The 57,671-nt window shown below is 43.6% G+C and carries 58 protein-coding genes and 2 other annotated features (2 of these 60 cut by a window edge); of the genes, 50 read left to right on the top strand and 8 right to left on the bottom strand.

The window, feature by feature from the left end; genetic code table 11:
• From hemL to ysxE, 3 genes are all read left to right on the top strand, one after another.
• On the top strand, nt 1-58 hold the final stretch of the coding sequence (gene hemL / locus B5X77_RS21430; protein ID WP_079509929.1) for a glutamate-1-semialdehyde 2,1-aminomutase. It extends 1,235 nt beyond the left edge of the window; only the last 58 of its 1,293 coding nucleotides appear in the window; its start codon lies off the left edge, out of view; the stop codon is at nt 56-58.
• 381 nt (nt 59-439) lie between these two features.
• Entirely contained in the window at nt 440-1,657 is a 1,218-nt protein-coding gene (spoVID, locus tag B5X77_RS21425; protein WP_257391869.1) for a stage VI sporulation protein D, read from the top strand.
• A gap of 162 nt (nt 1,658-1,819) precedes the next feature.
• On the top strand, nt 1,820-2,857 hold the full coding sequence (ysxE, locus tag B5X77_RS21420; protein WP_079509927.1) for a spore coat protein YsxE: 1,038 nt from the start codon (nt 1,820-1,822) through the stop codon (nt 2,855-2,857).
• Nucleotides 2,858-2,875: 18 nt separating this feature from the next.
• On the opposite strand, the gene B5X77_RS21415 is transcribed toward ysxE, so the two are convergent.
• On the bottom strand, nt 2,876-3,070 hold the full coding sequence (locus B5X77_RS21415; RefSeq protein ID WP_079509926.1) for a hypothetical protein: 195 nt from the start codon (nt 3,068-3,070) through the stop codon (nt 2,876-2,878).
• Nucleotides 3,071-3,249: 179 nt separating this feature from the next.
• Nucleotides 3,250-3,488 (top strand) — a binding site (T-box leader).
• 55 nt (nt 3,489-3,543) lie between these two features.
• Between B5X77_RS21415 and B5X77_RS21410 the strand changes: the two genes are divergently transcribed.
• The 3 genes from B5X77_RS21410 to B5X77_RS21400 all read left to right on the top strand — a co-directional run bounded on the left by B5X77_RS21410 (nt 3,544) and on the right by B5X77_RS21400 (nt 9,358).
• Entirely contained in the window at nt 3,544-6,186 is a 2,643-nt protein-coding gene (locus B5X77_RS21410; protein ID WP_079509925.1) for a valine--tRNA ligase, read from the top strand.
• A gap of 62 nt (nt 6,187-6,248) precedes the next feature.
• On the top strand, nt 6,249-7,556 hold the full coding sequence (locus tag B5X77_RS21405; protein WP_079509924.1) for a bifunctional folylpolyglutamate synthase/dihydrofolate synthase: 1,308 nt from the start codon (nt 6,249-6,251) through the stop codon (nt 7,554-7,556).
• A gap of 89 nt (nt 7,557-7,645) precedes the next feature.
• Nucleotides 7,646-9,358, top strand: coding sequence for a sensor domain-containing diguanylate cyclase (locus tag B5X77_RS21400; protein ID WP_079509923.1), 1,713 nt, complete (start codon nt 7,646-7,648; stop codon nt 9,356-9,358).
• Between the two features lie 26 nt (nt 9,359-9,384).
• On the opposite strand, the gene B5X77_RS21395 is transcribed toward B5X77_RS21400, so the two are convergent.
• From B5X77_RS21395 to B5X77_RS21385, 3 genes are read right to left on the bottom strand one after another with little or no spacing between them, the layout of a single operon-like run.
• Nucleotides 9,385-10,359 (bottom strand): hypothetical protein, encoded by a 975-nt coding sequence (locus tag B5X77_RS21395; protein WP_079509922.1) that lies wholly within the window; start codon nt 10,357-10,359, stop codon nt 9,385-9,387.
• Between the two features lie 12 nt (nt 10,360-10,371).
• Nucleotides 10,372-10,800 carry a PilW family protein gene (locus B5X77_RS21390; protein WP_079509921.1) on the bottom strand — a complete coding sequence of 143 codons (429 nt, stop codon included), beginning with the start codon at nt 10,798-10,800 and terminating at the stop codon, nt 10,372-10,374.
• Between the two features lie 4 nt (nt 10,801-10,804).
• Nucleotides 10,805-11,221, bottom strand: coding sequence for a type II secretion system protein (locus B5X77_RS21385; RefSeq protein ID WP_176167396.1), 417 nt, complete (start codon nt 11,219-11,221; stop codon nt 10,805-10,807).
• A gap of 283 nt (nt 11,222-11,504) precedes the next feature.
• Between B5X77_RS21385 and B5X77_RS21380 the strand changes: the two genes are divergently transcribed.
• The 27 genes from B5X77_RS21380 (at nt 11,505) to pheA (ending at nt 35,961) form a co-directional block, all read left to right on the top strand.
• Nucleotides 11,505-12,857: a VanW family protein gene (locus tag B5X77_RS21380; RefSeq protein ID WP_176167395.1), complete on the top strand. Its 1,353-nt coding sequence runs from the start codon at nt 11,505-11,507 to the stop codon at nt 12,855-12,857.
• 24 nt (nt 12,858-12,881) lie between these two features.
• The gene (locus B5X77_RS21375; RefSeq protein WP_079509918.1) at nt 12,882-14,543 is read left to right on the top strand and encodes a GspE/PulE family protein; all 1,662 of its coding nucleotides are present in this window, start codon (nt 12,882-12,884) and stop codon (nt 14,541-14,543) included.
• 13 nt (nt 14,544-14,556) lie between these two features.
• Nucleotides 14,557-15,597: a type IV pilus twitching motility protein PilT gene (locus tag B5X77_RS21370; RefSeq protein WP_079509917.1), complete on the top strand. Its 1,041-nt coding sequence runs from the start codon at nt 14,557-14,559 to the stop codon at nt 15,595-15,597.
• Nucleotides 15,598-15,599: 2 nt separating this feature from the next.
• Nucleotides 15,600-16,805: a type II secretion system F family protein gene (locus tag B5X77_RS21365; protein WP_079509916.1), complete on the top strand. Its 1,206-nt coding sequence runs from the start codon at nt 15,600-15,602 to the stop codon at nt 16,803-16,805.
• A gap of 126 nt (nt 16,806-16,931) precedes the next feature.
• On the top strand, nt 16,932-17,372 hold the full coding sequence (locus B5X77_RS21360) for a type IV pilin protein (RefSeq protein WP_079509915.1): 441 nt from the start codon (nt 16,932-16,934) through the stop codon (nt 17,370-17,372).
• Nucleotides 17,373-17,389: 17 nt separating this feature from the next.
• Nucleotides 17,390-18,142, top strand: a complete 753-nt coding sequence (locus B5X77_RS21355) for a prepilin peptidase (protein WP_079509914.1) — start codon at nt 17,390-17,392, stop codon at nt 18,140-18,142.
• A 15-nt stretch (nt 18,143-18,157) separates the two neighbouring features.
• Entirely contained in the window at nt 18,158-19,153 is a 996-nt protein-coding gene (gene pilM / locus B5X77_RS21350; protein WP_079509913.1) for a type IV pilus biogenesis protein PilM, read from the top strand.
• Nucleotides 19,150-19,788: a PilN domain-containing protein gene (locus B5X77_RS21345; protein WP_139378407.1), complete on the top strand. Its 639-nt coding sequence runs from the start codon at nt 19,150-19,152 to the stop codon at nt 19,786-19,788. Before pilM ends, B5X77_RS21345 begins: the two co-directional genes overlap by 4 nt.
• Nucleotides 19,785-20,606, top strand: coding sequence for a hypothetical protein (locus B5X77_RS21340; RefSeq protein ID WP_079509911.1), 822 nt, complete (start codon nt 19,785-19,787; stop codon nt 20,604-20,606). Before B5X77_RS21345 ends, B5X77_RS21340 begins: the two co-directional genes overlap by 4 nt.
• Nucleotides 20,607-20,723: 117 nt before the next feature.
• On the top strand, nt 20,724-21,842 hold the full coding sequence (locus tag B5X77_RS21335; RefSeq protein ID WP_176167394.1) for an SPOR domain-containing protein: 1,119 nt from the start codon (nt 20,724-20,726) through the stop codon (nt 21,840-21,842).
• Nucleotides 21,843-22,027: 185 nt separating this feature from the next.
• Nucleotides 22,028-22,600 (top strand): Maf family protein, encoded by a 573-nt coding sequence (locus tag B5X77_RS21330; protein ID WP_079510342.1) that lies wholly within the window; start codon nt 22,028-22,030, stop codon nt 22,598-22,600.
• A gap of 83 nt (nt 22,601-22,683) precedes the next feature.
• Nucleotides 22,684-23,355, top strand: a complete 672-nt coding sequence (radC, locus tag B5X77_RS21325) for a RadC family protein (RefSeq protein ID WP_176167427.1) — start codon at nt 22,684-22,686, stop codon at nt 23,353-23,355.
• Nucleotides 23,356-23,513: 158 nt separating this feature from the next.
• The gene (locus B5X77_RS21320) at nt 23,514-24,536 is read left to right on the top strand and encodes a rod shape-determining protein (RefSeq protein WP_079509908.1); all 1,023 of its coding nucleotides are present in this window, start codon (nt 23,514-23,516) and stop codon (nt 24,534-24,536) included.
• 76 nt (nt 24,537-24,612) lie between these two features.
• Complete coding sequence (gene mreC, locus B5X77_RS21315; protein ID WP_079509907.1) at nt 24,613-25,503, top strand: rod shape-determining protein MreC; 891 nt, start codon at nt 24,613-24,615, stop codon at nt 25,501-25,503.
• Entirely contained in the window at nt 25,500-26,018 is a 519-nt protein-coding gene (gene mreD, locus B5X77_RS21310) for a rod shape-determining protein MreD (protein ID WP_079509906.1), read from the top strand. The genes mreC and mreD overlap by 4 nt, the downstream gene beginning before the upstream one ends.
• Before the next feature lie 281 nt (nt 26,019-26,299).
• A complete protein-coding gene (minC, locus tag B5X77_RS21305) occupies nt 26,300-26,980 on the top strand; it encodes a septum site-determining protein MinC (RefSeq protein ID WP_079509905.1) in 681 nt (226 codons plus the stop codon).
• 1 nt (nt 26,981) lies between these two features.
• Nucleotides 26,982-27,785 carry a septum site-determining protein MinD gene (gene minD, locus B5X77_RS21300; protein ID WP_079509904.1) on the top strand — a complete coding sequence of 268 codons (804 nt, stop codon included), beginning with the start codon at nt 26,982-26,984 and terminating at the stop codon, nt 27,783-27,785.
• 230 nt (nt 27,786-28,015) lie between these two features.
• Nucleotides 28,016-28,792 carry a M23 family metallopeptidase gene (locus B5X77_RS21295; protein WP_079509903.1) on the top strand — a complete coding sequence of 259 codons (777 nt, stop codon included), beginning with the start codon at nt 28,016-28,018 and terminating at the stop codon, nt 28,790-28,792.
• Entirely contained in the window at nt 28,785-29,651 is an 867-nt protein-coding gene (locus tag B5X77_RS21290; RefSeq protein ID WP_079509902.1) for a M50 family metallopeptidase, read from the top strand. The genes B5X77_RS21295 and B5X77_RS21290 overlap by 8 nt, the downstream gene beginning before the upstream one ends.
• A 63-nt stretch (nt 29,652-29,714) precedes the next feature.
• The gene (locus B5X77_RS21285; protein WP_306807379.1) at nt 29,715-31,172 is read left to right on the top strand and encodes an Rne/Rng family ribonuclease; all 1,458 of its coding nucleotides are present in this window, start codon (nt 29,715-29,717) and stop codon (nt 31,170-31,172) included.
• Nucleotides 31,173-31,260: 88 nt separating this feature from the next.
• Nucleotides 31,261-31,340: a sequence feature (ribosomal protein L21 leader region), on the top strand.
• 15 nt (nt 31,341-31,355) lie between these two features.
• Nucleotides 31,356-31,664, top strand: a complete 309-nt coding sequence (rplU, locus tag B5X77_RS21280) for a 50S ribosomal protein L21 (protein ID WP_023627147.1) — start codon at nt 31,356-31,358, stop codon at nt 31,662-31,664.
• Between the two features lie 16 nt (nt 31,665-31,680).
• Nucleotides 31,681-32,013, top strand: coding sequence for a ribosomal-processing cysteine protease Prp (locus B5X77_RS21275; protein ID WP_079509901.1), 333 nt, complete (start codon nt 31,681-31,683; stop codon nt 32,011-32,013).
• 12 nt (nt 32,014-32,025) lie between these two features.
• On the top strand, nt 32,026-32,316 hold the full coding sequence (gene rpmA, locus B5X77_RS21270; protein WP_079509900.1) for a 50S ribosomal protein L27: 291 nt from the start codon (nt 32,026-32,028) through the stop codon (nt 32,314-32,316).
• Between the two features lie 347 nt (nt 32,317-32,663).
• Nucleotides 32,664-33,227 (top strand): Spo0B C-terminal domain-containing protein, encoded by a 564-nt coding sequence (locus tag B5X77_RS21265; protein ID WP_079509899.1) that lies wholly within the window; start codon nt 32,664-32,666, stop codon nt 33,225-33,227.
• A 25-nt stretch (nt 33,228-33,252) separates the two neighbouring features.
• Entirely contained in the window at nt 33,253-34,545 is a 1,293-nt protein-coding gene (gene obgE / locus B5X77_RS21260) for a GTPase ObgE (RefSeq protein ID WP_079509898.1), read from the top strand.
• Between the two features lie 92 nt (nt 34,546-34,637).
• On the top strand, nt 34,638-35,090 hold the full coding sequence (locus B5X77_RS21255; protein WP_079509897.1) for an ACT domain-containing protein: 453 nt from the start codon (nt 34,638-34,640) through the stop codon (nt 35,088-35,090).
• Nucleotides 35,091-35,115: 25 nt separating this feature from the next.
• On the top strand, nt 35,116-35,961 hold the full coding sequence (gene pheA / locus B5X77_RS21250; protein WP_079509896.1) for a prephenate dehydratase: 846 nt from the start codon (nt 35,116-35,118) through the stop codon (nt 35,959-35,961).
• A 32-nt stretch (nt 35,962-35,993) separates the two neighbouring features.
• Here the strand turns inward: pheA and B5X77_RS21245 are convergent, their stop codons facing one another.
• Together B5X77_RS21245 and B5X77_RS21240 are read right to left on the bottom strand one after the other, a co-directional pair.
• On the bottom strand, nt 35,994-36,533 hold the full coding sequence (locus tag B5X77_RS21245) for a transcription repressor NadR (RefSeq protein WP_079509895.1): 540 nt from the start codon (nt 36,531-36,533) through the stop codon (nt 35,994-35,996).
• A gap of 57 nt (nt 36,534-36,590) precedes the next feature.
• Entirely contained in the window at nt 36,591-37,730 is a 1,140-nt protein-coding gene (locus B5X77_RS21240; RefSeq protein ID WP_079509894.1) for an IscS subfamily cysteine desulfurase, read from the bottom strand.
• A gap of 322 nt (nt 37,731-38,052) precedes the next feature.
• Here B5X77_RS21240 and nadB point away from each other — a divergent pair, with 322 nt between their 5' ends.
• The 13 genes from nadB to yajC all read left to right on the top strand — a co-directional run bounded on the left by nadB (nt 38,053) and on the right by yajC (nt 51,237).
• The gene (gene nadB, locus B5X77_RS21235; protein WP_079509893.1) at nt 38,053-39,636 is read left to right on the top strand and encodes an L-aspartate oxidase; all 1,584 of its coding nucleotides are present in this window, start codon (nt 38,053-38,055) and stop codon (nt 39,634-39,636) included.
• Nucleotides 39,605-40,486: a carboxylating nicotinate-nucleotide diphosphorylase gene (nadC, locus tag B5X77_RS21230; protein WP_079509892.1), complete on the top strand. Its 882-nt coding sequence runs from the start codon at nt 39,605-39,607 to the stop codon at nt 40,484-40,486. The genes nadB and nadC overlap by 32 nt, the downstream gene beginning before the upstream one ends.
• Nucleotides 40,458-41,567: a quinolinate synthase NadA gene (nadA, locus tag B5X77_RS21225; protein ID WP_079509891.1), complete on the top strand. Its 1,110-nt coding sequence runs from the start codon at nt 40,458-40,460 to the stop codon at nt 41,565-41,567. The genes nadC and nadA overlap by 29 nt, the downstream gene beginning before the upstream one ends.
• A gap of 163 nt (nt 41,568-41,730) precedes the next feature.
• Nucleotides 41,731-43,764 carry a SafA/ExsA family spore coat assembly protein gene (safA, locus tag B5X77_RS23940; protein WP_079509890.1) on the top strand — a complete coding sequence of 678 codons (2,034 nt, stop codon included), beginning with the start codon at nt 41,731-41,733 and terminating at the stop codon, nt 43,762-43,764.
• Complete coding sequence (locus B5X77_RS21215; RefSeq protein WP_176167393.1) at nt 43,754-44,728, top strand: phosphotransferase; 975 nt, start codon at nt 43,754-43,756, stop codon at nt 44,726-44,728. Before safA ends, B5X77_RS21215 begins: the two co-directional genes overlap by 11 nt.
• Before the next feature lie 109 nt (nt 44,729-44,837).
• Nucleotides 44,838-45,548: a YhcN/YlaJ family sporulation lipoprotein gene (locus B5X77_RS21210; RefSeq protein ID WP_176167392.1), complete on the top strand. Its 711-nt coding sequence runs from the start codon at nt 44,838-44,840 to the stop codon at nt 45,546-45,548.
• A 487-nt stretch (nt 45,549-46,035) separates the two neighbouring features.
• Nucleotides 46,036-46,584, top strand: a complete 549-nt coding sequence (locus B5X77_RS21205) for an intercompartmental signaling factor BofC (protein ID WP_079509887.1) — start codon at nt 46,036-46,038, stop codon at nt 46,582-46,584.
• A gap of 167 nt (nt 46,585-46,751) precedes the next feature.
• Entirely contained in the window at nt 46,752-47,360 is a 609-nt protein-coding gene (gene ruvA, locus B5X77_RS21200; protein ID WP_079509886.1) for a Holliday junction branch migration protein RuvA, read from the top strand.
• Between the two features lie 67 nt (nt 47,361-47,427).
• On the top strand, nt 47,428-48,429 hold the full coding sequence (gene ruvB, locus B5X77_RS21195) for a Holliday junction branch migration DNA helicase RuvB (RefSeq protein ID WP_079509885.1): 1,002 nt from the start codon (nt 47,428-47,430) through the stop codon (nt 48,427-48,429).
• Nucleotides 48,426-48,632, top strand: a complete 207-nt coding sequence (locus B5X77_RS21190) for a DUF2905 domain-containing protein (protein ID WP_079509884.1) — start codon at nt 48,426-48,428, stop codon at nt 48,630-48,632. The genes ruvB and B5X77_RS21190 overlap by 4 nt, the downstream gene beginning before the upstream one ends.
• A gap of 40 nt (nt 48,633-48,672) precedes the next feature.
• Nucleotides 48,673-49,701, top strand: coding sequence for a tRNA preQ1(34) S-adenosylmethionine ribosyltransferase-isomerase QueA (queA, locus tag B5X77_RS21185; protein WP_079509883.1), 1,029 nt, complete (start codon nt 48,673-48,675; stop codon nt 49,699-49,701).
• Between the two features lie 60 nt (nt 49,702-49,761).
• Nucleotides 49,762-50,901 carry a tRNA guanosine(34) transglycosylase Tgt gene (gene tgt, locus B5X77_RS21180; RefSeq protein ID WP_079509882.1) on the top strand — a complete coding sequence of 380 codons (1,140 nt, stop codon included), beginning with the start codon at nt 49,762-49,764 and terminating at the stop codon, nt 50,899-50,901.
• Nucleotides 50,902-50,964: 63 nt separating this feature from the next.
• Entirely contained in the window at nt 50,965-51,237 is a 273-nt protein-coding gene (gene yajC / locus B5X77_RS21175) for a preprotein translocase subunit YajC (RefSeq protein WP_079509881.1), read from the top strand.
• A 110-nt stretch (nt 51,238-51,347) separates the two neighbouring features.
• Here the strand turns inward: yajC and B5X77_RS21170 are convergent, their stop codons facing one another.
• Entirely contained in the window at nt 51,348-51,734 is a 387-nt protein-coding gene (locus B5X77_RS21170) for a TIGR04086 family membrane protein (protein ID WP_079509880.1), read from the bottom strand.
• 191 nt (nt 51,735-51,925) lie between these two features.
• On the opposite strand from B5X77_RS21170, the gene B5X77_RS21165 reads away from it, so the two are divergent.
• Entirely contained in the window at nt 51,926-52,585 is a 660-nt protein-coding gene (locus B5X77_RS21165) for a DUF421 domain-containing protein (RefSeq protein WP_079509879.1), read from the top strand.
• A 28-nt stretch (nt 52,586-52,613) separates the two neighbouring features.
• On the opposite strand, the gene spoVB is transcribed toward B5X77_RS21165, so the two are convergent.
• A complete protein-coding gene (gene spoVB / locus B5X77_RS21160; RefSeq protein ID WP_079509878.1) occupies nt 52,614-54,176 on the bottom strand; it encodes a stage V sporulation protein B in 1,563 nt (520 codons plus the stop codon).
• Nucleotides 54,177-54,299: 123 nt separating this feature from the next.
• Between spoVB and B5X77_RS21155 the strand changes: the two genes are divergently transcribed.
• The 3 genes from B5X77_RS21155 to B5X77_RS21145 form a co-directional block, all read left to right on the top strand.
• On the top strand, nt 54,300-54,596 hold the full coding sequence (locus B5X77_RS21155; RefSeq protein WP_079509877.1) for a post-transcriptional regulator: 297 nt from the start codon (nt 54,300-54,302) through the stop codon (nt 54,594-54,596).
• A 249-nt stretch (nt 54,597-54,845) separates the two neighbouring features.
• A complete protein-coding gene (gene secDF, locus B5X77_RS21150) occupies nt 54,846-57,110 on the top strand; it encodes a protein translocase subunit SecDF (protein WP_079509876.1) in 2,265 nt (754 codons plus the stop codon).
• Nucleotides 57,111-57,276: 166 nt separating this feature from the next.
• Nucleotides 57,277-57,671, top strand: partial view of a cation diffusion facilitator family transporter gene (locus B5X77_RS21145; protein WP_079509875.1) — the start only. The gene runs 529 nt beyond the window's last position; only the first 395 of its 924 coding nucleotides appear in the window; its start codon is at nt 57,277-57,279; the stop codon falls past the right edge of the window.

Raw genomic sequence — 57,671 nt, 5'->3', positions numbered from 1 at the left:
CCTGAAAAAAACAATTCAGGCAGCTGAAAAAGCATTTGAAAAGCTGCAGAATATGTGAAAATAATTTGGACACCCCAATTAAGCGGGGTGTCCTTTTATAGTTCTATTTGTTCAGGAAACCATTTGATATTACTGTAACTTTGTCCGAAGCAGCACCAGGTTCGGACAAAACTTGGAGGTATTCCCGTAACTTTGTCCGAAGTCACCCCAGGTTCGGACAAAACTTCGAGGTATTCCCGTAACTTTGTCCGAAGTCACCCCAAGTTCGGACAAAATCATGAGAGGTTCCCGTAACTTCATCCCAAGATACCCCAGGATGATCTATATAAATTGTAAATCCACTATTACCCCCTTCACTCCCTTTTTATGTTCTAAATTATCATAAAAGCAAATACAGACTCATAAAGTGTTAATGACATAGTGATTTTACGTTTAAGGAATGAAAGGAGGAGTCGCTTTGTCTCAAGGGAATCAATCGTGCCTGCGGTTTTCGCTAGAGGAGTCAGTGTGGTTTCAAAGAGGACAGGAAGTCGCGGAGCTTGTCTCGATTTCACTCGATCCGAATATAACGATCCAGGAAAATGAGCAATACGTTTCCATTCGCGGATCTCTGGAGTTGACAGGGGAATATACATGCTATGAACAGCAGGAGAATAATGGGGAGGAACAAGTCTCGTCTCTTAAGTATGTGCATTCTGTCATGGAAAGGGAAGAAGGAGTGTATGAATTCCTCCATCGATTCCCGGTGGATATCACCATTCCTAAAAACAGGATTGAAAGTATTTATGATATCGATATCCAGGTTGAAGGTTTCGATTATGTTTTTCCGGAAAAGGAGCGCCTGAAGCTGAATGCTGATCTGGCGATTACTGGCCTTTATGGTGATCAGCAGCATGAAGCTGAGCAGGAAGTAGATAGTGAAGAAGCTGAAGAGCTCGAGATCAGCTACCGTGAAGAGACATCAGCAGTAGCTGATTTTGCGGCGGAAACAGAGGCAGAGGAAGTTAGCCAAAATGCAGTAGAAGCAACTGAGTTAGACTTCCCGGAAGCTCCAGCCTATTCATTTGTACAGCAGAATGAAGCCTTGAATAATCACGAAGAAGAGCACTTTGAGGAAGAACTTTATGCCCCGTTCAGGGCTGAAGCCAAGAAAACCGCACAAGCGGAAGAAAAGTCTCAGCCAGAAACTCATGCTCAAAGAGAACCAGAGCCAGTGCTGGAATATGCATTAAGCGATTTCAGAGGTGAGCAGCAGCCAGTTCAGGCAGTGGAAGTTGAGCAAGAGGAAGCGGAAGCGGAAGTGGAAGTGGAAGTGAAAACCGAGCAAAAGACAGAAGAAGCGCAGGTCTCTGAAAGTATGCCTGCTGAAGTGGAGGAATCTCCTGAAAGCTCATCCTCACCCTTACTTAAAAAGAAAAAGCCGAATATGAAAAAAGGCATTTCGATTGCTGAATTTTTAGCGCGGAAGGAAGAGACAACAGAGGTTGCCAAAATAAGAGTCTGCATTGTTCAGCACGGGGATTCTCTTCATTCGATCTCTGAACGGTATGATGTTCCGGTACAGCAGCTTCTGAGAGTCAACCATCTGAGCATCGACCATGAAGTCCATGAAGGCCAGGTATTGTATGTTCCAGGAGTGGCACTTCACCAATCTTAGCCTTTAATAAGGAGCAATGCCTTGTCCAAAAGGAAGCTGGTTGTCAGGGCTGGCTTGTCTGCTGGCTGGGATTGTGACAGCTTTTAGTATGGGCAGGTGTTTACTAGCACCTGCCCAACTCTATTCTTGCATACGAGGTCCAGAAAGTAGGCGAGTGATCCGATGGATGATCGCAATTTTTTAAAAGAAGAATCTGCAGTGTTGAGGCAATATCCAATCGAGCCTTATTTTGCGGAGGATTTTGGAAGAGTAAAAAAAGTCTATACCAAATCAGGGACCTATGCCCTGAAGAAAATCCATCCTTATGAAGGGACGGAATTCATCAAGCACATTCAGACACTTTATCAAAAGGGCTATAACAGAATTGTACCAGTATATCCGGCAAACGACGGAAGATATGCCGTCTTGCATAATAAGTCCCTTTATTATTTAATGCCATGGATGCCAAATGCCATTAGGGAGGATCAATCGGAGAGGCATAAGCAGCTGTTCAGGGAACTGGCGAGAATGCATACTTTGTCGGTCAAGGAGCTGGAAATCAGTCCAGAGGTAAAACAGGAGCATTACGAGCGGACACTGAAAGAATGGGAAAAGGAAGAAGAGTTCCTGAATGGTTTCCTTGAAAGCTGCGAGAACAGGACATATATGGCTCCCTTTGAGCTGACTTTCTGTCTGTACTACATCCAGATCCGGCAGGCGATGCAGTTCGCCAGGCAAAAACTTGAGGCTTGGAATGAGAAAACGAAGGAGCAAAAGAAAACAAGGACGGTAATACTGCATGGCAAAGTCTCTCCTGAACACTTTTTGTTCGATGAAAGGGGATACGGGTATTTCATCAATTTCGAAAACGCACGACAGGGTTCTCCTATTCAGGATTTACTGCCGTTTCTGGCAAGGTCATTGAAAACTCAGCCGAAGTACGGTGATGAGATCATTGACTGGATTTATGTATATTTGAAGCATTTCCCTTTCCGGGATGATGAAATGCAATTATTCATGAGCTATCTTGCCTTTCCGACAGGTATCATCCGTGTCGCGGAAACATATCATCAACGAAAGAATGAGGTTGATGAGAGGAAATTCGTCCAAAAGCTTCAGCGCCAGTACTGGCTATTAAGCAATACAGGCTATGTGGTAACCAAAATGGATGAACTTGAAAGGCAAAAGGAGCTGGCCAAACAAGAAGGAGCCCAGAGCTGAATGACGCTCTTAGGCTCCTTAAATCATTTCAAATTTAATCGCCAGTGCAATCAAGATGAATATAGTCAGTAAAAAGACATCAAACGTTGTCGGAAAAAACAGGGTGCGAATTCCCTGGAATACACAAAAAGGAATGATCAGCTGTGCGCACACTCCCCTTGCGGTCCTTGCCCACCTCGGAAGTGCATATGGGTTATACCTTTTTTTCTTCATCGACATCCCTCCAAGCTGTAAGATATCCCTTTTTTATTCTATGTGGCATCGGCCCAAAACGTGCTGAATATTGGCACAGTATGTGTTAAGAAGTATAAAATAATAAAAAATAGGAAATGATGATTGACGTCAATCCTCTTTTTTAGGTAGTATAACTAATATACAAAACCAATAAATAAAGCAAAGCATTGACAGGGAAGAGTACATGAAAAACTGACTTGAAGAGAGGAAGTCCATTAGCTGGGAGGACTTCTAAGCGGGAATCATGGAAGGTCGCCCTCGAGCATCGCCTGGGAACGGAGCGGATCCCAGTAACAGGCGACGGTGAAGAGCCGTTATCCAGATTTGAGCCAGCATTATGATTCATTTTTGCTGGGAAAAAAGGTGGTACCGCGAACATACTCCATTCGTCCTTTTAAGGCGATTGGAGTTTTTTTATTTTTAAATGGAAATGAATTTGATTGGAGGAAAAAATGATGGAAGAGAATTTGTCGATGCCGACCAAATATGATCCGTCTTCGATTGAGCAGGGACGCTATGAATGGTGGGTCAACGGAAAGTTTTTTGAAGCGAAGAATGATGAAACCAAGAAACCTTATACAATCGTGATCCCGCCGCCAAATGTTACCGGAAAGCTTCATCTCGGCCATGCTTGGGACACAGCGCTTCAGGATATCCTTACACGCATGAAGCGTATGCAGGGGTACGATGTTCTTTGGCTCCCTGGAATGGACCATGCCGGGATTGCCACACAGGCAAAGGTTGACGAGAAGCTTCGCAGCCAGGGAATCAACCGCTATGAACTCGGCCGTGAAAAGTTTCTTGAGGAAGCCTGGAAATGGAAAGAAGAGTACGCACAGCATATCCGCAAGCAATGGTCAAAGCTTGGACTCGGACTGGATTACAGCCGCGAGCGCTTCACATTGGATGAAGGCCTTTCAAAGGCTGTTAAAGAAGTATTCGTATCTTTATACCGCAAAGGGCTGATCTACCGCGGCGAATACATCATTAACTGGGACCCGGCTGCTAAAACAGCTTTATCGGATATTGAGGTTATCCACAAAGACGTTCAGGGTGCCTTCTATCATATGAGATATCCACTGGCAGATGGCAGCGGCCATATCGAGATTGCCACGACAAGACCTGAGACGATGCTTGGTGATACTGCTGTTGCTGTCCATCCGGAAGATGACCGTTACAAGCATCTGATCGGCAAGACGGTTATCCTGCCAATCGTCGGCCGTGAAATCCCGATTGTCGGCGATGATTATGTTGATATGGAATTCGGTTCTGGTGCTGTTAAAATCACTCCTGCACATGACCCTAACGACTTTGAAATCGGCAACCGCCACAATCTTGAAAGAGTCCTTGTCATGAACGAAGATGGCTCAATGAATGCGAAAGCCGGCAAGTACCAGGGCATGGATCGTTTTGAGTGCCGCAAGCAAATCGTCAAGGACCTTCAGGAAGCAGGCGTTTTATTCAAGATTGAAGAGCATATGCACTCTGTTGGGCACTCAGAGCGAAGCGGAGCTGTTGTAGAACCATACCTATCCACACAATGGTTCGTAAAAATGCAGCCGCTCGCTGACGAAGCAGTTGCGCTGCAAAGCAAAGAAGAGAAAGTAAACTTTGTCCCTGAACGCTTTGAAAATACGTATATGCGCTGGATGGAAAATATCCGTGACTGGTGTATTTCCCGCCAGCTATGGTGGGGCCACCGCATTCCGGCCTGGTACCATAAAGAAACAGGCGAGGTATACGTTGACCATGAACCGCCTGCAGACCCTGAAAATTGGGAGCAGGACAACGACGTTCTTGACACATGGTTCAGTTCAGCTCTATGGCCATTCTCCACAATGGGCTGGCCGAATGAGGATGCAGCCGATTATAAGCGCTACTATCCAACGGCTGCACTTGTAACGGGCTATGATATTATCTTCTTTTGGGTTTCTAGGATGATCTTCCAGGGACTTGAGTTCACTGGCCAAAGACCATTCCAGGATGTACTGATCCACGGACTTGTTCGTGCAGAAGACGGCCGCAAGATGAGTAAATCACTTGGCAACGGTGTGGATCCGATGGATGTCATTGACCAGTACGGAGCTGACTCACTACGCTACTTCCTGACAACAGGAAGCTCACCGGGGCAGGATCTTCGCTACAGCACTGAAAAGGTTGAAGCGACCTGGAACTTTGCCAATAAAATCTGGAATGCATCACGTTTTGCTTTAATGAATATGAATGGACTGAAATATGAAGAAATTGATTTGAGCGGTGAAAAATCGGTAGCTGACAAATGGATTTTGACAAGGCTAAACGAAACGATCGAAACAGTGACAAGGCTATCAGACCGCTACGAATTCGGTGAAGTGGGCCGTGCGCTTTATAACTTCATCTGGGATGATCTTTGTGACTGGTATATTGAAATGGCAAAGCTTCCTCTATACGGGGAAGATGAAACGGCCAAGAAAACGACTAGATCCATCCTTGCGTATGTACTAGATAACACAATGCGTCTGTTACATCCATTTATGCCTTTCATCACAGAAGAAATCTGGCAGAACCTCCCGCATAAAGGCGAGTCGATTACAGTTGCCAGCTGGCCTGAGGCGGATTCCGCTCTTACAGATCAACAAGCTGCAGAAGATATGAAGCTGCTCGTTGAAGTCATTCGTTCTGTAAGGAATATCCGCTCCGAGGTGAACACGCCTCTAAGCAAAAAGGTCGATATGTTCCTGAAGGTGAAGGACGAAAAGACGCTTAACATGCTGGAAAACAACCGTGGCTACATCGTTCGTTTCTGTAATCCAGAAAACCTCGAGATTGGACTTGAAGTTAACGCTCCTGAAAAAGCAATGACGGCTGTTGCAACTGGCCTGGAAATCATCATGCCGCTTGAAGGCCTGATCAATATTGACGAGGAGATCGCACGGCTGCAGAAGGAGAAAGAAAAGCTGGATAAAGAAGTAGAACGTGTCCAGAAGAAGCTTGCCAACGAAGGCTTCGTTAAAAAAGCGCCTGAAAAAGTTATTGAGGAAGAGCGTGCGAAAGAAAAAGACTATCTGGAAAAACGTACAGCGGTTGAAGCTCGCATCAATGAATTGAGAAACTAATAAATGAAACTTTGAAGACGAACCATTTTGGTTCGTCTTCATCTTGAATTGAGGTGTTGAACATGTTTGAAACATATGAACAAGCAATTGACTGGATTCATGCTAGGCTTCGTCTGGGCATGAAACCGGGGCTTTCCAGGATGGAATGGATGCTGGAAAGGCTGGATCACCCCGAAAGAAGGATTAAAACGATCCATGTCGGCGGTACAAACGGAAAAGGCTCTACAGTCACATTCCTGCGCTCTATCCTGCAGACAGCAGGCTACAGGGTCGGCACTTTTACTTCTCCATATTTCGAACAATTCAATGAACGGATCAGCATCAATGGAAATCCTGTCAGTGATAAAGAGCTGGTTGAAATGACGAATGTGATCAAGCCGCTTGCCGACGAACTGGATCGATCCGAATTGGGCGGACCGACTGAATTTGAAGTGATTACAGCCATGTCAATTTATTATTTTGCCAAAATGTCACCAGTTGATGTTGTGATTTATGAAGTGGGTCTTGGCGGGCGTTTTGATTCCACCAATGTCATCCATCCGCTGCTTTCAATCATTACCAGTATCGGTCTTGACCATACAGCGATCCTTGGCGATACATATGAACAAATAGCTTTTGAAAAAGCGGGCATCATCAAGAACGGTGTAAGTGTCATAACCGGAGTTAAGCAGCCCGCAGCCCTTGATGTAATCCAGAAAAAAGCGCTAGAAGGGAAATCCCCGATATATCAGCTTGACAAGGACTTTTTAACGGGTTCAAGAGAAGCGGTGCCTCATGGAGAACGATTTGCCTTCACAAGCATGTTTGGTAACTATATGAACCTGGAGACATCCATGCTTGGTTCCCATCAGGTTGACAATGCAGCTTGTGCTGTCATGGCTGCGCAGGTCCTGGCAAACTACTACTCCTTCATGATCGAAGAGTCAGATGTCCGGGAGGGGCTAAAACTTGCGTACTGGCCGGGAAGGCTTGAAATCCTCAGTGAGGCTCCCTATGTTCTGATCGATGGAGCGCATAATGAAGAAGGAATAAATGCACTCGCCAGTGAAATAAAATCTCGATATGCCGATAAAAGGATTACCATCTTATTTGCGGCTCTCAAAGACAAGAAGCTGGACAAGATGATTGCAACCCTGGAAGATGTTGCGGACCAGCTTGTTTTCACCTCATTCGATTTCCCGAGGGCAGCATCTGCGGAAGAGCTGCATGCAGCAGCGAACATCAGCAATGTTAAGATAGCACCTAATTATAAAGAGTTTCTCTGCGATAAAATTACTGACTTGAAAAGCGGTGAAATATTCATCGTAACAGGCTCTCTTTACTTTCTTTCCGAGGCAAAGCCTGTGATGGTTAGTCTGTTAAATAATTAATAAGAAAATTATGACATTGCACTAAAAGTTTGTTAAAATATTCTAAAAGCATGACTTTATACCTAGTAAGAGGGAGGTGGATAGATAAAATGACCCCAATGCTCAAAAAATCCATTTGGTTTGCCTGGTTTCTGGTTGTTCCAGTCGGAATCTGGCTGACCTATAAAATCTATCCACCGGAGGATGTAAGTGTATGGGAAGTCATTCCCTTCCTTTTCCTGATGGCAGTCGTCGCTGCGATGCCGATGGTTGTGAACAATACCCCTATTTTTCTTATCCAGTGGGTATCTCTCGCTGTATTTTTGACTTATGGTGTTTTTATCGAAATGGTATTGATGCAGATTTCGGTATTGATCCTTTTAATGAGACTTCGAGTTCAAAAGTCTGATTTATACAGGATTCCTTTAAACTCGTTAATGTTCTTTATCGTTTCATTAGTGAGCGGCCTGCTGTTTTATGCCCTTGGTGGAAGCCATGGTAATCATCTGGCAAAGGATCCCTATACCTATGTGCTTGGAACGGTTTATGGAATCAGTAATTACGGGGTAAACACAATCTTCCTGCTATTATTGCAAGCGGTGATCTTAAAACAGAAGGGGCCGTATTTTGGTAAAGACTTTATCTGGGAAACTGTCACGACACTTATTACCTTCCCGATAGGCTTTGTGCTATTTGAATTGTATTTAAGCGATATGGGACATTATTCGCTGTTGTTTGTAGGCATTCCTTTTGCGAGCCTGTCTATCATTCTCAGTCTCTATTATTCCAGCGGCAAGGTAAACCAGTTTTTACAGAGTGCAGCGGAAATCGGGCACCAGCTGGCAGAAAGACTTAAAGCTGATGAAGTAGTTGATCTTTTTGTCCAAAAGCTTATTGAGATGCTGCCTGTTGACTATGCCTACATTTTGGATGTAGTGGAAAATAAGGAATTGAAACTGATTCACAAGGTTGAATTCGGTGAAATTCTGGAGCCAGCTGCGGCAAATCTTGGAAAAGGGAAGGGCATCAGCGGACTGGTCTGGGCTGAAAAAAAGCCGGTGCTCTTTCATTCTAAAAAAGAATGGCGCCATATAAATTCGGGCTATATCCCGGCAGGAGCTGAAAGCATCCTTAGCGTTCCGATCGTCCGTAATAACCAGGTTGTGGGTGTCCTCTTCCTCGCTGCCAATAAAAAAAGAGCATTTGAAAAGTCGCAATTGATGATTGTCGATATCCTTTGCTCTCACTTTGCGATTGCCGTGGAAAACGCAAGGCACCACGAAAAAACAAAGGAATATAGCGAGCGCTGTGCTTTGACGGGACTATACAATTACCGCTACTTTGAAAATATGCTGACAATGGAATTCGAAAAATTGCAATTCGGCCAAAGGGATCTTTTATCTCTGATTCTGCTCGATATTGACCACTTCAAATCTGTTAATGATACATATGGGCATCAAAGCGGGAATGAAATTTTGATTGAACTCGGTGAGCGCTTAAGAACAAAAATCGGCAATATCGGGACTGTTGCGCGTTATGGCGGAGAAGAGTTCGTCATCCTGCTGCCAGACATGATGAAAGGCGATGCCATGAAGCTGGCGGAACAAATCAGGCTTCTCATTGCCACAGATCCTTTCATCCTCCTGCAATCTATGGATGAAGAAGCGAATCAGCAGCATGTCAGCATTACCGCTTCAATCGGCGTAGCCACTGCCCCCCAGGATGCCGATGACTCCCTGGCGTTAATCAGGCATGCTGACAGGGCTTTATATGTCGGTGCCAAGCGATCCGGACGAAATCGGGTTGCGGAATATGTGAAATGATAAAGGCTGACCGCGTGGGTCAGCCTTTAATATTGTACCTTTACGCCATTGTCAGGGTTGATGTACCATTCATCATCCTTCGGTCTTGGACAGGACTTATTTTTGCCGGAAGGAAAATCTGTATATTCAACCAGCTTTCCTTGATTGTCCATTCTGTAAATATTTCCGTATACACAAAATGAATAGGCATGGCCATTAATTTCTGGCTGGGACGTGAAAATCGCATCTCCAAAGACAAAAATGTCAGCAGTTCCAGAGAAAATGACTTTATCATTAAAGAAGGCATTCCCATTGACTTTAATCGTCCGATTGCCCTGAATTTGAATTTTTTGCTCGAAGTAAGTGGATGAGTCAAAAGCCAGATGTTTATCATTTCCTTTTAAGTCAATCGGAGTGGTATGCACCACCTGATAACTTGATTTGTCAGGCTTAGGCTCTCCCTCCAGACTTTCGCTATTTTTTTGGATAGTAATAGTACTTTCGAGAGTTTTAGTTTCGTTCTCCGTTTGTCCATAACTTTTAAATTTAACGGCTATCGTTTCATCTGCCTGTATTTCTGAGATGAAGATGTCTTTTACTTCATATAAATTGCTTCCTTCTACAATTCTTAAAAGGCTATTGTTCAGTGTATCGATTCTTAATTTGAGATTCTCTAGAAAATAATCGTCATACTCAGCCGTACACCTAATAGGGTTTTTATTGCATTTCTTTACCTTCCCATTAGGGTGGGGTTTTTTATTGCCATTGTTATTTTTAATGGTACGATCCGCCATCGATTCGGCATACGAATTCGCCTGTATGACGGCATTACCAAGCCATGCTTCATAGTGGGCTACACCCATTTCGGCAATGTCTGTGGCCTTATTGTTCTGATCTGTCTTATTAAATTGTTTGCGGGCAGACAGTGCCATTCCACTCATTGAAAGAGCCACGGTAAAGGTTAGGGTGATGATCACCAGGACAAGGACAAGTGCGTACCCTTTTTGATTTTTCACTTTCAAACCAATACCTCCTTAATATCTTTTTACTGTTGTTTCAACTTCGTATGTCTGCCCTTTTTTATCGGTTAAGTTAAGTTGAACTGTAAGTGGTTGTTGAGTGTCAACCTTTATATTATTTATGGAAACTGGTGCAGGATAACCTGCCTTTAATTCAAGATCATAACTGGTGTCGCCAAGCAGGGTATCTGCAGAATCTTTTCCAATGAATGCTCTCTTGTCTGAATCATCATAATAGATCCAATAGGAATCATTTTTCTGGTGATACTCCTTAATGGCTGCCAGGATAAGATTGGCATTCTGATCCATGCTGTTTTTAGAGGAAATTCGATCGTAATTATTATTAAAACTGAAAAACACTCCGTATATGATTCCTGATATGGTGAAAAGTACTGTAATTGCCGCGAGAAGTTCTACCAATGTTAATCCTTTTTGGTTATTCATATATTCACCTTCTTATATACGTAAATGTTTCAGAGGAACTTTCAGGATCATCATTGTCAAAGATTGTCACCTTTGTTTTAATCAAATTTTCTTCACCAGGTGTGAAAAATGCCGATATAGTATATGTACTATTGATGGTTTGTCCGGAAAGTGCTTCTATAGCTTCTTTATTTAATTCACATTCCAAATCAGCACAATCTGTTCTTGTTTGCAATCGGCTCTTGGATATGTGAACTTCTATTAAGTTTACAACTTGCTGGGCGGTCTGAGAGGTTGATAGCTTCTCTTCATTTTTTTTGACGAACAATGCTGATTGGCTGAAGAAGCCAGCAAAAGAAGTAAGAACGATTGTAAGAATTACGATTGACCCTAAGACCTCTATTAAGGTCACACCACGCTGTTTATCCAACTTTTTTACCAAGACCTTCTTCCTCCATCTTCTAAATCTAGTAATTTTATTATACAATATTACCAAGTGGAAATTGTCTAATTTTGAGATTTCAAGCAGAATATTCTAAGAAAACTGTTGGAATCTTAGAATTATTAAAAAAAGGAAAAAAGATTTTATGGGTATTTTGCCTCTAGGTCTTTTTAAGGACAATTACATGCCTTTAGATATGAAGATCTCCTGCTACATTAAAATCAGAAATACAGAAGAATCCATTCTAAAATCTACTAAATTAATCAGCCGGGAGGAGAAGTACGTGAGAAAGCAGCAAATCATTAAATTTTCGCTAATCCTCTCTGTTTTTACTGTTTTTATATTTAGTTTTTCCTATTATGGAGTACCCGCATTCGGATCCCTCGCATCCAGCAACCAGACATTTACTGAAAGTACATACATAGGAACCGTGGATGTATCTAATAAAACACATGAGCAGGCAAAGGCTGTCGTTGAAGCGAAAGTGAACGAGTGGTTATCATCAGCAAAAATCAGTCTGGTATATAAAGGCGAAATATATGATGTTGATCCATCAAAATTCATTTACTTGGTTGATGAATCGGTTGCAGACGCTAAAAGCGGAACTCAAAATGAGCTTTATGTAGAAATGAACGAAGGTATTCTAAGTGGATTGTCCCTGCCAGAAACTACAGTTACGCACATAGAAAAAGAAATGCTAATGAATGAATTGCGGACAGCGGGCCAACGTTTGGCACCATCTTTGGAGATCAGCCTGGAAAACTTTCTTCCAGAAGAGGAGCCAGTAACGATATCACAAGCTTCCATTGATCTTCCGGAAGACAGCAATGAAATTAAAGAACTCATGAAAGTGGTTCAAAAGATAGAAATAGCTTCAGAATCTCAAGTCTCTTTAGCCAACACTGCGAATGAAAAAGGGCTGATCGAAAAGTCTTCTTTTGCTTTCAGTCAAATTGCATCAGCAATCTATAAAGCGATTTTGCCTACTAATTTTGCCATTACTGAAAGGCATATCAGCAGCCAATTAGCAGGAAATATTGAACTGGGATTTGAGTCAAAGGTTGATTTTGCAAACAATCTTGACTTGAAATTTTATAACCCTAATAAATCCGCCTATAGGATCGAGCTAGCTATTGCGGAAGAAAAATTGCAGGTAACGGTTAAAGGTGCACCTCTTTTATATGAATATAAAATCGCAACATCCGGGAAGCAGGAGTTCAAGCCGAGAACAATAAAGCAGTACTCTCCACTTTTACAGTCGGGTCAAAAGTCGGTTGAAAAGGAAGGTAAGTCGGGATTTGTGATTACAGTCAGCCGAGAAAAATACGTGCCAAAAGGAGAGCTCCTTGAGTCACTATTTGTTTCAGAAGACTTTTATCGGCCAGAGCACAGGGTAGAAATCCTTCCTGTAGCTCCTGCAGTTCAGCAAACGAGCCCAAGCCATGATAGCACAGGCACTGTGACAGGACCTTCTGGAAATCAATCAACAACAACTGTTCTTCCAGGTGTTCCAGCAGGAGATAACAGCATCACACCTGACCAAGATCATATCAATGACTCTCCAGGACAGGATGCAACCACTGATACTAAAAACGATGGAGGGCTTTGGGGAAAGCCGAATGAGGAGCCAAAATAAACAGTAGGACCGGGAGCGAAGAAAATGAGACAAACACGAAAGCGGCTTGGTGATTTATTAGTCGAAACAGGGATGATTACAGCTGAACAGCTGCAAGGAACCCTTTCTGAAAAAGCTGATGGCCAGAAGCTTGGTGATGCATTGCTCCAACAGGGCCTTATTACTGAACAGCAGTTGATTGAAGTCCTGGAATTTCAGCTAGGAATCCCGCATATCAGCTTATATCGCTATCCGTTTGATACCAAATTGTTTACCCTTGTGCCTAAAGAGCTGGCGAAAAGGAAATTGGTCATTCCGCTGAAAAAAGAAGGCGATAAATTATTTGTTGCAATGGCAGATCCAATGGACTTTTTTACAGTTGACGATCTTCGGCTTTCAACAGGCTTTCACGTCGAAACTGCTATCGCTACAAAGGATGACATCCTGCGGGCAATCAATAAGTACTACGATAGCAATGAGGGATTTGAGGAGTTCATGGAGCTCACTTCTCCGGTTGAAACGATAAAGGAAGAAGTCCTGAAAGAAACTGATTCGCCGATCATCCGCCTGGTCAACCAGCTGCTTTCTGGTGCCTCCGCTCTAAAAGCGAGTGATATTCATATAGATCCTCAGGAAACAAGAATAGTAGTCCGCTATCGAGTTGATGGAATACTTAGAGTTGAACGAGTATTGCCGAAGCATATGCAAAATGTGCTGATTGCCAGAATAAAAATCATGGCGAACCTGGATATAACCGAGAATCGCATTCCGCAGGACGGGCGCATCAAGGTGAATATTGACTTCCATCCTGTCGATATGCGTGTTTCAACAATGCCGACTGTATTTGGGGAAAAGGTCGTCATGAGGATCCTGGATATGGGCAGCACGTTAAATGATATTGAAAAGCTTGGATTCAATAAGCAAAATCTTGAACGGTTCTTGAAGATGATTATAAAGCCAAATGGAATCGTATTAATCACGGGTCCAACAGGATCAGGTAAATCATCAACATTATATGCAGCTCTTAACAAGCTAAATAGCGAGGAAGTCAATATCATCACGATTGAAGACCCTGTAGAATACCAGCTTGAAGGCATAAACCAGATACAGGTGAATCAGAACGTTGGGATGACATTTGCAGCCGGGTTAAGGTCCATTCTCCGCCAGGATCCCGACATTATAATGGTTGGAGAAATACGGGACAAGGAAACCGTTGAGGTATCTGTAAGAGCATCGCTTACAGGTCATCTGGTTTTGAGTACTATCCATACGAATGATGCGCTAAGTTCAGTGACACGAATGCTTGATATGGGTGTGGAGCCTTTCCTGGTTGCATCATCTTTAAGCGGAGTAGTCGCCCAGAGACTTGTCAGAAAGGTCTGTCGGGATTGCGCCAAAGCTCATGAGCCAACAAAGCGGGAAATTGATATTTTCGCAAAGAGAGGAATTCAAATCGATACCGTCTGGAAGGGCAGCGGCTGCTCTTCCTGTAATATGACAGGGTACCGCGGACGGATTGCCATCCATGAGGTATTGGAAATCAATGAAGAACTTCGTAAGGCTATCATGAATGAGGAGCCTGTCACCGTCCTTCGGGAGATTGCCGTAAAAAATGAGACCATCTTTCTTATTGATGACGGCTTGCTGAAGGTACAGCAGGGTCTTACGACTACTGAGGAAGTATTAAGGGTGGCTATTACAGAGTAAGCGGGGATAGAAAATGAAAGAAAAAATCGAGCATTTGCTAAGTTCCGGTTTTGAACTTAAGGCCTCCGATATCCATATCACTGTCGGCGTGCCACCAATATTGAGAATTAACGGGGAATTAAGAAGATACGGCACAGAGGCGATTTTGCCTGAAGATACAGAGGGAATGGCAAAAGCAATCATTCCTGCAAAACTATGGGACGACTTCAAGTCCAAGGGGGAACTGGATTTCTCCTATGGAATCCCGGGCATATCGAGATTCAGGGTCAATGCCTATCACCAGAGGGGATGTGTCTCGCTCGCAGCACGTATCGTCCCAACGACAATTCCTACGCTTGAGGATCTGGAACTCCCCTCGGTACTGAAGAAGATCGCCGAGAAGCCACAGGGACTTGTACTCGTTACCGGGCCGACTGGAAGCGGAAAGTCAACAACACTGGCAGCAATGATTCAGTATATGAACAAAAATATGTCGAAGCACATAGTCACACTCGAAGACCCAATTGAGTATTTGCATAAGCATGGAAACAGCATCATAGACCAGCGTGAAGTGGGCTTCGACACGAATAACTTTGCCAACGGATTGCGTGCTGCCCTCAGACAGGACCCTGATGTGATCCTGGTCGGGGAAATGCGTGACCTGGATACAATTCAAACCGCAATTACAGCTGCTGAAACAGGCCATCTCGTTTTGGGTACACTGCATACATCAAGTGCACCGGCAACCATCAACCGGATTATCGATGTCTTTCCTTCCGCCCAGCAAGCGCAAATACGGATCCAGCTGGCTTCAGTCCTGGTTGCCGTTGTCTCACAGCGACTGTTTCCTACGGTTGATAAAAGAAGCCGCCGCGGGGCAACTGAAATCCTGATCAATAATGCAGCAGTAGCGAATTTGATCCGCAATGAGAAAATACACCAAATCATCAGCATTATGCAAACATCAAAGGCATTTGGCATGCACACGCTTGAAATGAGCATTAAAGAACTGGTGATGCAGGGAATTATCTCTAGGGAAGCGGCAGAACCATATTTACAGGAGAAGTTGGTGTAAGCATGGCAAGATTCAAATATTCTGGCCGGGACCGGACCAAAAAGCGCTCAGGGACATTAACTGCTGGCTCCAAGCGTGAAGCACTGGAAAAATTGCGGGCAGAGGGAATCAGGACCACTGAGATTATGGAGGTTCCCGAGACACTGCTGACAAAGGAGATAACGATTGGGAATCCAGTCAAACTTCAGCATCTTGTCATCTTTCTGCGCCAGTTTGCAACTTTGCTTAAAGCAGGGGTATCGGTTGTGGAATCTACGAATATCCTTGCCCGCCAGACAGAAAGCAAAGCATTAAGGAAAGCATTGCTTGATATTGAAGCGGAGTTGAGAGATGGAAACCAGTTATCCCAGGCTTCTAGCAGGCATAACAAGATTTTTTCACCTATGTTTATAAACATGATTAAAGCCGGTGAAGCAGGCGGTAATATGGATGAGACGCTGGAACGTCTTGCCGAACATTATGAGAAACAGCATAACACCAGGCAGAAAGTCGTCGCCGCTTTGACATATCCCGCAGTCATCGGCCTGATTGCGATTGGAGTCGTAATCTTCCTTCTTGTTTCAGTAGTACCAACATTCGTAGGGATGTTTGAAGATTTTGGCGGGGAGCTTCCGGGTATCACAAGGTTCGTCCTTGCGGCAAGTGAGTTCATGCAAGATTTTTGGTGGCTTCTCCTGTTGTTACTCACAGGGGGTGCTGTCTCGCTGGTTTTAGCGAAGAAAAATAAGAATACGAAATACTTTCTTGATTATGCCATGTTAAGAATGCCGATTTTTGGGAACCTGATGCAAAAAGCAGTGCTTGCAAGAATGACCCGTACATTGAGTTCGTTGTTCACAAGTTCAGTACCAATCCTACAAGCGCTGTCAATTGTCGAAAATGTCGTTGAGAATGAAGTGATTTCCCGTGTCGTACGCGAGTCGCGTGATGCAATGGAGGCCGGAGAATCCATGACTGGGCCGATGCGCAGACACTGGGCTTTCCCGCCACTAGTGACCCAGATGATAGCGATTGGCGAAGAAACCGGCTCACTTGACGGCATGCTCGGAAAAGTCGCTGATTTCTATGAAAAGGAAGTAGAAACAAGCACCGACCAGATAAAATCATTGATCGAGCCGATCATGATTGTCCTGCTGGCCGGTCTCGTCGGAACGATTGTCACATCCATCATGGTGCCAATGTTCGACATTTTCAATCACGTCAACTAAAAATTGGCAAATAAAGACAAAAAACTATCGTGTTTATATATTAATTTAAAAGTCTATCGATTATAATATTGATAGATACATAGTACTTTTGTACTGGGTGAATAAAACTAAAAAGGAGAGATTTAAATGTTGAGAGCGATTAAGAAAAGAATGAAAGATCAGAGAGGTTTGACACTTGTCGAACTATTGGCGGTTATTGTTATTTTGGGGATAATTGCGGCGATTGCGGTGCCTAGTATTGGGAATGTTGTTCAAAAGTCAAAAGAAGATGCTATCAAAGCTGAAGCTTTGCAGATAATAAATGCAGCTAGGTTATTTTCTATAGAGACTTCTATTCCTTCAGGAGGCGTTAGCCAAGTAGAGTTAGAACCAAAATATCTTGATAGCACAGATAATTTTGATGAGTATTCGGTTAAATATGTAGGTAACGAACTTTTGCTAACTGGAGATGGAAAAAATGGGTCTTTAGTTATTAAGTTTAAAAGCGCTTCAAAAGATGCTATAAATAAAGATGCTGGTAGCGGAAACAGAACTATACCAGCTCCAGCTCCAACTCAACCTGAGTAGTTAATTAGAGTATGAATATGGTTACTTTCATATTTTTTTACGGCCTCCTCCTAGGCTCCTTCTACAACGTAGTAGGCCTGCGAGTGCCAGAAGGCAAATCCATCGCAGCGCCGCGCTCGTCATGTCCGAAATGTGGGCACCAGCTGACGGCGCTTGAGTTAATTCCAGTTCTATCATATGTATTCCAAAGGGGGAAGTGCCGCCAGTGCAAGGTCGGCATTTCTCCCGTTTATCCTTTTTTCGAGCTTTTGACGGGCTTGCTTTTTGCAGCGGCATTTCTATTCATGGGCTGGAACTTTGATCTTGTGATTGCTCTTACGCTCATTTCTTTATTTATTATTATTACGGTCTCTGATCTGGCTTATATGATCATCCCGGATAAGGTACTGCTGGTGTTCACAGGGATTTTTGCGCTTGAGCGAATCTATCAGCCACTTATGCCATGGTGGGATTCTTTCATTGGTGCAGCAACCGGGTTCATTCTCCTCTTATTGATCGCTTTCGCGAGTAAGGGTGGCATGGGCGGCGGCGATATCAAGCTTTTTGCGTTGATTGGTTTTGCTGTAGGTTTTAAGACTATGCTGCTCGCCTTCTTTTTCTCCACCTTTTTTGGGGCTTTTTTCGGAATCATTGGGCTGCTTTTTGGTCTTGTAAAGAAGAAGCAGCCCATTCCATTCGGTCCATTCATCGCCATTGGCACGCTCACGGCTTATTTTTTCGGGGAAAATATTATTGATTGGTATCTGAATTTATTGGTTACAGTTTTTTAATAAGGAGTTTTTGAAATGGCATTTTCCCTTTTTTCTGGCAGAAGCAAAGTTGTCAATATTGTCATCAATGACCATTCTATTCGCTATGTTGAATTGAAACAGAAGAATCCAGCTGTTCCGCTGCGTTTTGGGCAGCGGTTTTTGCCTCCAGGGGTCATTTCGGACGGAAAGATTCAAGATTTTGATACATTGGAGAATATCCTTGACGAATGCATTGAAGACTGGAAGATTGCTAAAAGGGAAGTTCGATTCATTGTACCCGATTCACTTGTGATGATAAGGAAGGTATCTATTCCTGCTGATGTGAAAGAGGATGAAATTCATGGTTATTTATATTTGGAATTAGGGACTGCTATCCACCTTCCATTCGAGGACCCGGTGTTCGATATTGTAAGCCTTGGGACTGAAGGTAAACAACAGGAAGTTCTTGTTTTTGCTTCTCCTGAAAAATATGTGACTGAATATGCAGATTTGTTCAAAGCTGTCAGACTTAAGCCAATTGCTGCCGATATATCCCCCCTGGCGATTTACAGGCTATATCGCCAATCCGATTTGGCGCATAGCAGCGAAGTCTTGCTGTCAGTCCAATTTGATCTTGATGTTGTCAGCATGTGTGTGTTTGAGGAACATATCCCTGTTTTTATGCGCCATATTCCGGGGGACCTGAAGGAAAACTGGAAGGTCAAGTGGAGTAAAGGTGATTCCTCTGAACAGGAAATGGTGTATGAAGGGGAAATTTCCGAGCTAACCTTTCAGCTAGAGGATATTTATCGTGACATCTTAAAGCTGATGGATTTTTACCGGTATTCGCTTAGCCAGGGGAAAAAGGAAGTAACCAAAATCCTCGTAAACGGAGACCACCCAATGCTTGGGCGCATTATAGCTGATATAAAGGAACAATTAGAGGTTCCTGTAGATACCCTGACGGTCAATATACCTGGCAGTGAGCAGGACTCATTCCCTAATTCGTTTCATCTGGCGCTGGGACTTGGATTAAAAGAGGTGCAATGATGCTTGTAGAGATTAATCTTTTACCTAAAAAGGAACATCAGAAATCCTCCATACTAATTATTGTCCTGGCAGGAATTCTTTTATTATCAATTATTGCCTCCATCATTTTTTTTCAGGGAAGCAGCTATGAGGACAGGATGGCTTCTCTTGATAAACAGATCCTGAGTGTCCAAAAGCTGAATGAAGTCCAACAGGCAAAATTAGCTGATGGAGATACAGGCAGCTCGGCTGCAAAGCTCCAGAAAGCGGTGGAGTGGGCGAAGCAATATCCGCTAGAAACCGTTCCGCTTCTTCAAAATATTATCGCGCTTTTGCCGGAGCGCGGATTCATCCAAAACTTTGAGTACGGTAATACAAATTCTGTCGTCATTAAGATTCAATTCGATGCCTCAAGAGATGCAGCTTTTTATCTGAGTTCCCTGAAAGAATCAGACTGGGTGGAAAAAGTGACGCTTATGAAAATTGTGGCAGAATCTGATGGAGATACTAGCAGCGCAGGAGCAGCAGGTTCTACAACCCAAGAAAGAGAAGCGGAAACCCTTCCGCGCTATAGCGCAGAATATGAAATCTTTTTTAAGCCTGAACAGTTTAAAGAGAAGAAAGAAATGGCTTCAAAAGAAGGAAGTGACACATGAACCTTCAACTTGAAAAGAAACATGTACTGGCAATGATTGGGTTAGGATTGCTGTCAATATTGGTTTATATGGGTGCTTATTTTCTTTACATATCTCCTTTGAAGGGAAGTATCGCATTAAAGGAAAGCCATCTTAAAACTGAACAGAAGCTTAGCGGGACATTGGAGGCGCGTTTAGCTGCAGCCAGTGGGAGTGATTTTAATAGTACCGCAGAACTTCAGAAACTGCTCCCTGTCGATCCAATGACAGAACAGCTCGTGCTGGACCTTGAGAAGGCGGAGGTCATCTCGGATAGTTATATCACTTCGATGGAATTTAACCATGACGGAGAAAATGCCAGCGCAAGCCAGGCTATTGACGCAGGGCAGCAAAATTCCGCCGCTGAGACTGCCGCTGGCCAAAACCAGGGAGTGGAAACCATCTCTGCCAATGACGAGCAACAGATAACTTTTCCAGAGGGGGTGTCTAAAACCTCTATAACAGTCATCGTTGAGTCCGACGGTTATTTTTCCCTCGAGAAATTCCTGGCTACCTTGGAGAACTTGCAGCGAATTGTCCTGGTTGATTCCATTTCATTCAGCGGGCCTGAGGAAATTACTTCTCTTTCGGATAATGATAATAACATTAAGATGACCCTTACAATAAATACATTCTATCTTTCAGGTTTAGATGACTTAAATACTGAAAGACCTAAGATAGAAACCCCGGCCCCGGCTAACAAACGCGATCCGTTCCCTGCCTTTGGGGATTATTCAAAAGATAATGTCAAAGATCAAGAGCAGTCAACGGATGAAAGTAGTGAAACAGACGGGAACTAATCTAGTAAAAAAATTGACGAAAGCATTCTATAACAAGACGACAAAAGTCTTGTTATTTTTTTTTGTCTGTATGATAGGATGAAGCAAAATAGGAGCGGGCAGGGGGAGGTACAAGCATTGGACAAGCATGGCAAGACAATCACAATCAAGATTAATGGCAAGGACCGTCCGGTTCAGGAAAACAAGCAGATTCACGAGAATGAGACCGTTAAGAGGAAGCAGAAAGACGAAATGATCAATAAGCATAAATACGATAAAGAAAAAGGTAATAAGTTCCCGATTCACGAGATTCGTGAGGAGCGCAGCAAGGTGTATCCGTTGGATAATGAGGCAGCAATAAATGAAACTGCGGCAGCCCAGGAAAAGGCTGGGGATAATTTTGAATGGGTTTTGCCTGATCCCATCGAACAGGAAATTGTTAAGGAATATAAAATAGCTCCTGAGAAGCCTAAGAACAAAAAGAAGGGCTTAGGGGTTTCAATCTGGAATGCTAAGCCAAAGCGGAGCAATCGGTTTTATACGACAATTTTTGTGACTGTTTTTTTTGCGGTCTTACTTGGTACGGGGTTTGGGGTCACCTTTCTTAAGTTTGTAGCATCTGAACCGGAGACGGCTGCACCAGCTGCCACTGCTCCAAAAGAAGCACCGCCGGCTGATAATCCAGCAAAAGGCGGCGAGGGACTCGAATTAAAATCAATTCCGGTTTTTATCGTCCAAAACGGGATTTTCACTACAGAGGAAGGCGCGAAGGAAAGGGTAAACCTCCTTGCAGGAAAGGGAGTTACTGCTGAGCTATTCCCTGTAAATGGCAAGTTCGCTGTCTATTTAGGAACCGCTGGAAGCATCGAGTCGGCAAAACAACAGGCTGAGGCACTAAAGGGTAAAGGATTGGAGGTTTTTGCTAAACCTTTCGAAATCTCTGGAGGAAAAGCCTCTGGTTTAACCGCAGAGGAGGCGAAATTCCTCCAGCAGTCTTCAGATATATATGGAATTCTTATGAACGGATCGCAAGCTTCACCCGAAGAAGTGAAAAAAGCAGAAGATTACAATGCGCTGCTTCAAAAAATCGAGGACAAGAAAGTAAAAGATAAAAATATCCTTAAAGCCAAAGCCAGTATGGAAAAGGCAAGCGGATCATTCATTGCTTACCAGAAAACAAAGGATGCCAATCAAATTGCAGAAATGGAGAAAAGCCTGCTATCTTTCCTGTCTGCCTATCAGTCAATTGGCAAATAGCCTTTAGGATGCTTATAAAAGAATATTTTCCGGGAAATTGTACAAATTAACAGAGCCTTCGCCATTTTGTGCCAGGCTCTGATTTTTTTTGCTAAAGCAATGGCTAAAGATTGTGACATATGGTGAACTTTGGTAGTATTAGCTTGTATCTCCCTTTGATGCAAAAAGAAAAGAAAGGTGATTTTATGCAACGCCTCATTTTAGCCTCTTCTTCTCCACGGCGAAAAGAACTTCTTGAAAACCTCCGCTTGCAATTCGAAATCTCTAGCAGTGATGCAGATGAAAGTTTCAGTGCAACCTTAAGTCCCTCTGAAGCAGTGATGGAGCTTGCTTCAAGGAAGTCGGGGATGGTGGCTCAGAATTTTCCGGATTGTTTCGTAATCGGCTCAGATACAGTCGTTGTACATGACGGGATGATTTTAGGGAAGCCTGAAAGCGGACAAGAAGCTTCAGAGATGCTCAAAAAGCTGTCTGGGAATACCCATTCAGTCTACACTGGAGTATCCATTATCTCCCCTGAGAAGGAAACGCGTTTTTATGAAAAAACAGATGTGACGTTCTGGGAATTGTCAGATGAAGAAATCGACACCTATATAAAGAGCGGTGAACCATTCGATAAGGCTGGCGGCTATGGAATCCAGGGATTCGGCAGCATGCTTGTCAGGGAAATCAGTGGGGATTATTACACAGTTGTTGGACTGCCTGTTTCAAGATTGGTCAGGGAGCTAAGAAAAATCGGTTACATCCTTCCTTATTAAAAAGAAAACCACAGAAACTTCTTCTACACTTCCCTCGTCATAAACATGACTGGGAGGAAAATGTATTGTCTACACAATCATTAATGATCAGAGATTATCCGCAAAATGAGCGGCCCAGGGAGCGGTTTGTCCAAAATGGCCCCCAGAGCCTCTCCAATCATGAATTGCTTGCCCTGCTGCTTGGTACAGGCTCGCGGGAGGAATCTGTCCTTCAGCTGGCAAACCGAATGCTATCCCAGTTTGAAGGCCTTCGCCTTTTAAAAGATGCAACTCTCGAAGAGCTGACCCAAATTAAAGGAATTGGCAAGGCGAAGGCCATCCATGTCCTGGCTGCAGTTGAAATTGGCAGGCGTATCGCTAATCATACCCTTGATGAACGTTATGTCGTCCGTTCACCGGAAGACGGAGCGAAATATTTGATGAATGATATGCGCTTTTTGACCCAAGAGCACTTTGTCTGTCTTTATTTGAACACGAAAAATCAGGTGATCCACAAGCAGACGATTTTCATCGGCAGCCTGAACGCTTCGATTGTCCATCCGCGCGAGGTGTTCAAGGAAGCAGTCCGCAGATCGGCAGCATCAGTCATTTGTGTGCATAATCATCCATCTGGTGACCCGACGCCGAGCAGGGAGGATATTGAAGTTACCAAACGGCTTGCTGAGTCGGGAAAAATCGTCGGGATTGAATTGCTTGACCATCTGATTATTGGAGAAAATAAATATGTTAGTTTGAAGGAAAAAGGGTATGTATGATACTAGGATTTTGATTGACGTTAAGATATAATATAATTTATGATTTTTGCGGACAACTTTCATTTACGCCGGAAAATCTGCCTATGAACATTCAACTACGTTTTCTATAGATTGCCTGTTCTTTTATTGCATTTTTTGTTAAGAAAGGGAGATACAAAATGTTTGGGATTGGAACAAGAGACCTGGGGATCGACCTCGGTACAGCGAATACACTTGTTTTTGTAAAAGGAAAAGGAATTGTCTTAAGGGAGCCTTCTGTCGTAGCTCTTCAGACCGATACGAAAAATATCGTTGCTGTTGGAAATGACGCGAAGAATATGATTGGACGTACTCCTGGCAATGTTGTAGCGCTTAGGCCTATGAAGGACGGCGTTATTGCCGACTATGAAACAACTGCGACAATGATGAAGTATTACATCAAGCAAGCTACTAAGAACAAAGGCTGGTTCGCTGGCAAGCCGTATGTAATGGTTTGTGTTCCATCAGGAATCACTGCCGTTGAAGAGCGTGCTGTAATTGACGCTACACGCCAGGCCGGGGCAAGGGATGCATTCACGATTGAGGAACCGTTTGCAGCGGCAATCGGCGCCAACCTGCCAGTTTGGGAACCGACTGGAAGTATGGTTGTCGATATTGGCGGCGGAACGACTGAAGTAGCGATCATTTCTCTTGGCGGTATCGTCACATCCCAATCTGTTCGGATTGCTGGTGATGAGATGGATGACGCGATCATCAATTATATCCGTAAAACATATAACCTTATGATCGGTGAGAGAACAGCTGAAACGATTAAAATGGAAGTTGGTTCAGCAGGTGACGCGGAAGGAATCGAGAACATGGAAATCCGTGGTCGTGACCTGTTGACTGGATTGCCAAAAACAATCGAAATTACTGCAGAAGAAATCGCCAGGGCGCTGCACGACACCGTATACGCGATTGTCGATGCTGTTAAGCTGACGCTGGAAAAAACTCCGCCGGAACTTGCTTCTGATATAATGGACCGGGGAATCGTCCTTACAGGCGGCGGCGCGTTGCTGCGTAATTTGGACAAGGTCATCAGTGAAGAAACCAAGATGCCGGTATTGATTGCAGAAGATCCGCTTGATTGTGTCGCAGCCGGTACAGGCAAAGCACTGGATCATATCGATTTATTCAAAGGCAAAGCAAAAGAATCAAGATAATGAGAAGAAGGGAAGCGGGAATTTATCCACTTCCCTCATCTTCTGTCACCATATTTTTAGATTAGAGGTGTAAATCATGCCACAGTTCTTTTTTAATAAACGCCTGATAATGCTGCTTGTGAGCATTATAGTCCTCGTGGCATTGATTGGTTTTTCTTTAAGGGATAGAGAAGAATTGACCTGGCCTGAGCAGTTTGTCAAAGACTCGACCAGCTGGGTGCAATCGGTGGTCTCCAGGCCTGCTAATTACGTTGCCGGCATCATTGAAAACCTTCAAGACTTGCAAAATACATATCAGGAAAACAAAGAGTTGAAGAAACGCGTTGATGATATGGCCCGACTTGAAGCCAAAGTATACTCCCTTGAAAAAGAAAACGAGGAGCTTCAGGAAATTTTAGATAAAAAAGAATCTCTTGCAGACTATGAACCGATCCAGGCAATCAGGATTGCCAGAAGCCCTGAACGCTGGAATGAATTGATCATCATCAATAAAGGCGCGTCCAACGGCGTGAAAAAAAACATGGCTGTTATCACGGCAAAAGGATTGATAGGCAAGGTCAAGAGCACGACTCCGTTTTCTGCTACAGTCCAATTGATCAGCTCTATTGATCCGACCAACAGGATTTCTGCGATCCTTCAAGCTGATAAGCCGCTTTACGGAACAATCGAAGGATACGATAAGAAAAAAGAGCTGCTGTTACTAAAAGGGCTTCCGTTTGATGCTAAAATTGAAAAAGGGCAGAATGTTGTAACGACTGGTATGGGCGGTATCTTTCCGAAAAATCTGCCGATTGGAAAAGTTGTCAATGTCGTACCTGATCAATTCGGCTTGAATCAAACAGCATATATAAAACCTGAAGCAGATCTTTATGATTTGGAACATGTCATGGTTGTTAAGAAATCAATGGTCTCTGTGGACCTTGAAGAAAGCTTGGAAGATGGCGAAGGTGAGGAGGAAGGCAATTGATCCGTTTCCTGCTCCCCGCGCTTTTCGTTTTTTTATTCATCCTTGAAAGTTTGTTTGTCGAGTTATTGCCAGCAGAGTTATTTGATAGTGACAGAATCCTTGTGCCGCATTTCCTCATGGCCGGAATTCTGTTTTTGACGGCATATTTGAGTCCAAAGCATGGAATTCTTTACGGACTCATTTTTGGATTGCTTTTCGATCTCGTTTACACAGAAATTATTGGGATCTACCTATTCATGTTCCCGTTTATTGCCTATTTGTTTGCAAATATGATGAGGATTCTGCAAGGAAATGTGTTGATTGTGTCTTTCCTGTCCCTCTTCGGGATTGCAGTTTTGGAAATGGGAGTTTATCAGCTGATGCTGTTAATTAAAATAACTGACCTGGACTTTTCGACCTATGTTAAAATAAGACTAGTCCCAACATTGATTTTGAACCTGGCTTTTATCATCCTGGCTGCCTACCCGTTCAAAAAGCAATTCGAAAATGCTGCTGACAGAATTAGAAACGATTAAGCTTCATTTTCTGAATCAAGACAATTTGTAGAAATGTATTTTTACATGAAAGCAGCAGGGTTTTGCCGAAATAGCATTCATGATTTTTCAAATAGAGGAATTTGGCGGACGCTTGTCGAATAATTCCTTTCAGGTAAAATAAGAAATTATTTTCTAGAGTGCCGAGATTTAAAGTTAAACTTTTACACTTAGATTAGTGTCTAGCTCCAGCGCCTGGCCTCTTAAGAAGTTTCGGGGTCAACCCAGGCGCTTGTGCTTTTCGTATGAGGTGAACATCCAGTATGAAGAAAACACAAAATGTGACAATTAAAGGGACAAAAGATGGCCTTACGCTCCATTTGGATGATACTTGCTCTTACGACGATTTGAAAAAAGAGTTAGAGAGGAAGCTTTCAAATTCTACACGAGTACAGGAGGAGCAGCAGCTGCTTTCTGTTAAGGTGAAGGTAGGGAATCGGTACCTTACGAAGGCCCAGGAGGAAGAACTAAAAGACCTGATCCGGCAAAAAAGGAATCTGATCGTCGAGGACCTTGAGACGAATGTTATTTCCAAAGACGAAGCTGACAAACTTCGGCAGGAGACTGAAATCGTTCCTGTTGCCAAAGTGATACGCTCCGGACAGGTTCTTGAAATTACCGGTGATCTGCTGCTCATTGGAGACGTGAATCCCGGGGGGACCGTGAAGGCGACGGGGAATATATTTATCATGGGTGCCTTAAAAGGAATTGCACATGCCGGTTCAGCAGGCAATGATGAAGCGGTCATCGCTGCGTCGGTCATGAAGCCATCCCAGCTCAGGATCAGCGACTGCATAAACCGTGCTCCGGACGAAGCGGCAGAGGATGAAAATCGCATCATGGAATGTGCGTACATATCAGACACTAAACAAATCGTTGTTGATAGATTGCAAGTTTTAATGAAAAAAAGACCTAATTTAACTAGATTCGAAGGAGGCCTCTAAAGTGGGAGAAGCGATTGTAGTTACATCCGGAAAAGGCGGGGTTGGCAAAACAACAACTTCTGCTAATATAGGCACAGCTTTGGCCCTTCAAGGCAAAAGAGTCTGCCTTGTCGATACAGACATTGGCTTGCGCAACCTGGACGTGGTTATGGGCCTTGAAAACCGCATCATTTATGATCTTGTTGATGTTATTGAAGGCAGATGCAAAATCCATCAGGCACTGGTTAAAGACAAGCGCTTCGATGACCATCTTTATTTGCTTCCAGCTGCCCAGACGAGCGACAAAACTGCAGTCCAGCCTGAGCAAATGAGAAAATTGGTTAATGAACTGAAGCAGGACTATGATTATATCATTATCGATTGTCCCGCAGGAATCGAGCAAGGCTACAAAAATGCCGTTGCAGGAGCAGACAAGGCGATTGTCGTGACCACACCGGAGGTTTCCGCTGTAAGGGATGCTGACAGGATTATCGGCCTGCTTGAAAAAGAAGAAAATGTTGAATCTCCGAAATTAGTGATAAACAGAATTCGCAGCCATATGATGAAAAATGGCGACATGCTCGATGTCGATGAGATTACCACACATTTATCCATCGATTTGATCGGGATTGTTGCGGACGATGATGAAGTCATCAGAGCATCCAATCACGGCGAACCAATCGCCCTGAACCCAAACAGCAAAGCTTCTATCGCCTACAGGAATATTGCCCGCAGGATTCTTGGCGAATCCGTACCATTGCAGCAGCTGGATAACGAAAGTAAAGGCATGTTCTCCAAAATCAAAAAATTCTTTGGTGTCCGCTAAAACCTTAAGCATCTCCTTCCCTTCGACTGGGAGGAGATGTTTTTTTATTGGATCAAAGAACGTCAGGAAACCAAATTTCTTCGGCATTACAAGCAAGTTTTTACCCGGAAACATTATTGCTGGACTTCCTTTCAAGATAATCCTTTCTATCAGCCGAAAGTGTCATACTCTCGTGGGACAGGTCATAAACTTGTACTAACATTGAGTACAAGGGGATTGGTGGGGATAGGATGAACTCGAGGGCTGATGATATAAGGAGAAGGATGATGAAGCGGAAAAAGGAACGGGAAAGGATGGACAAAATGAGTGATAACCGCTTTTTCTCAACAGAGGAAGAGCGGCATGGTTTTGACAGAATTCCATCCTATGATATGGGACCGGGAGAAGGAGGCCATCCGTTATTCAAGAAAGAAGTGTTTCTGTTCAAGATATTAGCTTCTGCCTGCCTGGTCCTGATTATTGCAATTATTTTCCGGAGCCCTTCCGAAAAAGCGGTGACTTTCCAGCAGTATGTGAAGCATACAATGGATCAGGAGTTCCAGTTTGCGGCTGTTTCAGACTGGTACGAAAATCAATTCGGCAAGCCTTTGGCACTGCTTCCTGCCAAAAATTCTGGCGAAGAAAAAGAGAATGAGGTGGCTTCTGACAATGAATATGCTCTTCCTGCTTCCGGGAAAATTCTGGAGGATTTCGGTGACAATGGACAGAGAATCATGATTGAAACAGGCCAGGGTGCAGGTGTAGAGGCGATGGATGAAGGGCTTGTCCACTTTGTCGGAATCAAAGAGGGCTTTGGTAAAACAGTGATTGTCCAGCATGCAGACAAAAGTGAGACCTGGTACGGAAATCTGGACAAAATCGATGTGAATCTCTATGAGTACATTTCTAAGGGGGCGAAGGTTGGGACAGCAATGGACAGTGATGATGGTCTTAAGGGTTCTTTCTATTTCGCGATAAAAAAAGGGGATGACTTCATAGATCCCGTCCAGGTGATCAAGTTTGAATAAAACCTTTGAATTAGTGCGAAAAATCCACTTCCACCCTTTACTCTGGGTGGTCATCGCCCTTGCTGTTGCGACTGCGCACTTTATAGAGCTGATGATGGTGCTGCTGATTATTTTTGTTCATGAAATAGGACATGGAGCTGCAGCCTCTTTTTTTTCGTGGCGAATAAAGAAAATCGCCTTGCTGCCATTTGGCGGTGTGGCTGAGATGGATGAACACGGCAACAGGCCGTTAAAAGAAGAACTGATTGTTGTTCTGGCGGGTCCATTACAGCATATCTGGCTGATGGGACTTTCTTATTTGCTCTTCATTGCTGGAGTTTTCCCGGAAAAATGGCATCAGTTATTTATGGAATATAATATAATGATCCTCATTTTTAATCTGATACCAATTTGGCCGTTGGACGGGGGGAAGCTGATGTTTATTCTGCTTTCAATGAACACATCCTTTCAGGAAGCACATCTGCGTACCCTGAATGTTTCCATTGGGATACTGGTGATTTTTGCGGCTAGCCTCCTGGCAATCGCACCGCTTACCTTGAATGTCTGGGTAATCATTGGGTTCCTGGCGTTTTCATTGTATTTTGAATGGAAGCAGCGGAGGTTTACGTTCATGCGCTTTTTAATGGAGAGGCATTATGGAAGTAAGCTGGACTTGCGGGAGCTCAAACCGATCAGCACCAGCGAGAATGAGATGGTTGGCCAGGTTCTCGAAAAATTCCAGCGTGGCTGCAAGCATCCAATCATCGTCAAGCGTCAGAATGGCAAAGAAATGATCATGGATGAGAATGAATTGCTCCATGCGTTTTTTAGCGAAAAATTATTGACCGCCAAAATAGGAGATTTGCTTTACACCTACTAAAATAGGATAATGAATGCAGCGTGGATGGTAATTCACGCTGCATTTTTTTGCAGGCAGGGAGAAATGATGGACCAGTTAATCATCAATGCAAATTTAAGAGAAAAACGCTTCGCTTTCGTTAAGAATGGCGAGGTTGAAAAAGTATATATAGAGCAGCCAGGCCAGCAGTCACTGGTCGGAAATATCTATCTTGGCATCGTAGAAAATGTGATACCAGGGATGAACGCAGCATTCGTCAATTTTGGCGAAGGAACGAGCGGTTTTTTGCAAAAAGACCGTCTGCCCTCCTTCATTCTGTCAGAGGATGAAAATAAAGCGGCCCGCCCAATTGGATCATATGTCCACCAGGGAGAAAAGCTGCTGGTGCAGGTTGAAAAGGATGCAGCCGGGACCAAAGGTGCAAGGCTGACAGGGGTTATTGAACTGCCCGGCGAGAATATCATATATATGCCAAAGGGCAAGTACATAGCAGTGTCAAAAAAGGCAGAATCCACGGAAACCAGGGCAAGATGGAGAGAGTTTGCCAGCAAGGTAAAAACATCCGAGGAGGGCATCATTTTCCGGACGGAAAGCCTGCATCAGCCAGAGGAAAATATCATCAGGGAGCTTGAACAGCAGAGAAATCAGTATGCTGAATTGGTGAAATCAGTGTCCGCCATGAAAAAGCCGGGACTCGTATTCAGCAGGGACTATTTTTTTGAACAGGCATTGACCGCCCTTACAACTGTCAAAAATGGTTCAGTTATTGTGGATGATCTGGAGTTCAAGAAAAAAATCGAACCCTATATTCCAGAAACTATTGAAATCGAATTTTATAATGGGAAACCGTCTGTTTTTTCTTTCTATAAAATAGAAGCGGAGATTGAGCGGCTGTTGAAAAGAATAGTGTGGCTGGATAAAGGTGCCTATATGGTCATCGACCAGGCAGAGGCTCTTACGGTCATAGATGTAAACACAGGCAAATTTTCCGGTAAAACGGATTTGCGGGACACGGTCATGAAAACTAATATGAGAGCAGCGATAGAGGCAGCAAGGCAGCTGAGGCTCAGGGATATGGCTGGCATCATTCTGATTGATTTTATCGATATGAAAAGTAATGACGAGCGGGACAGAGTATTGAAAACACTTCAAAAAGAATTGATCCATGATGAACGCAGAACCCGGATTGTTGGTTTCACCGAACTTGGAATCCTCCAGCTGACAAGGAAGAAGACGAAACAGTCTGTGGCCGAGACACTGACAGAAAAATGCGGGACATGCGGCGGCTCGGGTCAGGTGCTAAGCTCGGAAACAATGGCTTACAGGCTGGAGCGGGAGTTGTGGGAATACAAAAATTCGGATTATGAAGAAATCCTTATCTCTGCCACAGATGAAGTGATCAGACATTTTTCCGGAGACGGAGATATCCATAAATTGAGGCTTGAAACAGCGCTTGGCTTTAGGATAAAATTCTCGGTGTCAGATGCGGCGAAGCCTTTTTATAAAATCCTTCAGGTTGGTGCTTCGACAGAACAGGGTTGAACCAAAGCTGGCCATTAAAAGAAGAGCGAATATATGTTGACACTTTTGCTCGGCATATGATAGTATTTTAATGTTATTGTTTGTAGCACCCGTGCTACAACCGCTCACAACAGGTATTTAAGCTTTGCTCAGCGCAAACGCCTGCTGATGGCGAGTCTGAGTCTAATGAGGAGGTGCACTGGAATGTACGCAATTATCGAAACTGGCGGCAAGCAAGTAAAGGTAGAAGAAGGACAAGCAATCTACATTGAAAAGCTAAACGCTGCTGAAGGCGAAACTGTAACTTTTGACAAGGTTCTTTTTGTAGGTGGCGATAACGTTAAAGTTGGTAGCCCAGTAGTTGAAGGCGCAACTGTAACTGCTAAAGTTGAAAAGAATGGCCGTCAAAAGAAAATCATCGTTTTCAAGTACAAGGCGAAAAAGAACAATCGTAAGAAGCAAGGTCATCGTCAGCCTTACACTAAAGTAGTTATCGAAAAGATCAACGCTTAATTAAAGGCGGATTGCCATGATTCGTGCAACGATTAATCGTACAAAATCCGGAAGCATCCAGTCGTTTACGATTAGCGGCCATGCTGGATATGCTGCCCATGGCAGCGACATTGTCTGTGCAGGTGTTTCGACCATATCGATTGGGACAGTCAATTCCATCATTGGGTTGACAGGAGTCACGCCGGACATTGAACAGGGCGCAGACGGTTTTCTCCGCTGTGAAATCCCGGACAATTTGCCTGAGGAAACACAGGAGAAAATTCAGCTGCTACTCGAAAGCATGGTCATTACATTGCAATCGATGGAAAAAGAGTACGGAAAGCACATAAAATTAACCTTCAAAAAGTAGGAGGTGGAACAAATGTTAAGATTAGATCTTCAATTCTTCGCTTCTAAGAAGGGTGTAGGTTCAACTAAGAACGGACGTGACTCTATCGCTAAGCGTCTAGGCGCTAAGCGTGCAGATGGTCAATTCGTAACTGGTGGTTCTATCCTTTACCGTCAGCGCGGAACTAAAATCTACCCAGGTGTAAACGTGGGTAAAGGTGGAGATGACACTCTATTCGCTAAGGTTGACGGCGTCGTTAAATTCGAACGTCTTGGCCGTGACCGCAAGCAAGTAAGTGTTTATCCAGCAGCTCAAGAAGCGTAAGCTAAAGAGAAGCCCTAACCACTTCGGTTAGGGTTTTCTTGCGTTTTATGGCTTATGCTCTTTAAGTAAGGCTCTTTTCTCAAACTTTGTGGCTGCTGACTACAAAATAGGATGGAATTATCTAAGTTTCTTCACAAAATTAACGCCTTATTAGAGAAAAGATCTTGCCAACTTAGTACCGACCTGCAAAATGGCTTTTATATGTTAAGATCGGCTTTAGGATTTTAACAACAATCTTTACGAAGTAAAAGAAGGATCCAACTAACATAAATACATAATTAGCTTACGCAGAATGGCTTTTTTGTTATACTTACACCAAGCAAGTCTTATGAGTAGGGAGTATGTGTATGAAAAGAGAGTGGGATACAATCGAGGTTTTGCGCCATGAGCGCCATGATTGGATGAATAAGCTTCAGTTAATTAAAGGGAATTTATCGCTGAATAAAGTGGACCGGGCTAAAGAGATCATTGAAGAAATTATCATGGAAGCCAGGCAGGATGCAAAGCTATCAAATTTACGTCTTCCTCAGTTTGCCTCTACATTGTTAACCTGCAATTGGGAGAGTCATCATTTCCAACTGGAATACGAAGTCATGGACTCCCAGAACTTCCACAGATTAGATGACCAGCTGTTGACAGACTGGACAGAGCAGCTTTTTGAAACATTGAATTCTTCAATTGAACCATATCAGGAAAACCATCTCTCCGTCACAATTGAACCACAGGAGAAAGGAATCGGGTTCTTTTTTGATTTTAGCGGAATAATAAAGGATAAAAATCGCTTAGAAAGCTTTCTCGACCAGCAACCCGGAAAAAACATGAAAATTATTTCGGATGGTGTGGTCGAAGGGGAACTGACAATCGAAGTTTTCTTGGAAACACTCAAGGGAAACATAAATAGCGATAACTAATTTTAAGACAGGTGGTAATGACATAATGTTTGTCGATCAGGTAAAGATTTATGTAAAAGGCGGGGACGGCGGCGATGGAATGGTCGCGTTCAGACGTGAAAAATATGTACCGAAGGGCGGTCCTGCCGGCGGTGATGGCGGAAACGGCGCGAATGTGGTATTCCAGGTGGAAGAAGGATTGCGTACACTAATGGATTTCAGGTACCAGCGCCATTTTAAGGCACCGCGCGGCGAGCACGGAATGTCTAAGAACCAGCATGGCAAAAACTCGAAGGATATGATCGTAAAGGTTCCTCCAGGGACAATCGTGTCTGACGCAGAAACTGGCGCAATCATTGCCGATCTGGTGGAGCATGGACAGCAAGCTGTCATCGCAAGGGGTGGACGAGGCGGACGCGGGAACTCACGATTCGCTACTCCTGCCAATCCGGCTCCTGAGCTTTCTGAAAAAGGCGAGCCTGGCCAGGAACGCGAAATTATCATGGAATTAAAGCTGCTGGCTGATGTAGGTTTGGTTGGTTTCCCAAGTGTAGGGAAATCGACATTATTATCCGTGGTTTCAGCAGCAAGACCGAAAATCGCAGAATATCACTTCACTACGATTGCTCCAAATTTAGGGATGGTCGAAACGGAGGATGGAAGAAGCTTTGTTTTAGCAGATTTGCCAGGTCTTATTGAGGGAGCACACTCTGGTGTGGGCCTTGGACACCAATTCCTGCGTCATATCGAACGTACAAGAGTTATCATCCACGTAATTGATATGGCAGCGACTGAAGGCCGCGATCCTTATGAAGATTATCTGACCATCAATAATGAGTTAAAAGAATACAACTTAAGGCTGACGGAAAGACCACAAGTCATAGTCGCAAATAAAATGGACATGCCTGATGCCGAAGAGAACCTGAAAGTGTTCAAGGAAAAGGTGGGGGACGATCACCCTGTTTTCCCTATCTCAGCTGTTACAAGAGAAGGTCTGCGTGAATTATTATTCGCGGTTGCTGACCTGATTGAAAAGACGCCGGAATTCCCGCTCATTGATGAAGAAGTATTAGAAAAAGATGAAAACCGAGTAATGTACAAGCATGAAAAAGCTGAACAGGAATTCCAGATTACCCGAGAACCGGATGGAACATTTGTCATTTCCGGTGACAGTATTGAAAGGCTGTTCAAGATGACTGATTTTTCAAGAGATGAATCTGTACAAAGATTCGCCCGTCAGATGCGTGGCATGGGCATTGATGATGCTCTTCGTGAAAGAGGCGCAAAAGATGGAGATACAGTCAAGCTCCTTGAATATGAATTTGAATTCGTGGAGTAGGCTTCAAATGGTGAAAGGGAGTCGATTAGCCAAAAACGGCTAATCGGCTTTCCTCTTTCAAGTAGGCAAGCATTCTGATGGGGTGATTTGAGATGAAGCAAAATCAAGATAAAAAATTTTATCTCGTTCGGGAAGACGTCCTGCCGGAAGCAATGAAGAAAACGCTTGAGGCTAAGGAAATGATTGAACGAGGCAAGGCGGAGTCCGTCTGGGACGCAGTTCAAAGGGTCGACTTGAGCAGGAGTGCATTTTACAAATACCGGGACACTGTTTTTCCGTTCCATACAGTAGTGAAAGAACGGATCATTTCGCTGTTTTTTCAGCTTGAAGACAGGTCTGGTACCCTTTCGGAGCTTTTGAGCACTGTCGCTGCTACTGGCTGCAATGTTTTGACCATCCATCAGACCATTCCTCTGCAAGGCAGGGCCAATGTTACGCTTAGCTTGAATGTCACCGAAATGAGAGTTGAAATGGACGAGATGCTTGGAATGCTGAATAGACTTGAATTCGTGGAAAAAGTAGAAGTTCTGGGCACAGGTGCCTAAAGAAGCAGCAGGGGGAGTGAGGGACTTGAAAGTAGGATATCTGGGACCGAAAGCAACATTTACGGATTATGCTGCCAGAAAACTGTTTAACGAGGCAGAGAGAATTCCGTTTGTAAGCATACCAGAATGCATGGATGCTGCTTCAGAAGGCGAGATTGATGCAGCAATTGTCCCTTTGGAAAATTCAATTGAGGGATCTGTTAATCTAACAGTCGATTACCTGGTTCATGAAACGGACCTGCATATCATTGGCGAAGCGGTAGTGCCGATCAGGCAGCATTTACTTGTTCATCAGGACAATCTCGAAAAATGGAGAAATGCAGAATTAATCTGCAGCCATCCTCACGCACTTGCACAGTGCCATAAGTTTTTACATAAAGAATTCAAAGGGATTTCGCTCGAACATATGGCTTCCACAGCGGCAGCCGCTAAATTTGTACAAGAACATCCAGAGCAAAATATCGCAGCCATTGCGAATAGTCTGGCTGCCGAAGAATATGATGGCCTCGTCCTCGCTCAGCAAAATATCCATGACTACAGCTATAACCATACTGTCTTCGCTGTCCTGGCAAAGCCAGAGAAGGAAATCCAACTGGATCAGGGAGAAGAGTTCAAAACAAGTTTGATGATTACTCTGCCTTCGGACCAGGCAGGAGCACTGCATCAAGTTTTGTCAGCATTTTCATGGCGGAAACTCAACCTTTCCAAAATTGAATCCCGTCCAATGAAAACAGGTCTTGGAAAATACTTTTTCATTATTGATATTAACTTGAAAATGGATGAAGTATTGATTCCTGGAGCCATTGCTGAAATTGAGGCCTTGGGCTGCACCGTTAAGATGCTCGGAAGCTATTCCAGCCATAAAATATAAAAAGATCCATCAGCAATTGATGGATCTTTCTTTTATGCCAAATCAATAAGAAAGTCCGCTTTTCTTAGCGTTTGTTCCGCTTCATCAAGTGCCTTCTCCGTTGGGGCAGAAATAGTGTGCAGATGGATGCCGTCGGTCAGCTCTGAAAGATAGGAAGCATTAGTGGATCGTATTTTTTCCATGAACTGCTTTACCTCATAACGGTTTGAGACCATGATTGATGCGGTTAAATCCCCATATACAGGGTGTTCTATTTTTACGTCTTTTACTGTTACACCGTGATCGACAAGAAGCAGAAGTTCTTCTTCAGTCCTATTAGGGTCGTGGGAGCAGGCGATGATTCGTTCTGCTCCTGCTGGCCGGGAAGCGTGCATATATAAATATCCCTGGCTCGTAGCGATGATTGGTTCATTCCTGGCTTTCAGCAGAGTGATATCGCCGACAATGACCTGCCTGCTGACATTCGTAACCGCAGCCAGCTCGCTGCCGGTGATTGGCTCACGGCTTTCCTGCAGACGCTTTAGGATGAATCCCCTTCGTTCATCTCCAAGGATTTTGGTAGGTTCACTCATAACCGATCTCTCCTTCGACTTCTTCATTCGAGAATTTTACCATAAATCAGCATGAAGTTAAACGGCCGCGGTCCGGGAAGTGATTGCAGCAAGCAATTTCCCAAGCTCGGTCACATCTTCTTCCACAGTATCTCTCCCAAATGAAATCCTGAAAAATCCCTTTGCTTCTTTCCCATTGATTCCCATTGCCGTCATAGATTTTGCCGGTGTTAACATTCCAGTATGGCAGGCTGTTCCAGTTGAAATCGCAAAGCCCCTGCGGTTACATTCAAGCATGACCATTTGCCCTTCTAGTCCGTGAAGCGCCATTCCGACGATTCCCGGCAGCCGTTCTTCCCCTTCCGTGCCGAAAATCTCAAATGATCCATTTATCTCCGCAAGTGCATTGACGAGAATGGTCCTTAATTTATGGAGTCTGTCATTCTCCGTTTTGATTATTGAATGTGCTTTCTGGGCCGCTGCTGTCATCGCGGCGATACCCGGGACATTCACTGTGCCAGGCCTGAAGCCCTTTTCATGAACAGTCCCGTCAATGTACGGCTTCCAGGCAAGTTTCGGATTGACATAAGCCACTCCAGTTCCTTTTGGCCCGTAAAACTTATGTCCAGAAATGGAAAAGGCATCGACAGACCGGGCCAGCGAGTCCAGCGGGATTTTTCCAAAGGTTTGCACGCAGTCCGTGTGGATCAGGATTCCTTTGGGTCTGCAGTATTCAGCGATTTTTTTTACCGGCTGAAGTGTCCCGATTTCTGGGTTGCCATGTTGAATAGAAACTAGCACAGTTTCCGGCCGGACGGCATGTGCTAAACTTTCAATCTTGATTAATCCGTCTCTGTCCAAAGGGAGATATGTGACCTCCCATCCTTCCGCCTCAAGCTTTTTCATCAGGTTATAAACGGAGGAATGTTCCGCAGCTCCGGTAATAATATGATTGCCCATTTTTGTTTTTGCCGAAAGCAGAGCCATAATTCCAAGGTGATTCCCTTCCGAACCCCCGCTTGTAAAATAAACTCCTGCTTCTTCCACATCAAGCAGGCGTGAAAATTCCTGTCTGCAGCTCTCAAGAAGATTGGCAGCCGCACTCCCTGCCTCATGAAGGCTCTGGCTGTTCCCAAAGTAATCAGTCGATGCCTTGATATAAATATCGGCAGCCTCCCGATCAAGCGGGCAGGTTGCTGCGTAATCGAAATATTTCATAGGTTCCCTCCTGAATTCGAATTTTGGTACCTTATACGGCAATATGTTCCCAGTTTCTGTTCATTAGAGAAAACCGGTCACATAAACACCAAATATGTTTCCGGTCTCAGTCCAGGATAAGGAAACCGATCACATACAGTTCTAATCTAACCTCAAACTAACTATCAGGTTCCATCGAGAAAAATATATCCCTGCTGAATACCAAGGGATGACTTTCAATAGCAAGGCCTCGACCTATAAAAAATAAAAGTTCTTGTCAATAGTGTAAAACTGTGTAAATATAGATGTCAAGACACCTGTTAATCCAGGAGGCTATTAATCTATGAAACAATATGACGTAATTATTATTGGCAGCGGTATTGCCGCATTGCAGTTGGCCAATAAGTTAACGAAGGATTTAAATGTGATTATTCTCACAAAGGAGAAGCTGACTACAGGAAATTCCTATCTCGCCCAGGGTGGGGTGGCAGCGGCAATTGCTCCAAGTGACGATCCTTACTTACACTATCTCGACACGTTAGAAGCGGGTGCCCACCATAATGACGCGGAAGCCGTTTTGGAAATGACCCAAAAGGCACCGGAGCTTATTAAAGGATTATGGCAGTCAGGGTGCCGATTCGATGATGATGGTAAAGGAAAGCTGCTTCTGGGAATGGAAGGAGCACATAGCGAAAAGAGAATCGTCCACAGTGGCGGGGATGAGACCGGGAAGCATATGGTGGATTTCTTGATTGAAAGGCTAGAGGCCAACATTTCTATCGAACAATCCACTTTCGTTTATGATTTGATTTTAAACAAAGAAGAAACTCAATGTATCGGAGTGAAGGCGAAGCTTCCTGATGGAAGGAATGAAATATATGCTGCACCCCATGTAGTTCTGGCGACAGGGGGTTGCGGTCAGGTATTCGCCTACACTTCCAATGCAGAAACTGCTACTGGGGATGGGATTGCCCTGGCCTATAGAGCCGGAGCTGAATTGGCCGATATGGAATTTGTCCAGTTCCATCCCACATTGCTTTATGTAGCAGGAAAGACGCGTGGCCTTATTTCTGAAGCAGTCAGGGGAGAAGGGGCAGTCCTTGTCACCGCAGAAGGAAAAAGGATTATGGAAGGCATTCATCCATTAAAGGACCTGGCACCGCGGCATATTGTCTCGCAAACCATTTATGATTACTCCCGAAAAGGAATACAAGTCTTCCTTGATATATCCTCCATCCGGGATTTTGGCTCAAGATTTCCAACGGTCAGTAAGCTTTGCAGGGATCATGGGACAGAAATAGAAAATGATCTCATTCCTGTTGTACCTGGGAGCCATTTTGTCATGGGCGGGGTCAAGACTGATCTGCAAGGACGAACGAGCATCCCGGGATTATATGCAATCGGTGAAGTAGCTTGTACCGGTATCCACGGAGCGAATAGATTAGCCAGCAATTCTTTATTGGAAGGCATGTTTGTCGGAGGAAAGCTAGCTGAATGGATCAACGGCACTCAGGCATACAGGGATGCCATCAACAATCTGCATATTCCTGAAAAAAACTTCTTCAATGGTGAACTGCCAGAGCCAGATATTTTGAAACATACAATGATGAACCGTACGGGGATTGTCAGGACAAAGGAACTGCTCATGACCCAGGCTGAGTGGCTGTCGCAATTCAATCTGGAAAGGTGGCTTGATGCCGCAATTGATCACCTATCGCCATCAACATTAAACAGGTTGTTTATGTATATTGCCGCATCTCTGATCACCCGGTCAGCTTTGGAGAGGACAGAAAGCAGGGGCGGCCATTTTCGGGAAGATTTTCCTAATGAAGATAATGCCAACTGGATGAAAAAACAAATCATCCATCAACGAAAAAACGTAAAGGATGGTAAGCATGAATTTAATCAAACTGCGCTTGCTACTTGAACAATTTTTTATTGAAGATATCGGAGAGCGGGACGTCACCAGTGAATTGATTTTCGGAAACAATAGCAGAGGAAGTCTCGTTTTAATAGCAAAGGATGAAGGGATTTTCTGCGGAGAGCAGATCATCAATATTGGTTTCAAGCTGATGGATGAAAGCAGCCAGGTTATCATGAAGGTGAAAGATGGTGAAAAAGTCGGCAAAGGTCAGGAATTGGCATTTATAACTGGCAAGGTTTCTTCACTGCTAAAAGCGGAAAGAGTCGTTTTGAACCTCGTACAGCGAATGAGCGGGATTGCAACGAAAACTGCAGAAGCTGTAAGAGCATTGGACAGTATAAACACGAGAATTTGCGACACTCGTAAAACGACACCGGGCCTTCGGATGCTCGAAAAGTATGCAGTTCGATGCGGTGGCGGATTCAACCATCGCTACGGATTATATGACGCAGTAATGATCAAGGATAACCACATCTCCTTCGCCGGTTCAATTCGCAATGCAGTTGAAGCAGTGCGGTCAAATCTTGGGCATATGGTGAAGGTGGAGGTAGAGATCGAATCAAAAGACCAGCTTCTGGAAGCAATCGAGGCCAAGGTTGATTGCATTATGTTCGATAACAGAACACCGGAACAAATTGAAGAATGGATTGACTATGTCCCGGAAGGCATAGTAACAGAAGCCTCCGGTGGTATAACACTCAATACTCTCAATAGTTACAGGAATTGCGGAGTGGATTATATATCTCTAGGATTCCTCACGCACTCTGTAAAATCTATGGATATTAGCGCAAAAGTAAAGGCTGAAATGAAAGGGGATGCACATTATGAATTTATTGGAGGCGCTCGAAGCTAAATCCAGGATGCTTCCTGATAAGTACCGAAATAAGTCGGTGCAGGAGCTTGAGGATTTGATCAAGGGTATCAAAGCAAAAATGGGCAAAAAATTGTTCATACCCGGACATCACTATCAAAAAGATGAAGTCATTCAATTTGCCGATGCGACAGGTGACTCACTAAAGCTCGCCCAGCTGTCTGCCGAGAACAGGGAAGCAGAGCATATTGTTTTTTGCGGAGTTCATTTCATGGCGGAGACGGCTGACATTTTAACAACCGAAAATCAGAAGGTTTACCTGCCGGACATGAGAGCCGGCTGTTCGATGGCGGACATGGCAGATATCTATCAGACAGAAAGAGCCTGGGAGTTCCTTCAGGTACTGTTTGGAGATACCATCTTGCCTTTGACGTATGTCAACTCTACTGCAGCAATTAAATCATTTGTCGGGGCAAACGGCGGTGCGACTGTAACATCCTCTAACGCTGAGAAGATGGTCCGCTGGGCTTTTTCAAAAAAAGACCGGCTGCTTTTCCTTCCTGATCAGCACTTAGGCAGGAATACAGCTTTTAACATCGGAATCGGGCTTGATGAAATGGCTATTTACAATCCGATTGAAAACATTCTTGAGTATGATGGCCCTCTTGAAAAAGTAAAGGTAATTCTCTGGAAAGGACATTGCTCGGTTCATGAGAATTTTACAGTGGAAAACATATCAGAGGTCCGTAAAACAGACCCGGATATGAAAATCATTGTGCATCCTGAATGCCGCCGAGAAGTAGTGGAACTGTCTGATATGGCAGGATCGACTAATTACATTATTGATGCAATAGAAGCGGCACCTGCAGGCTCATCATGGGCAATCGGGACAGAAATGAATTTGGTGAACAGGCTAATATCACAACATCCTGATAAGCACATCATTTCATTGAACCCACATATGTGTCCATGTTTAACAATGAACAGAATCGACCTGCAGCATCTTGCCTGGAGTCTTGATAGTGTGAATGAGGGACTGGAAAACAATTTAATAAGAGTAGAAGAAAATACAGCAAGAAACGCTCAGCTTGCCTTGACACGCATGCTAGATCAGTCATGTTGATGATCCTTCCCGGATAGGGAAGGATTTTTTTTATGGGAAAAGCTTATTATCTGTGGGAAAAACATATTTATTTAGATAGATGCATAAGTTTTTTTGAAGATTGTTAGCAATTTGCCCACACCAACATAGAATATATGGACTTATGCCATAGGAGGGAATCAGAGTGAAAATCCATATCGTACAGAAAGGGGATACTCTTTGGAAGATCGCCAAGAAGTACGGCGTGAACTTTGAAGAGCTGAAAAAGATGAACACCCAGCTCAGCAACCCTGATATGATTATGCCCGGTATGAAAATAAAAGTTCCGACTGGTGGAGGGACAATAAAGAAAGAAGCTCCAATAGCCGGTGGGACGCCTCAAGCAAAAATCAATATGGGTGGCAAGAAGGAAATGCCGATTGCCAAAGAGAAACCGATGCCAATTCCAGAAGTGAAAAAGGAAGCACCAAAAGAGGCTCCAGTTAAGGAACAGCCGAAAATGGAAATGCCTAAACCTGTTAAAAAGGAAGAGCAAGTAAAACCATATAAACCTAAAATGCCGGTTCAAATTAAACCTGAGATCGATATTAACAATTACTATATGATGAACATGGCTAATATGCAGCTCCCGCCACAGCCGCAGCCTATACCACAGCCTAAGCCACAGCTCCCGCCCAAGCCAGAAAACATTTTCCCAGAAGTCAAACCAGAAATAAAGCCAGAAGTTAAGGCCCCTGCCAAGCAAGTCAAACCGCAGGTGAAACCGGAGGTAAAGCCTATACCTCTAAAAGCAGAAGTGAAACCGAGCGTGAAGTCAGAAGTTAAACCACAGATAAAAATTGAAAAGAATGACTACATGGATGAATCACCGTCAATGATGCCATTCGTTCAAGGAGGTTTTCAGCAGCCGATGATTCCTTATCCTTATAATTGTTATCCAGGGGCACCTTCTATGACAGGGCCTGCATATGGTTATCCTGGAGTTCAGCAAATGACTTATCCTCAAGTGCAGGGGGTTTCTCAAGGTATGATGCCAAATATGGCATTGCCAGCAGAGGAAATGGAATCATCATCTTTTGCTCAAATGCAAATGCCATTAAGCCCGGTAATGGGTGAAAACATGCCACTTCAAGTCGCACCGCAAATGACCGGCCCGACATTCCATGGTGTGCCAATTTCACCAGTTCTGCCTGGACCGGGATGCATTCCTTACCAAGGTTACCCACAGGCAATGCCTTATATGCCGCAAGTAGGCGGGATGATGGATAACCAGATGATGCCACAAGCAGGCGGGATGATGGATAACCAGATGATGCCGCAAGTAGGCGGGATGATGGATAACCAGATGATGCCGCAAGTAGGCGGTATGACGGTTGATGAATCTTCAGAAATGCCAATGCCGCAAATGCCGCAAGTAGGCGGCATGATGGATAACCAAATGCCGCAACTCGGAGGAATGATGCAAGGACAAATGCCGCATCAAATGCCGATGATGCCACAAGTAGGCGGCATGATGGAAAATCAAATGCCGCAAGTCGGAGGAATGATGCAGGGACAAATGCCGCATCAAATGCCGATGATGCCACAAGTAGGCGGCATGATGGAAAATCAAATGCCGCAAGTCGGAGGAATGATGCAGGGACAAATGCCGCATCAAATGCCGATGATGCCACAAGTGGGCAGAATGATGGAAAATCAAATGCCGCCGCAAGTCGGAGGAATGATGCAGGGACAAATGCCGATGATGCCACAGGTAGGCGGCATGATGGATAACCAGATGCCGCAAGTCGGAGGAATGATACAAGGACAAATGCCGCATCAAATGCCGATGATGCCACAAGTGGGCGGAATGATGCAAGATCAAATGCCAATGATGCCACAGGTAGGCGGCATGATGGATAACCAAATGCCGCAAGTCGGAGGAATGATGCAGCCCCCAATGATGCCTAAGCAGGCAGTTCAAGGAGGAGGCGGAGATTGCGGCTGTGGCGGGCCTATGAGCAGCCCATATGGAATGATGGGGCCAGGAATGCATCCTTACCATATGATGCATCATGGTTATCCGGCAGCCCATGGAATGCCGCTTCAGCCTCATTACGGCTACCAACCGGGCATGGGGCCACAGGGATTCATGGATCCTTATGGAGCAGGACCAATGGGTGGAGGATACGCTATGCCGATGCCAAGATTTGATGAAGAAGAGAGCAATGAATATTAACATCCGGAGAGGCGGAGACGATTATTTTTTCAATCGTCTCTTCTCTTATTTAAACAGCGAACTGGACGGAAAAATTGTTAGAATGAAACCATTGAGGGGAAATGTATATTTTGTTGAAGCTGAACACAGCCGGTTTATTTTAAAAGGATTTAATGACTTACGGAAATTAAAGATACAGGAGGCTTTTGCTTCTTCTTTAAAGAAATCCGGATTTGACCAGTCATACAGATTTTTAAGGATGAACAAAAATCCTCTTCATTTTGAGGGTGTATATTATGGCTGTATTCAATATTTAGACCATCACCAGAAAAGGTTTGACTATGGGTTATCTGCAGACAGACTGGAAGGGATTGAGCTGCTGAGCCATTTTCATGACCATACTTCTGACTTTGTGGCATCCTATACAGGGATGCTTCCAAAAGCGGATTTGGCGAGAAAATGGCATCACCGAAATAATGAGTTCACTTCTAATCTGCATGCAGTGCATTTTTATGTGAATCGAAATATATCCGATAAAGTAATCGAATGGGCAGAATGTTCATTGGAATACTTTGACCGTGTGAAACAAGAATTAGAGCAGGAACCGCCCGCCATTCTTCATGGAGATGTTGCCCACCATAATTTTCTTCGCTCAAAGGATGGAAAGCTGTACCTGATTGATTATGATTTGATCAGCGTGGGCCCGAGAGCCTATGATATGCTGCAGTATGCCAATCGAATCCTGCCATTTTTGGATTGGAAATTGGACGCTCTTCAAAAGATCAGTCAGTTGAAAATATGGCTGGATCATGAAGCCTTTTTATATGGTTTATTGTATCCAGCGGATATTCTTAGGGAATGGAACCGGCTGTTTAGAGATAGGAAGCACATAACCCCAATTAGTTTGGCCCCGGTGATTGAAATGACAGTAAACCAGTTCCACAAAAGAAAAAGGTTCCAGCAAGAAGTTAAATCCATACTTTAGTTTTAAAAATGTTCTGGACGTAACTGTCAGAATGAAAATCCACCCCCATCCGCACTCTAATAATGAGCATGAAAGAAAGCTCATTTTAGCTAAGATGGGGGTTGTTTGTTTGAACAAGAAAATGTTGCTCGTTCCCATAGCCTCACTGATTACGATAGGATTGTCGGCTTGTAATGGGGATAACGAGGCTGCGATTCAAGGGACGAATAGGAACCAGGGTCAACCGCTTGGCTATTATTCAAATGAAAAAGGGAATGAAATTGATTCAATGGATGACAGGGAAGGTGCACTTACTGAGATTTTTGACCATAATTTCGGCAAAGAGGGAGCCGCCGAAGAGAATCGTAAACGTAAGATGCTTCAATCCAGGGATGAAAATGGCAACCCTCCCAACCCAACTGTCCCGCGTTCTGACCATGATCATAATTTCTTCCAAAAAGACAATAAATACAGCCGCGGTGATTTAAATTACCATGGACACTTAAGTGAGCACAAGGGGAGCGGCAAGGCCGGGATCTATACCAATAGTGAACAAGATAACAAATTGGCCCGTAAGGTCGGGCTTGCCGCTGAGTCTGTTGATAATGTCGATAAGGTAAGGTCAGTTTTATTTGGCCGGGAAGTTAAAATTGCCGTAACCTATAAGGATAAGTCGCTCAAAAAACAGACAGACAAGAAAATTAAAAACGCGGTCCGTCCATATACCGAAGGAAGAGATTTGCGTATCATTGAAGATGACGGAACCATTAGCCGGACAAGAAACATTGATTATGATCGAAAAAATGGAAATCCGCGTGAAAGCATCAACATCAACCCTTAATAGTAAAAGAAGGCAGATTATATCTCGCCTTCTTTTTTCATGTCAAAAGAGTGACAAGTATTATTTGAATAACATACTTTTATTTGCTGATAATTAGCTGATCCACAAAATAGTTTTTTAAAGACCCGCGCGGCTAATCAAAAGTTATGTACATATAAATTTCTTTTATATAACGATAGCCATTGCTGTAACAAGTTTATCCGCACAACAAATGCTTTAATGTAATGATAACCATGGCGGAAACAAATTTATCCGCACATTATAGAATACTAATTCAAGATCTTCACGAGTTTTTACATGTATTATCATCACGTATTAAGATCTATTCTCCAAAGGAGCCCCACATTCTTATAATAATGCCCTTCAAAGTTTGTGTTTAAAAGCAAACCTCAACGCGAAAACAGCCGAGGATAAATTAGTGTATATTGGCTACACTAGTAGTGTAAAAGAATTTCAACACTTTTTGGCAAAAGAGAGGTGGACGGCAATGGCTTCAATAAATCTAATCAAAGCGTTCAGCACAGCTGTTATGCTCCTTATCAGTCTATCGGGAAATGGTCCAGTATTTCAGACAGAGCCGGTTCATGCTGAGAAGCCTGATGAAGCAGTCCGTGAAATCAATGAACCTCTTAAGGTGACAATCATTTTGCAAAGGATTTATCTGGATGGCGAAATGAGTGAGGAAAAGGTCGAGGAAACTATTTGGTCAATGGAGGATTTTTGGGCCAAATATGATAAGTGGCAGCTTGTTGAGATGGAAGCGAATAAGGCGGTTTTCAGGCAGGGCATTGATGATATATCGCCGCTTCTAAAGTCAAATGGATATTTCGGTCTTTCAGATGAAGGGGTTTTGACTATTTTTAATGGAAGGCCTGACGGCTCGAACATCATCCAATCTTTCTTTCAAATCGATCTCGGCAAACTTGAAAGCATCAAGCGGGACCAATTGAAAAAGGGAATTCCAATACGCAATAAAAAATGCTATGAAGAGGTCTTGGAGACTTTTAAACCATATACGGTCCAGGAAAGACATTGAAGAGCCGGGATGACTGGCTCTTATTTGTGTTCAAGCGGCTTTTTGGGAGGCATCCTTTGAAATCAGACAGAAAAATGATCATATGTTCGCCTTTTTGTATATTTTTATTCATACCTTTAAATAGAGTATGTTAAAATGAGTTACAGCAAAGCAGAGGGGCGAGAGTATTGTATGAGTTCATAAAAGGTACCGTCGATTTTGTCGGTCCTGAATATATAGTGATTGAAAACAGCGGTATTGGCTATCAAATCATGACACCCAATCCATTTGTATTCACAAAAGACGCAGGCAAAGAGATTCGTATTTTTACATATCATTATGTTCGTGAAGATCTCATTTCTCTTTACGGGTTCAAGACGCGGGAAGAAAAGGCGCTTTTTACCAGGCTTCTGAACGTATCTGGTATCGGTCCGAAAGGGGCACTGGCTATACTTGCTTCCGGAGAACCGGGCCAGGTAGTCCAGGCGGTTGAAAATGAAGATGAATCCTTCCTTGTCAAATTCCCTGGAGTAGGCAAGAAGACTGCCAGACAAATGATTCTTGATTTGAAAGGGAAACTTCATGACCTAGTACCGGATTACTTTCCAAATCTATTCAATGCGGACGAGGTGGCTGCAACCATTTCCCAGTCACATGAGTTTGACGAGGCAGTATTGGCTTTGATGGCGCTAGGTTATTCGGAAAAGGAAATCCGCAAGATCACACCGGATTTAAAGAAGGAACAATTGACGACAGACCAATATATTAAGAAAGCACTGCAAAAACTGTTAAAATAAGCTTATTGACAACGGTTCTGTTGATTAGCAGTTTTGATTATCCAGCATAAAAGAAGGTGAGAAACGGATGGAAGAACGAATCATCTCCAGTGAAGCAGGTGAACAGGATCTTTCGTTTGAACAAAGTCTGCGTCCCCAGACTCTCAGGCAATACATCGGCCAGGATAAAGTAAAAGCCAACCTGGAAGTTTTTATCGAAGCAGCCAGAATGAGGCGTGAAACCCTTGACCATGTATTGCTGTATGGGCCTCCAGGATTGGGAAAGACAACATTAGCAGCAATCATCGCCAATGAAATGGGCGTCAATCTAAGGACAACTTCAGGGCCAGCGATAGAGAGGCCGGGTGATCTAGCCGCTATTTTAACAGCTCTTGAACCCGGAGATGTCCTGTTCATTGATGAAATCCACCGTCTTCCGAGAACGATTGAAGAAGTGCTCTATCCAGCAATGGAGGACTTCTGCCTTGATATCGTCATCGGAAAAGGGCCAAGTGCCCGTTCTGTAAGGCTTGACCTGCCTCCATTCACCCTTGTTGGTGCAACAACCCGGGCTGGTTCTCTGTCAGCACCATTAAGAGACAGGTTTGGAGTATTGAGCCGTTTGGAATACTATAATGAAAGCCAGCTTACTGATATTGTGGTTAGGACAGCTGAGCTTCTGGACACCGAAATTGACTGGCTTGCAGCCCAGGAGTTAGCAAGAAGATCACGTGGGACTCCAAGGATTGCCAATCGTCTGTTGAAGCGAGTCCGTGACTTTGCACAGGTCCGAGGCAATGGTGCTGTTGAGGAAACACTTGCCCGGGAAGCATTGGAGCTCATGCAGGTTGACCGTTTAGGCCTTGATCATATTGACCATAAATTGCTTAAGGGCATCATTGAAAAATACCGCGGCGGGCCAGTCGGATTAGAGACCATTTCTGCAACCATTGGAGAAGAATCGCAGACAATTGAAGATGTATATGAACCATACCTATTGCAGATCGGTTTTTTGCAGAGGACTCCAAGAGGAAGAATTGTAACGGAGGCCGTTTACCGACATTTTGAAATGGAGGTGCCTGAACGATGACAGGAGCAGCGAAGTTCATTATGATCGCCGGAGCAGTCATCTTCATCATTGGCTTTATCATGCAATTCATCAATATAGGAAGACTGCCAGGGGACATTGTCATAAAAAAAGGTAATACCACCTTTTATTTCCCTATTGTGACATCCATTCTGGCAAGCATCATCTTATCAGCGATATTTTACTTTATTGGCCGATTCAGATGAGAAAGTCGGCCAAAATTAGAAACTTAGTAAGGGTGACATCATGAAAGTAGATCTGTTTGATTTTCATTTACCTGAAGAACTGATTGCCCAGACCCCGCTGGAACAAAGAGCGGAGAGCAGGCTAATGGTATTAAATAAAGAATCGGGCAACTTGGAACATGATATTTTTAAAAACATAAAACATCATCTCAAGCCAGGCGATTGTCTTGTACTGAACGATACAAAGGTTCTTCCGGCAAGGCTTTTTGGGATGAAAGAAGACACAGGAGCCAAAATTGAAGTGCTGCTTTTGAAACAGCTTGAGGGAGATGAGTGGGAAACGCTTGTTAAACCGGCTAAGCGAGTGAAGGAAGGCACAAAAATTGTTTTTGGTGATGGTCTTTTGACAGCAGTATGCACCGGTGAAGCTGAACATGGCGGCAGGAATCTGAAGTTTTCATATGAAGGTATATTCTACGAAGTCCTTGAACAGCTGGGTGAAATGCCACTCCCTCCTTATATTAAGGAGCAGCTTGAGGATAAGGACAGGTACCAGACAGTGTTTGCCAGAGAAAGAGGTTCTGCGGCAGCTCCGACGGCTGGCTTGCATTTTACAGAGGAACTGCTTGAAGAAATCAAGGAAATGGGAGTCCATATCGCCTTTATTACTCTTCATGTCGGTCTGGGAACGTTCAGGCCGGTCAGCGTCGATTCCATTGAGGAACACGATATGCACTCTGAATTTTATCAGGTGACTGAAGGGACGGCATTGCTTTTGAATAACGTTCGTGAGCAGGGTGGACGGATCATTACTGTAGGAACGACTTCAACGCGCACACTGGAGACAATTGCCACCTCTAATGACGGTAAATTTGTCGCTGAAAATGGCTGGACAAATATTTTCATTTATCCTGGATATGAATTCAGAGCGATCGACGGAATGATTACTAATTTCCACCTGCCTAAGTCTACACTAATCATGCTGGTAAGTGCTTTGGCTGGACGGGAAAATGTTCTTAATGCCTATAATAAAGCAGTAGAGGAAAGGTATCGCTTTTTTAGCTTTGGCGATGCGATGCTGATTCTTTAGTATTTTATTTATAAAAATAAACACTTATATGAATTTCGTCATCTGGAAGGAGCTTAAACATTGTCAGCAATCCGTTATGAATTAATTAAAACCTGTAAGCAGACAGGAGCAAGGCTGGGAATTGTCCATACACCCCACGGTTCGTTTGAAACTCCGGTCTTCATGCCTGTTGGTACACTGGCAACAGTCAAAACCATGTCACCCGAGGAATTAGTCCAAATGGGTGCGGGTATTATCTTGAGCAATACCTATCACCTTTGGCTAAGGCCAGGCCATGAAATCGTCAAAGAGGCAGGCGGCCTGCATAAATTCATGAACTGGGACCGTGCCATCTTAACTGATTCTGGCGGATTCCAGGTTTTCTCTTTAAGTGAGTTCAGAAAAATTGAAGAGGAAGGGGTTCACTTCCGCAATCACCTGAACGGGGACAAGCTTTTCCTGTCACCGGAAAAAGCGATGGAAATCCAGAACGCTCTTGGTTCAGATATTATGATGGCTTTTGATGAATGTCCTCCATATCCGGCTGAATTTGATTACATGAAAAAATCGGTCGAAAGGACTTCACGGTGGGCAGAACGCTGCCTGACAGCACATCAGCGTCCGCAGGACCAGGGATTATTTGGTATAGTCCAGGGCGGTGAATATGAGGAGCTGAGAAAACAGAGCGCTAAGGACCTTGTTTCAATGGATTTCCCTGGCTACGCAGTTGGAGGCCTTTCAGTGGGCGAACCAAAGGATGTAATGAACAGGGTGCTGGAGTTCACTACACCATGGCTTCCAAGCGATAAGCCTCGTTACCTGATGGGGGTGGGTTCTCCGGATTCCTTGATCGATGGAGCAATCCGTGGAATCGATATGTTTGATTGTGTATTGCCTACACGTATCGCCAGAAATGGCACATTGATGACAAGTGAGGGAAGATTGGTCGTCAAGAATGCGAAATTCGCTCGCGACTTTGGACCATTGGATCCTAATTGTGATTGCTATACTTGCAAAAATTATAGCAGAGCATACATCCGCCATTTGATAAAAACGGATGAAACGTTCGGAATTAGACTTACTTCTTATCATAATCTTCATTTTCTGATAAACTTAATGGAGCAGGTCAGACAGGCGATTCGTGAAGACCGTCTGGGGGACTTTAGAGATGAGTTTTTTGAGCAATATGGTTTCAATAAACCAAATGCCAAAAACTTCTAAATAAACTGCTTTAACAAGGCTATTATGGTTAACAAGCCATTACACATGAAAGGAGGGGAAAGAATGGAAGGATTAGTAGGTACAGTATTCCCGTTATTGCTAATGTTTGTGTTGTTCTACTTTTTGCTGATCCGCCCTCAACAAAAGAGGCAGAAAGCGGTTCAGCAAATGCAGAGCGACCTGAAAAAAGGGGATAAGGTAGTGACAATCGGCGGTTTGCATGGAATCGTTGATGGCATTGATGAAGGTACTGTTGTCATTAAATGTGGCGATGGAAGCCGTCTTACATACGATCGTGCTGCAATTCGCGATGTTAAAGAATCTGCAGGGGTTTAATGAAAAGCGGAGGAACATTGGCCGGCTCGGCAAGCATTGGCCGCCTAATAATGTCCACAAAAAGGTTTTAAAGTACATAAAAGAAGCGGACTTTCATGCCCGCTTCTTTTTTATGCTTTCGATGAACCTCCAACGATATTTACGCCAAGTATGCCGCCCATCATTGCGGTGAGTATATAACAAACATGATAGATAATTTGCTCCAGCGTAAATAAACTGTCATAGCCGAGGTACTGAAAAAGGAATATGATCAAGGAATAAACCAGGCCTGTTGCTCCTCCAATCATCCACCCTTTTTCTTTGCCATTCCCGCCGGTAATAAATCCGCCGATAAAAATCGACAAAAATGAGATGGAAGTCATCACGTATTGAAACGATGATTCTTGAAATGAAGTAAATTTTAACAGAAGAGAAAATATAAAACTGCTCACGATTGCCAGTAGAAAAATAGCAATCACACCGTACAGGATGGCCCTGCCCATACTTTTCGATTCCATTAACCCCTCTCCTTTCAACTCTGATATCCTTTAACCGGGAATACCCTAGTACAAGCATATTCATGAAAATGGACAATTAGAATCAACTTTTCACAGTTGGTCCGCCGAAAAAATGCAGAAACTGCAAGTATTTTTTTAGAACTAAGTAAAAGACTAAAGAGGAATGCTGTAAAAAGAAGGGCGGGGGAAAAGTGGAACAATACTTCATCATCCTTTTTAGGACATTGCTCCTTTATTTATTGATCCTGTTGATTTTTCGCTTAATGGGAAAAAGAGAAATCGGTGAACTGAGCATCCTGGATTTGGTTGTTTATATCATGATCGCTGAGATGGCTTCCCTTGCCATTGAAAATACAAAAGCTCCTTTAGTTGATACCCTTCTCCCAATCAGTCTGCTTGTGATCATCCAAATAACATTGGCAATGCTTTCTCTTAAAAGTAAAAAGTTCAGGGATATCGTGGATGGAAAGCCAACAATCATAATTAACAATGGAAAAATCGATGAAAAGGCAATGAGATCTCAAAGATATAACTTCGATGATCTGCTGCTTCAATTACGGGAAAAAGATGTGGGAGATATCGCTGATGTAGAGTATGCCATTCTGGAGCCTTCAGGTACCCTCTCGATTTTCCAAAAGAAACTGGGAGACCAGGAAGAGCAGCAGGACAGCAGCCTGGCCCTGCCTTTAATCATTGATGGCGAGGTCCAGGAAGATAACCTTGGAATGATTGACAAGTCAAAGATTTGGCTGTTGGATCAGCTAAGGAAACAGGGATACGGAGATCCAGGAGAGATATCTTTTTGCAGCTACCAGAATGGAAAATTTTACATTGACTTGATAGACAAATAAGAAAACGTGGAATCGAATTCCACGTTTTTTACTTTTGTTTAGGTCTGAAAAAAGATTTTAGGACAGATTGTAATTTCAATAGTTCATTCTTTCTAACTAAACCGAGACCTATAGAGAGTAAAAAATAAACAATTGTAACTGCCCCTGCATTTGTCAGGATTCTTATGGTTAATCCGATACTTTCATCCAGCCAATCCCAGAGCAGAAAACCTAATGATCCCGAAAGGAGGATAACTGAAAATAACTTTATATAATCTTTTACATAAAATGTGAAGGAAACGGCCTTAAGCATGGTCGCAAAATGAAGAAGGGTGATCAGGACAATTCCCATGACCATTCCGAGGGCAACCCCATTAATGCCAAACGAAGGCTGGCTTGCCAACAAGAAGATTACAGCCGTTTTCGCGAGGTTTCCAATCAGGCTGTTAATCATGGCTGCCCTTGCTAAATCAAGAGCTTGCAGTGCTGCCTGCAGCGGACCCTGAAAATAGTAGAACAGAAAGAAAGGTGCCATCAGCTTGATGAATTGTGCACCATTTGACGTCCCGTACATCAATGTCATTAAAGGTTCTGCCAGAACGTATAAAACTACAATAGCCAGCCCGCCTGTTAAAAGAGAAAATCGCAATGATTGCTGGAGGAGGTGTTCAATCACCTTCATGTTCTTGCGTGAATTGGCTTCGCTGATTGCCGGTACCAGTGAGGTGGACAGAGAGTAAGTGATGAATGATGGCAATAATAACAATGGCATTGCGAAACCCGTCAATGCTCCATATTGTTTAGTTGCAGCAACGGCCGCAACACCGGCAATGGCAAGGCTGTGGGCAACGACGATCGGCTCAAAAAACCAGGAAATAGACCCGATCATCCTTGACCCCGTTGTAGGCAGGGCAATTCTCATTAAATCATTGAAGGTCGATTTTCCGGTATGGACAAACTGGAAAAAGTTCTTCCGCAGCCTGAATTTTTTCCTTAGCTTAAAGGTAGTCATTAAATAAATCAATGATATAAGCTCCCCAATAACTGAAGCGATCATGGCGCCTGCTGCTGCATATTCAATTCCATAAGGCATGAAGGTTTTTGTCAAAACCGCTATCAATGTGATCCTGACAAGTTGTTCAATCACCTGGGAGATCGCAGAAGGCCTCATATTTTGCCTGCCCTGGAAGTAGCCGCGAAGAACGGAAGAAACTGCGACGATCGGGACAATTGGAGCGATTGCCAGAAGCGGCCACTGGGTTCTTGGGTCTGTGAATAAAGTTTCCGACAGATATGGCGCTAGGAAAATAAGAGCAGGTGTAAATAAAATCGACAATGAGATAGTCGTGGCGAGTGAAACGACCAGTATCTTCTTGATTTTAGGGAAATCGCCTCTTGCTTCAGCCTCTGCGACATTTTTTGAAATTGCGACTGGGAGTCCCAGCTGGGTGATCGTCACAACGAGCACCAGGGTAGGAAAGGCCATCATATAGAGACCAACCCCCTCTTCGCCTATGAACCGGGCAATGACAATCCGATTTATAAAACCGAGAACCCTTGTTACGAGCCCGGCTGCCAGCAAAATAAAAGTTCCTTTTAAAAATTTCGACATTCCGCTCCCTGCCTTCTCAAAAGTGCATATTTCATATACAATTAACTATATGCAAGAAAGTGGACAAAGCATGACAAGGGAAAAACATTAAAAGGCTTGAAATTTGGATGAGGAGGCCAGGCGATGGAACAAAACCATCAGTACGGACGGTATTACAAGCAAGTGAAGCCGGCTCTAGAAAGTAAAATCGAAGAATTCAAAATATTCGGTTATGAACACGTGCGAGAAAAAGAATTATGGGATTATCTCACAAAGAAAAAATGGAAGAAACCGAGGGAAGAAACCCAAATATATGAAATTGTCGCTGATATTTTATCTGCTAAAATCGGTGACGTGATGAATTTTACAACCGTAGAAGCGTTTAAGCTCGGAGATTTTGCACTCGATGATGAAGAAGAACTGAAGGAATTATTGAAGTAGTGCAAGATTTAATAAAACCAGTAACCATTCACACAAATAATGCCTCTATTGGCTTAAAAAGAAACTCAGGAAAAAATCCGGGTTCCGATTGTTTACCAGTAACAAAACTTGCCAAATTATGAAAAGAGCCCTAATTGACAGTTTTTTTAAACTGATACATAATTAGAATGCTATAAATTGGTTATGTTTTAAATTTCGTTTTATTGTCTGGCAGCATGTTGTGTTCTAAATAAGGAGGATTTATACATAATGGTTAAACGCAGCCGCATCGTGGCCTTCTTTTTGCTGATTATATTAATCGGAAGTGCCATGGGTGCAACGACCCAGAATATCTTGAAAGACATTAAGCTTGGTCTGGATCTTCAAGGTGGATTTGAAGTACTCTATGAAGTCAGCCCGCTTGAGAAAGGCCAAAAAATTAATCGTGAAGTTTTAAAGAGTACCGCAGAAGCACTTGATAGAAGGGTTAATGCCCTTGGTGTCAGTGAACCAAACATCCAAATAGAGGGTGAAAACAGGATTCGCGTCCAGCTAGCTGGTGTAAAAGACCAGAGCAAGGCGAGGGAAATGCTGTCAACTGAAGCGAATCTGACCTTCAGGGATGTGAATGACCGCGTCATGATGGATGGAGGCGACCTTGCAGAAAACGGCGCTTCTCAAAGCTATGATGAAAATAATAAGCCAAGCGTTTCCATTACCCTCAAAGACGGTGACGAGTTTGGAAAAGTAACGCAGGAAATCCTGAATATGGCTCCTGATAACCAACTAGTTATCTGGCTTGACTTTGAAGAGGGAAAAGACTCTTACAAAGAAGAGAGAATGAAAGAAAATCCTAAGTTTCTTTCTAATCCTAATGTAACCCAGGTCCTAAATAATAAAGATGTCCAGATAACAGGGAATTTTACTGTTGAAGAAGCACAGCAGCTGGCTTCTCTATTGAAGGCTGGTTCGCTTCCAGTTAATTTGGATGAAATCTATTCGACCTCAGTAGGTGCCAAATTTGGTGAGCATGCAATGGATAAAACTGTGCTTGCCGGCATTATCGGGATTTTGGCTATCTTTGCCTACATGATTGCATATTATCGTTTTCCGGGTTTCATTGCCACAATTACCCTGACGATTTATATTTATTTGACTGTCCTGATTTTTGACTGGATGAACGTTGTGCTGACCTTACCAGGGATTGCTGCACTTATTCTTGGTGTTGGTATGGCAGTTGACGCAAATATCATTACGTATGAACGGATCAAGGAAGAAATCAAGGTTGGCAAATCAATAAAGTCTGCTTTTAAAGCTGGTAATGACAATTCATTGTCTACTGTCACGGATGCAAACCTGACAACACTTTTGGCAGGTGTCGTACTGTTCATTTATGGAACAAGTTCCGTAAAAGGATTCGCAACAAGTTTAATTATTGGTATTCTAGGGAGTTTCTTTACAAATGTCTACCTCTCCAGATGGCTGCTCGGCCTTTGGGTAAACAGCGGTTTCCTTGACAAGCGTCCAGGATGGTTTGGCGTGAGGAAGCAGGATATTAAGAGTCTTTCAGAAAACTTTGATACCCTAGACCTGCCAACCAAGTTTGACAGATTCGATTTTGTAAGAAGCAGAAAGAAATTTTTCATTGTTTCAGGTACGTTATTGGCTGCAGGTGTCATTATTTTACTGGTGTTTAGATTGAACCTGGGTATTGATTTTACAAGTGGAACCCGGGTAGAAATTCTTTCTAAAGAGCCATTGACCAGCGCCCAGCTATCCGACGAATTCGAAAAACTGGGCATGGAAACAAGTGACATCGTAATTTCAGGCGATAATGAAAATATCGGAGTTGCAAGGTTCAAAGGACAGCTGTCAAAAGCCGAAATTTCAGAAGTGAAATCCCACTTTGGGAAAGAACTGAGTGCAGATACAAACGTTAATAGTGTTTCGCCAACTGTAGGCCGGGAACTGGCCAAAAATGCACTCATTTCACTATTGATCACCACATTGGGGTTAATCATATTTGTTACTTTCCGATTTGAGCTGCCAATGGCTGTTACCGCGATCATCGCGCTAATGTATGCTACATTCTTCATAATTCCGGTTTTTAGCATCATTAGATGGGAAGTGGATATTACCTTTATTGCTGCATTGCTGACTATAGTTGGTTATGCGATCAATGATACGATTGTTACTTTTGACCGTATGAGAGAGAATATGCAAAAAAGGCGTAAATTGAAAACAAAGCAGGAGATTGAGGATGTTGTAAATATAAGCATTCGTCAAACTCTAACCCGCTCAGTGAATACCGTCCTTATGGTTACATTAACGGTCATTGCTCTTCTTCTCTTTGGAAGTGAGTCTATCAGGGGCTTCTCGATTGCTTTGTTAATAGGCCTTATTGTAGGAACCTATTCTTCGATTTTCATTGCTGCCCAGCTTTGGGTTGAGTGGAAAAATAGAGAGCTCGAGAAAAAGGGCGTACTTATCACTTATAAAGAAAAAAAGAAATACTCTGATGAGCCTCAGGTTTAATTAACATTGATAGAATGCTTAAATACCACGGATGATTCCGTGGTATTTTTTTTGTGTGCAGGTTAGAACAATCATATTTAAGGATAAAATAATACGAATGCCTGCAGACTAAAACAGTTGGGTTTATAAAGCACTCATAACTAATGTTACAGGGAGGACTTTGCCATTGGAAAAAGATGTTCGGTTTAAGAAAGCGGAGTTTGCCGCAATGGTCGGTGTGGTTGGGAATATCGTCCTTGCGGCATTGAAGTGGGGAATTGGCATTTACGCTAACAGTAAAGCGCTGGTGGCTGATGCCGTTCACTCGGCATCCGATGTAGCAGGCTCACTGGCAGTATACATTGGGTTAAGAGCGGCAAAGGCTCCGCCGGATGCAGACCATCCATACGGACACGGTAAGGCGGAATCCATAGCTGCCATCATCGTAGCAGTGCTATTGATGCTCGTGGGTGTTGAAATCGGAAGATCATCCATCGAATCTTTCTTCAAGCCTATTGAAGCGCCTAAATCAATTGCGATAGTTGCCGTTGTCGTTTCGATCGTTGTAAAAGAGGGAATGTT

The sequence above is a fragment of the Mesobacillus jeotgali genome (assembly GCF_900166585.1).
Classification (GTDB): Bacteria; Bacillota; Bacilli; order Bacillales; family Cytobacillaceae; genus Mesobacillus; species Mesobacillus jeotgali_A.
This window is presented reverse-complemented; position numbering and strand designations above follow the sequence as displayed.

What these genes read in the sequence shown, in the direction of transcription:
- mreC (WP_079509907.1), top strand. Translation starts at nt 24,613, where the DNA reads ATGCCACAGTTCTTTTTTAATAAACGCCTGATAATGCTGCTTGTGAGC.
- nadB (WP_079509893.1), top strand. Translation starts at nt 38,053, where the DNA reads ATGAAACAATATGACGTAATTATTATTGGCAGCGGTATTGCCGCATTG.
- B5X77_RS21205 (WP_079509887.1), top strand. Translation starts at nt 46,036, where the DNA reads ATGGCTTCAATAAATCTAATCAAAGCGTTCAGCACAGCTGTTATGCTC.
- radC (WP_176167427.1), top strand. Translation starts at nt 22,684, where the DNA reads ATGATCAGAGATTATCCGCAAAATGAGCGGCCCAGGGAGCGGTTTGTC.
- nadC (WP_079509892.1), top strand. Translation starts at nt 39,605, where the DNA reads ATGAATTTAATCAAACTGCGCTTGCTACTTGAACAATTTTTTATTGAA.
- ruvB (WP_079509885.1), top strand. Translation starts at nt 47,428, where the DNA reads ATGGAAGAACGAATCATCTCCAGTGAAGCAGGTGAACAGGATCTTTCG.
- B5X77_RS21285 (WP_306807379.1), top strand. Translation starts at nt 29,715, where the DNA reads ATGATGGACCAGTTAATCATCAATGCAAATTTAAGAGAAAAACGCTTC.
- ysxE (WP_079509927.1), top strand. Translation starts at nt 1,820, where the DNA reads ATGGATGATCGCAATTTTTTAAAAGAAGAATCTGCAGTGTTGAGGCAA.
- B5X77_RS21375 (WP_079509918.1), top strand. Translation starts at nt 12,882, where the DNA reads ATGAGACAAACACGAAAGCGGCTTGGTGATTTATTAGTCGAAACAGGG.
- B5X77_RS21340 (WP_079509911.1), top strand. Translation starts at nt 19,785, where the DNA reads ATGAACCTTCAACTTGAAAAGAAACATGTACTGGCAATGATTGGGTTA.
- B5X77_RS21295 (WP_079509903.1), top strand. Translation starts at nt 28,016, where the DNA reads ATGAACTCGAGGGCTGATGATATAAGGAGAAGGATGATGAAGCGGAAA.
- B5X77_RS21265 (WP_079509899.1), top strand. Translation starts at nt 32,664, where the DNA reads ATGAAAAGAGAGTGGGATACAATCGAGGTTTTGCGCCATGAGCGCCAT.
- spoVB (WP_079509878.1), bottom strand. Translation starts at nt 54,176, where the DNA reads ATGTCGAAATTTTTAAAAGGAACTTTTATTTTGCTGGCAGCCGGGCTC.
- queA (WP_079509883.1), top strand. Translation starts at nt 48,673, where the DNA reads ATGAAAGTAGATCTGTTTGATTTTCATTTACCTGAAGAACTGATTGCC.
- B5X77_RS21355 (WP_079509914.1), top strand. Translation starts at nt 17,390, where the DNA reads ATGGTTACTTTCATATTTTTTTACGGCCTCCTCCTAGGCTCCTTCTAC.
- B5X77_RS21370 (WP_079509917.1), top strand. Translation starts at nt 14,557, where the DNA reads ATGAAAGAAAAAATCGAGCATTTGCTAAGTTCCGGTTTTGAACTTAAG.
- pilM (WP_079509913.1), top strand. Translation starts at nt 18,158, where the DNA reads ATGGCATTTTCCCTTTTTTCTGGCAGAAGCAAAGTTGTCAATATTGTC.
- B5X77_RS21215 (WP_176167393.1), top strand. Translation starts at nt 43,754, where the DNA reads ATGAATATTAACATCCGGAGAGGCGGAGACGATTATTTTTTCAATCGT.
- rplU (WP_023627147.1), top strand. Translation starts at nt 31,356, where the DNA reads ATGTACGCAATTATCGAAACTGGCGGCAAGCAAGTAAAGGTAGAAGAA.
- minC (WP_079509905.1), top strand. Translation starts at nt 26,300, where the DNA reads ATGAAGAAAACACAAAATGTGACAATTAAAGGGACAAAAGATGGCCTT.
- B5X77_RS21240 (WP_079509894.1), bottom strand. Translation starts at nt 37,730, where the DNA reads ATGAAATATTTCGATTACGCAGCAACCTGCCCGCTTGATCGGGAGGCT.
- B5X77_RS21360 (WP_079509915.1), top strand. Translation starts at nt 16,932, where the DNA reads ATGTTGAGAGCGATTAAGAAAAGAATGAAAGATCAGAGAGGTTTGACA.
- nadA (WP_079509891.1), top strand. Translation starts at nt 40,458, where the DNA reads ATGAATTTATTGGAGGCGCTCGAAGCTAAATCCAGGATGCTTCCTGAT.
- secDF (WP_079509876.1), top strand. Translation starts at nt 54,846, where the DNA reads ATGGTTAAACGCAGCCGCATCGTGGCCTTCTTTTTGCTGATTATATTA.
- B5X77_RS21400 (WP_079509923.1), top strand. Translation starts at nt 7,646, where the DNA reads ATGACCCCAATGCTCAAAAAATCCATTTGGTTTGCCTGGTTTCTGGTT.
- obgE (WP_079509898.1), top strand. Translation starts at nt 33,253, where the DNA reads ATGTTTGTCGATCAGGTAAAGATTTATGTAAAAGGCGGGGACGGCGGC.
- B5X77_RS21345 (WP_139378407.1), top strand. Translation starts at nt 19,150, where the DNA reads ATGATGCTTGTAGAGATTAATCTTTTACCTAAAAAGGAACATCAGAAA.
- B5X77_RS21155 (WP_079509877.1), top strand. Translation starts at nt 54,300, where the DNA reads ATGGAACAAAACCATCAGTACGGACGGTATTACAAGCAAGTGAAGCCG.
- B5X77_RS21330 (WP_079510342.1), top strand. Translation starts at nt 22,028, where the DNA reads ATGCAACGCCTCATTTTAGCCTCTTCTTCTCCACGGCGAAAAGAACTT.
- spoVID (WP_257391869.1), top strand. Translation starts at nt 440, where the DNA reads ATGAAAGGAGGAGTCGCTTTGTCTCAAGGGAATCAATCGTGCCTGCGG.
- rpmA (WP_079509900.1), top strand. Translation starts at nt 32,026, where the DNA reads ATGTTAAGATTAGATCTTCAATTCTTCGCTTCTAAGAAGGGTGTAGGT.
- B5X77_RS21275 (WP_079509901.1), top strand. Translation starts at nt 31,681, where the DNA reads ATGATTCGTGCAACGATTAATCGTACAAAATCCGGAAGCATCCAGTCG.
- B5X77_RS21405 (WP_079509924.1), top strand. Translation starts at nt 6,249, where the DNA reads ATGTTTGAAACATATGAACAAGCAATTGACTGGATTCATGCTAGGCTT.
- B5X77_RS21245 (WP_079509895.1), bottom strand. Translation starts at nt 36,533, where the DNA reads ATGAGTGAACCTACCAAAATCCTTGGAGATGAACGAAGGGGATTCATC.
- B5X77_RS21390 (WP_079509921.1), bottom strand. Translation starts at nt 10,800, where the DNA reads ATGAATAACCAAAAAGGATTAACATTGGTAGAACTTCTCGCGGCAATT.
- B5X77_RS21320 (WP_079509908.1), top strand. Translation starts at nt 23,514, where the DNA reads ATGTTTGGGATTGGAACAAGAGACCTGGGGATCGACCTCGGTACAGCG.
- B5X77_RS21365 (WP_079509916.1), top strand. Translation starts at nt 15,600, where the DNA reads ATGGCAAGATTCAAATATTCTGGCCGGGACCGGACCAAAAAGCGCTCA.
- B5X77_RS21415 (WP_079509926.1), bottom strand. Translation starts at nt 3,070, where the DNA reads ATGAAGAAAAAAAGGTATAACCCATATGCACTTCCGAGGTGGGCAAGG.
- yajC (WP_079509881.1), top strand. Translation starts at nt 50,965, where the DNA reads ATGGAAGGATTAGTAGGTACAGTATTCCCGTTATTGCTAATGTTTGTG.
- B5X77_RS21255 (WP_079509897.1), top strand. Translation starts at nt 34,638, where the DNA reads ATGAAGCAAAATCAAGATAAAAAATTTTATCTCGTTCGGGAAGACGTC.
- B5X77_RS21170 (WP_079509880.1), bottom strand. Translation starts at nt 51,734, where the DNA reads ATGGAATCGAAAAGTATGGGCAGGGCCATCCTGTACGGTGTGATTGCT.
- B5X77_RS21410 (WP_079509925.1), top strand. Translation starts at nt 3,544, where the DNA reads ATGATGGAAGAGAATTTGTCGATGCCGACCAAATATGATCCGTCTTCG.
- B5X77_RS21190 (WP_079509884.1), top strand. Translation starts at nt 48,426, where the DNA reads ATGACAGGAGCAGCGAAGTTCATTATGATCGCCGGAGCAGTCATCTTC.